The following is a 54,938-nucleotide window of genomic DNA, read 5'->3' as shown; positions in this document are numbered from 1 at the left end:
GCGGCAACGGTTGACCCCCAGCGCTTCGCACGCGGCGGCATGTTCCTCCTGCACCTTGGCAATGCGATTGTCGTCGAGGCGGAAAGCATAGGCATAGTTGAAAGCGACGCCGGGCGCCGACGTGACCCCGACGTTGGGCGGACGCACGGCCCGTGCCGAGCTATCCGAAGGAGCCGGGATCGACAGCGGCGTGGCTTCCGCGGCGGCATCGACCGGGGCCATGTCATAGGCAGGAGATCCCTGGACACTCACCGATTCCGAATTTTTTTCCGAACAGCCGACCAGGGCGAGCGCCATCGCGCCCGCTAAGAGCTTGGTTTTCATGAAGTCTCTCCCAACATGCGACTCATGGTCGCATGATATGAAATATCATAATTGAAAGAGTAGACAATAAATTTCAAGCGAGCTTGATGAAGCTGTCCAATACCCTCTTGCTGCCCGCTTGTTCGAACTCGACTTCGAGCTTGTTGCCGTCGATGTCGGTGATGTCGCCATAGCCGAACTTCTCGTGGAACACGCGCATCCCGATCGCGAGGTCCGATCGTGCCTTCGCACCGACCGAGGCGGCGGGGCCGCGTTCCGACGGCGCGGGCGCGCGGGTTATCGTCGACGATTGCGCCGCCGCCCGCTGCCATGCCGGGCCGCGCGTCATCGTGCGCGCGGGCTGGCGTTCGGCGACATGCGCGAAGGGATCGCCCTGCGCCGACCAGTTGGCGCGCCACAGGCTCTGGCCGCCGCCGAAGCTGTTCTCGCTGTCGACATGCTCGGGCGGAATTTCGGCGATGAAGCGGCTGGGGATGCTGCTCACCCACTGGCCATAGATGCGCCGGTTGGCAGCGTGATAAATGCTCGCGCGTTCGCGGGCGCGTGTGATCGCTACATAGGCGAGGCGGCGCTCCTCTTCGAGGCTTTGCACTCCGCCTTCGTCCATCGAGCGTTGCGACGGGAAGACGCCATCCTCCCATCCGGCAAGGAAGACATGGTCGAACTCAAGCCCCTTGGCGGCGTGGATCGTCATGATCGTAACGGTTTCGGTCGTATCGTTGTTGTCGCGGTCCATGACGAGGCTGACATGTTCGAGGAAGGCCTCGAGCGATTCATATTCCTCCATCGCGCGGACGAGTTCGGAGAGGTTCTCAAGCCGGCCCGCGGCCTCGACGCTGCGGTCGGCCTGGAGCATCGCGGTATAGCCCGATTCGTCGAGGATCAGCTGGGTGAGCTCGGGATGCGACAGCTCGTTCGCCTTGGTTTGCCAGCCGCGCATCTGGGCGATGAAATTCGCGAGCTGGCGGCGCGCCTGCGGCGTCAGCTCGTCGGTTTCGGTGATGCGCGACGCGGCATGAAGGAGCGGCGCCTGCTCGATACGCGCAAACTGGTGGATGCGCGCGAGCGCCTTGGCGCCGAGCCCACGCTTGGGGGTGTTGATGATCCGTTCGAAGGCGAGATCGTCGGCGCTCGACTGGACGAGGCGTAGATAGGCGAGCGCGTCGCGGATTTCGGCGCGTTCATAGAAGCGGAAGCCGCCGACGATGCGGTACGGCATGCCGATGGCGATGAAGCGGTCTTCGAACTCGCGCGTCTGGAACTGCGCGCGGACGAGGATTGCGGCGCGCTCCAGCGACACGCGGCGGCGCTGGAGCGTCTCCAGCTCCTCGCCAATCCGCCGCGCTTCCTCGGGCCCGTCCCACACGCCGACGACGCGGAGCTTGTCGCCGGGTTCGAGGTCGGTCCACAGCGTCTTGCCGAGGCGCCCCGAATTCTGCGCGATCAGCGCCGAGGCGGCGGCGAGAATCTGCGGCGTCGAACGGTAGTTCTGTTCGAGGCGGATCACGGTGGCGCCGGGGAAATCCTTCTCGAAACGCAGGATGTTCGCGACCTCGGCGCCGCGCCACGAATAGATCGACTGGTCGTCGTCGCCGACACAGCAGATATTCTTCCGTTGCTGCGCGAGCAGGCGGAGCCAGAGATACTGGCTGGCATTGGTGTCCTGATATTCGTCGACGAGGATATATTTGAAGCGGTCCTGATATTGCGCGAGCACGTCGCGGTGCGTCTTCAGGATCACCAGCATGTGCAGCAGCAGGTCGCCGAAATCGCAGGCGTTGAGCGTCTTCAGCCGCGCCTGATACAGCGCATAGAAATGCTGGCCTTTGCCGTCGGCGTAGGATTCCTTGTCGGCGGCGTTGAGGTCGGCAGGAACGAGCCCGCGGTTTTTCCATTTGTCGATGAGGCCGGCGAGTTGGCGCGCGGGCCAGCGTTTCTCGTCGAGTCCCTCGGCCTGAATCAGCTGTTTGAGGACGCGCAGCTGGTCGTCGGTGTCGAGGATGGTGAAATTGCTCTGCAGGCCGACAAGCTCGGCGTGGCGGCGCAGCATCTTGGCCGCGATGCTGTGGAAGGTGCCGAGCCATGGCATGCCTTCGACGACGTCGCCGACCATCCGCCCGATGCGTTCGCGCATTTCGCGCGCCGCCTTGTTGGTGAAGGTCACCGCGAGGATTTCGGACGGCCACGCACGGCGCGTCGCCATGATGTGCGCGAGGCGCGCGGTCAGCGCGGCGGTCTTGCCGGTTCCCGCGCCCGCAAGCATCAACACAGGGCCTTCGGTGGTCAGCACCGCTTGGCGCTGCGGGCCGTTGAGGCCCTGCAGATAGGGCGGGTCCGACGGGTCGGGGCGGGTCAGGTCGGGCAGGGAGGCAGGGGTATCGTTCACGCGCGAACGATTAGGGAACAGCGAGCAGGCTGTCCAGTGCGGTGAGGCGAGAAGAAGCGCCCGTTCCGGTGCGCCTCAACTCGTCGATCGTGGCGAGCGCCATTGCGCGATAGGCGGGCAGAAGCTTCGGCGAATAGGCGGCGAGCGCGTCGATATGGTCGCTTATCGTCCGGTCATCGCCGCGCAGCAACGGCCCCGATAAACCTGCAAAACCCTGATCGAGACTGTTTTCCAGTGCTGCCCGGACAAGCGGAGCGAGCAACGCCGCCGGATCGTCGACCCCGGCGTCGGCCAGCGCGTCCGATGCGCCGGCGATCAGCGTCACCAGATGGTTGGACGCATGGCACAATGCGGCGTGATAGAGCGCGCGCCGTTCCTCGGCGATTTCGACGGCGACGCCGTTCAATAGGCCGACAACATGTTTGGCCTGACCGGTGGCTTTGGGTGTCGAGCCGGTGATCGCGAACCGCGCCCCGGCCATGCGCCGCGCCTCGCTTTCGGGGTGTCCGGTGAAGGTCATCGCGGGATGCACCGCAGCCGTCAGCCCGCCCGCCGCACGGACCGGTTCGAGAATCGCCGCGCCGCTGCGCCCGCTGACGTGGAAGACGAAGGGCGTGCGGTCCGTCGGCAGCATTTTTCCAATGTCAGAGGCAACCTCTGCCAAGGCGTCGTCCGACACCGCGATAGCGATGATGTCGCACGCGGCCATCACGCGATCGGCGCCCGCGGCGACGTCGGCACAGCCGATCCGCGCCGCGGCAGCGCGCGCACGTTCGGGGGAGCGGCTCCAGAGCAGCGGCGGGGCGGCCGAATGCGCTGCGAACGCGATGGCGAGCGCCTGCGCGACGCGGCCCGCGCCCATGATACCGAACTGGCGGGATGGGGGATTGTCCATGCCAGCGCTGTAACGTGTCCGCAGCGGTTTCGCCAACGCTTGGCGAACGGGCATTTTCGTCACGGCTTTCGATTGACCGAAGTGCATACGGATCATATATGATTCGTATATCGGTCAACTGGAAGAGAAGCCCATGGGCATTGTGAAAATCGACGACGACCTGCATGAGGAAGCGCGGCGGGCCAGCACGGTAATGTGCCGGTCGATCAATGCGCAGGCCGAGTTCTGGATGAAGATCGGTATGCTGGCCGAAGCCAATCCGACCCTGTCCTTCAACGATATCGTGCAGTCGCAACTCGTTGCGGCGCAGGTGCGTCTCGTGGATGTGGCCGCCGCCTGACATGGTCAAGACCTCGGACGAACTGGCGCTGATGCGCGTATCGGGCAAGCTGCTGGCGTCGGTTTTCGAGATGCTGGACGGGCTGGACCTGACCGGCATGTCGACGATGCAGGTCAACGACCTCGTCGATCGCTTCATCAGCGTGGACCTTGCCGCGCGCCCGGCGAGCAAGGGGCAGTATGGCTTCAAATATGTCCTGAATTGCTCGATCAACCATGTTGTCTGTCACGGCGTGCCCGATCCGGACGAGATCATCCGCGACGGCGACATCATCAACCTCGACATCACGCTGGAAAAGAACGGCTTCATCGCCGATTCGAGCAAGACCTATCTGGTGGGCGATGTTCCGCCGGCGGCAAGGCGGCTTGCCCGCGTCGCGCAGGAAGCCATGTGGAAGGGCATCGGTCAGGTGCGCCCCGGGGCACATCTGGGGGACATCGGCTTCGCGATCGAGCGGCATGCCAAAAAGAACGGCTATTCGGTTGTGCGCGAATATTGCGGGCACGGCATCGGCCGCGAGATGCACGAGGAGCCGCAGGTGCTGAATTACGGACGGCCGGGAACGGGCCTGAAGCTGCGCGAGGGCATGGTCTTTACCATCGAGCCGATGGTGAACCAGGGCACCCGCAAGGTCACGACGGCACGTGACGGATGGACCGTCGTTACCAACGACCGGAAACTCTCCGCCCAATTCGAACATACGGTCGCGGTGACAGGCAGTGGCGTCGAGGTCCTGACGCTGCGCCGCGACGAGACGCCAATGCTGGAACGACGGGGGTGATATCTTTGATGGCCGTCCTTTAGCGACGGTCGGGACTTTATCTCGACATTCTCTGCATCTACGGTCGGGCGATGCACGCATATCCCACAATCCGGCTGGCGAGCGCCGCCGCGGCAATTTCGATTCTTTCGGCCTGTGCCGGCGGCAATTTCCGGCCCGTGGCCGACGCGCCGGTCCGGATCGGGCCAGCCTATTCGATCCGCGGCACGACCTATGTGCCCGCCGCCGCCCCGGCCTATGACGCGGTCGGCTATGCCAGCTGGTACGGGAGCGAGTCCGGCAACCGCACCGCTAATGGCGAACAATTCCGTCCGGGCTGGATCACCGCGGCACACACGACGCTGCCGTTGCCGACCTATGTCGAGGTGACCGCGCTCGACACAGGGCGCCGTGTCATCGTGCGCGTCAACGATCGCGGCCCATTTGCGCTCGGGCGGATCATCGACCTCTCGCGCGGCGCCGCCGAAGAGCTCGGTATCAAGGCACAGGGCCACGCCCCGGTGCGCGTGCGCCGGGTCGAACCGTCGGAAAAGGACCGCAAACGGCTTCGCGAGGGCAAGCCCGCCGCGGGGCTCCGGCCTCTGTCGGGGGAGGAACTGCAACGGCTTAGGGCACAGCTTCCGGTGAAGGAGCGCTAGGCGGAGCGCATTCCGGCTTGCGCCGGACCGGGGAACGCGTTCAAAGCGGCGCCGATATCGAAAGGCGTTCACCTTGGATCTGGCACCCTATCGCGCGCATCGGCGCATCCTGACCGCGAGCCTTGTCGGCACCGCGGTCGAATTTTACGATTTCTATATCTATGGCACCGCGGCGGCGCTTGTATTCGGGCCGCTTTTTTTCCCGAAGAGTTCGGACTCGGCGCAGCTGATGTACAGCTTCATGACCTTTGGCCTCGCTTTCTTCGCGCGGCCGGTGGGGGCGATCGTCTTCGGCCATTATGGCGACCGGATCGGGCGCAAGTCGACGCTTGTCGCTTCGCTGATGCTGATGGGCGCGTCGACGTTGCTGATCGCCTTCCTGCCGACCTATGCGATGGTCGGCTGGGTTGCGCCGTTGCTGCTCTGCATCCTGCGCTTTGGGCAGGGCTTCGGGCTCGGGGGCGAATGGGGCGGGGCGGCGCTGCTCGCGGTCGAGAATGCGCCGCCGGGATGGAAATCGCGCTTTGGGATGTTCCCGCAATTGGGGGCGCCGGTGGGTTTCATCGCGGCGAACGGGCTGTTCCTGTTACTGGGCCTGGGCCTCAGCGACGCCGATTTCGCGGCGTGGGGCTGGCGCATTCCGTTCCTGCTGTCGGCGGTGCTCGTCGGGCTGGGGCTATGGGTGCGGCTCAAGATCACCGAGACGCCCGACTTTGCCGAGGCGCTGGAGAATAAGGCGCCGGTCGCGGTGCCGCTCGGCGACCTGTTCCGGCATCATCTGGTTGCGACGCTCGCAGGGACGTTCGCGGTGGTCGCCTGTTTCGCGATTTTCTATCTAGCGACGAGCTTTGCGCTCGGGCACGGGACGCAGACGCTTGGATATCCCAAGGAGCAGTTCCTGCTGATCCAGCTCGGCGCGATCCTGTTCATGGCGGCGGGAATCATTTTCGCAGGCTATGTCAGCGACGCGTCGAGCGAACAGCGCGTATTGACTTGGGGCTGCGGCGCGACGGTGCTCATGGGGTTTGTGTTCGGGCCGGCGCTGGCGTCGGGAAGCTGGCTGCTCATCTTCCTTGGCCTCGCGACGGCGCTCTTTGTGATGGGGCTCGTTTATGGCCCGCTCGGCAGCTGGCTGACCGGCCTGTTTCCTGTGCATGTCCGCTATACCGGCGCGTCGGTCGCTTTCAATGCGGGCGGGATATTGGGCGGCGCGATGGCGCCGATCATCGCGCAGGCGCTCGCCGAATGGGGTGGGACCGCGACGGTTGGCTTCTATCTCGCGATCGCGGGCGTGGTGAGCTGGCTGGGTCTGCTGATGGTCCGGCGGCGGGGGATCAGGCGGGACGCCTGACGCGAAAACGGTCGAAGAGGCGGCCGTCGATCGCGACGAGACCTGCGGCGATCAGCGCCATACCGATCCAGTGCCGCGGTAGTAGCACTTCGCCGAGCAGCAGGGTGCCGAGGAGGATCGCGGTGACCGGAATGAGGAGCGTGACGAGCAGCGCGTTGGTCGCACCGGCGCGCGCGATCAGGCTGAAATAGAGGAAATAGGCGACCGTTGTCGAAAGCAGCGCGAGCCCGCTGATCGCAAAGAGCGTGATCGTGCCGGGAAGGGCAAGCTGCCACGGGGCGTCGACGAACAGCGCGACCGGCAAAATGAGCAGTGTGCCCGCGACAAGCTGCCCCGTCGCGACGTCGAGCGGGCCGACGCCCCAAGCGCGGAACCGGCGGCCGTAAACCCCGGCGAGCGCGTAGCAGAAGGTCGCGCCAAGGCAGGCGAGTTGTGCGGAGAGGTTGGTGCCTACCCCCGACAGCGCACCGCCGCCGATCATTACCGCGACCCCGGCGATGCCCGCGCCGACACCGACGAGTTTCGCGGGCGTGGCCTTTTCATCGGGGGTGAAAAGATGCGCGACGATCACGCCCCAGAGCGGGGTGGTCGCGTTGAGAATCGAGGCGAGGCCGCTTGCGATCTGGGTCTGCGCATAGGCGAAAAGCGAGAAGGGGAGCGCAGTGTTGAGCAGGGCGAGAAGAAAAAGCGCGGGCCAGAGCCCGGCGCGGCGCGGCATAACGCGGCGGGTAGCGGCCATGAAGCCCAGCATCAGCAACGATGAGAGGCCAAGGCGGGCGAGGACCAGGGTGAAGGGCGGAACCTCGCGCAGCGCTATGCCCAGAAAGAAGAAGGAGCCTCCCCACAGGATCGAGAGCAGGATCAACATGCCCCATTCGGCGGCGCCCATCCGGAAGTTGATCGGTGCTGTCATGACGGGACCCTAGCGGCGAACGGAACGGCGAAGCATCCCGCTTCTTGCGGTCAAAGCCGGCCCGCCCGGACCAGCAGCGTCAGCTTCGCCTTGCCGACCTTGCGTTCGGCATCGATCTCGAAGCCTGCGACGTCGACCGCTTCATTGTGCGCGGTCTCGATCGACACCCAGCTGTCGGCGCCGATCCAGCCGAGGCGGTTGAGCTTATCGAGCGCGACGCTGCCCGCTCCGGTGTCGTAAGGCGCGTCGAGCAACAACAGATCGTAGGTGCGCTTGGCGGGGCCGAGGCTCATCACCGAGCCGGCGCGGATGTCGGCGCGTGCGGTGGCCTCCAATGCGCCCAGATTCTTGCGCAACACGTCGAGCGCGTCGCGATCCTGCTCGGCGAACAGGCATTGTTCGGCGCCGCGCGACAGCGCCTCGATCCCGAGCGCGCCCGACCCCGCGAAGAGATCGGCGACGACCAGTCCCTCGAAACTGCCGACGCGGCTCGTCAACATCGAGAAGAGCGTCTCGCGCGTGCGGTCGGCGGTCGGGCGCGTCGCGTCATTCTTGGGCGCGAGCAGCTTGCGGCCGCGCCATTCGCCAGCGATGACGCGCATCAGCCGAGGTGCCGCCGGAATTTGAACAATTCGTCGCGCGGGACGACATCGACCGCGCCGAGCGGCATGCCGCCGAGTTCGAACGCGCCGTAACGCGTGCGGATCAGGCGGCTGACCTGCAACCCGAAATGTTCGAGCACCTTGCGGACTTCACGGTTCTTGCCTTCGGTCAGCGTCATTTCGACCCACTGGTTGCGGCCCGTGCGGCGTTCGAGGTTCGCGTCGATCTTGCCGTAGCGGACGCCGTCGATCTCTATCCCCATCGCGAGCTCCTCGAGCTGCGCCTGGCTGATGTCGCCGAACGCGCGCGCGCGATAGGTGCGCTCGACGCCGCTCGCGGGCAGTTCGAGCTGGCGCTTGAATTCGCCGTCATTGGTGAGGAGCAAAAGCCCCTCGGTATTATAGTCGAGACGGCCGACGGGCATCAGGCGCGGAAGATCCTTGGGCAGCAGATCGTAGATCGTTTTGCGTCCCTTGGGATCGCGGGCCGCGGTGATGCAGCCCGCGGGCTTATTGAAGCGGTAGAGGCGCGTCGAGACGGGCTTGGCAACGGGGTTGCCATCGACGGTCAATCCTTCGAGCGAGGTGAGCAGCGGGGCGGGATGGACGATGACCTGCCCGTTGAGCGCGATGCGGCCTTCTTCAACCATGCGTTCGACGTCGCGGCGCGAGCCGACGCCGGCGCGCGCGAGCAGTTTGGCGATGCGCTGCGGTCCGTCCTCGCGCTCGGCCTCGGCGGGTTTGGTTTTGAGCGCGGTTGCGGCGCCGCGTGCGGCGCGGCGGCCCTTGGGGGCGTCGCGGTCTGCGGTGGGGCGAGGCGTCGAGCGGGGTGGACGGCGTGTCGTCATCGGAACGGATGCGGCTTTCTTGTCGTTTTCAAGGAAAATAGTGTTGCGTTGTGATCACGCTCATAGCCGGAAAAGACTCGCTTCGTCGATGGCAAGCAGAAGCAATCTTGCAGGACGGCGCGGAGCGAGTCATGGCGATGTTAAAGGGAGTCATCATGCTCTTCGCCCACCGCCCCACCTGCATCAAGCGGTTGCTGATCATCGAGGATGATCCGCTGACCGCGTTCGACAATGAGCACACGTTGAAACTCAGCGGGTACGACATCGTCGCAACGGTCGATTCGGGCGAGGCCGCGGTGGCGATTATGGCCGCCGAGCCGATCGACGCGGTCGTTCTGGATCTGGGACTGGCGGGCCATATGACGGGGCGCGAGGTCGCGCGTCTCGCACGCGATCGCGGTATTGCCGTGCTGCTGGTGACCGGCCAATGCCCCGAGGACGGCGCCGACATCGCGGTCGCCTGCCTCGGCAAGCCGCACAGCGCCTCTGCGCTCGTCGCGGCGCTGCGTGCGGTCGAGACGATGGCATGCAAGAATCAGGCGCCGCGCAAGGTCAGCGGCCTCACGACCTTTTGGCGTCCCGAAGCGGCGTGAGATGCGACGGACCGACCGCGCACGGCGGATCGGCAGCCAATTAGCCGCTTCCAATTTGTCCCCAACGCTTTAGGCCAAGATATGACCGGCCGCGGCCCGTCACAGGTCCAAAAGGGGGAATATGATGGCGACAGATGCGGCGATGCCGGCACCGAAGGGGTGGCGCGACAGTCTGCGACCCTATCTGGAGCCTGCGCCCCTTGCTGCACTGTTCCTTGGCATATCGTCGGGTTTCCCGTTCGCGATGATCGGCGCGACACTGACGACACGGCTCGCACAGGACGGTATCGAGAAGTCATCCGTCACCGCCTTTGCGCTGACCTTTCTCGCCTATAATCTGAAATGGGCATGGGCGCCCGCGATCGACCGATTCCGCATCCCTGTCCTCGGGCGGATCGGCCAGCGGCGATCGTGGCTGATCCTTGTCGGCGCGCTTGTTTTCGTCGCTGTGTCGGTGCTGGGCAATCTCGATCCAAAGGCTTCGCTTGCGGTCGTCGCGCTCGCGGCGATCGCGGTCGGGCTCGCCGGCGCGACCTATGACATCGTAATCGACGCCTATCGCATCGAACTGCTTGCGCCAGAACAATTGGGCACGGGGTCGGGCATGTCGCAATATGGCTGGCGCATCGGTGCGGCGGTGGCGGGTGCCCTGGCGCTCGTTGTCGCCGAACGCGCCGGTTGGGGCGTTGCCTATATGGTCTGCGCGGCGCTGGTCCTCCCGGCAATCATCACCGGGTTGGTGATGGGCGAGCCCGAACGCAAGATCGAGCGGCATTGGCCGGCGTTCCTGTCGCGTGCCCACTACGCGCTCTTCATTGGCAGCTTCCCGGTCGCGTTTCTGATCGCGCGGCAGATCGACCTATGGCTCGGCGTCGACATCCTGACGCTGATGGTCCTGGTCGGATATTTGTTCCCGTTGTTCGACCTGAGTGCCCGGCGCGCGCGCGACATCGGGTGGAGCGGGCACATCAACTGGATCATCGCGCTGCCGGCGCTGGCGCTGGTCGCGGTGCTGGCGGCGGATTGGGGGACGATCGCCGCTTATGTCGGGTCGACGCTTCTTTGGGTCGTCCTTGCCGTGGGAGCGCTCGTCATCGGGGCGCTGCTCGCGCTGCCGACTAAATCGCGCGAAGGGCAGGCCGCCGACAAGGGCGCCGTCGGGCCGCTGGCGGAATTTTTCTCGCGCGAGGGGGCAATCCTGATCCTCTTCTTCCTGCTGCTCCACAAGATCGGCGACACGCTCGCCAACCTGACCTTCAGGTTGCTGTTCGAGGATCTCGGCTACACCAATGACGAAATCGCCTTTTACGATGTCGGCCTGGGTTTCTGGGCGCTGCTCGCCGGGGTGTTCGTCGGCGGGATCATCTACGCGCGGCTCGGCATGAAAAAGTCGGTGTTGCTCAGCCTTGTCCTGATGGCGATTTCCAATTTCAGCTTTGCGGGCCTGGCCGCCGCCGGGCACAGCAATTGGGGCATGGCCGGCGCGATCGGGTTCGAGAATTTTGCCAGCGGAATCGGCGGCGTCTGCGTTGTCGCCTATCTGTCGGCACTGGCCGATCTGCGCTTTACCGCGACCCACTTCGCGCTTTTCTCGGCCGCCGCGAGTATCCTCGGGCGGTTCCTCACCGGAACCAGCGCGGGCCAGCTGATCGAACAGTTCGGCTATGTCGATTTCTATCTGCTGACGACTGCTTTGGCGGTTCCCGGCATCCTTATCTTCTGGTGGATGATGCGGTCGGGACTGGTCGATCGCTCGATCGGTACGGCGGGCGAGGTCGAGATACCCGAAGCGTCGCCTCAGGCCGTCAGTCCGGAAACTGCAGGTTCGCGCTGAGCACTTCGCCGGCGAGATAGAGCGAGCCCGCGATCAGGACGATTTCGCGCGCGGGATCGACATCGAGATCGCGCAGCGCGTCGGCAACCGAAGCGGCCGCCTTTGCATCGGCGCCGAACGCGGCGGCGCCATGATGCTCGTGCCCCGGGACGGGGACGACGGTCAGGCTGGCGAGGCGGTCGGCCAGCGGCGCGACGATCGCCGCCGGATCCTTGTTCGCGAGCATGCCGGTGATCAGGTGGACGCGCCGCGGTTCGTCCGCGAACTGGCGTGCGAGCGCGAGACCCGCATCGACATTATGCGCACCGTCGAGCCAGATTTCAGTGCCGCCGGGCAACAACGCGGCGAGGGGGCCGGTGCCGAGGCGCTGCATGCGGCCCGGCCAGAAGGCGTCCGCGACGCCGTGCGCGATCGCTTCGTCGGTCGGCTGCGGACCGGGGGCGAGGCGCAGCATCGCGATGGCGAGGCCGGCGTTGCGCATCTGGTGCGGCCCGGCCATGCGCGGACGCATCGGCTCCGCGACCGAACCCAGTTTCGAGGTCCAGCGAAAGCTGTCGCCGCTGGCCTCTATCGCCCACCCGTTCCCTTCGGGAAATAGCGTGGCGCCGACGGAGGCGACCTTGGCGGCTATGATGTCGCGCACGCCCGGCGGATAGTCGAACGTTGCCACGGGCGTGTCGGCTTTGATGATTCCCGCCTTTTCCCACGCGATGCGTATCGCCGGATCGTCGGGCGTTCCTGTTTCGGGAGCGAGCAGGAAGGCTTCATGGTCGATGCCGAGCGAGGCGATGCCGCAGACGGCGGGCGGCGGAATGATGGTGGTGGCGTCCAGGCGGCCGCCGAGGCCCACTTCGATGATGCAGTCGTCGGCGGGAATGCGCGCGAAGGCGAGGAAAGCGGCCGCGGTGGTGACTTCGAAGAAGCTCGCTTGCAGGTCGGCCGCCTCGTCGAGCACCTCTTCGAGCAATGCCGCCAGCAGCGCGTCGTCGATCAGCGTTCCGGCGAGGCGGATGCGTTCGTTGAAGCGCACGAGGTGCGGGCTGGTGTAAGCGTGGACGTGTCGTCCGCTCGCCTCGAGGATCGCGCGTAGGTAGGCGCAGGTCGATCCCTTGCCGTTGGTGCCCGCCACATGGAAGGTGCGCGGCAGCTGGAGCTGAGGGTTACCGAGACGCGCGCAAAGTTCGGCGATGCGCTCGAGCCCGAGGATGTCGCGGCCCGGTGATAGGGCTGCGAGGCGATCGAGTTGGGCCTGCACCGCAGGGTCGCTGGAACGAGCGTGATCTGCCATATCAGTAGGGAAGCGGTATGCCTGCGTTCACACAGGTTTCTTCGTACCTATTTCGCGCGCCCTTCAGTATGTCCAACGCTTCCGCAATCAAATCCATTCGCTCATTTTCATCGAGCAAAGCTGAATCCAACAGGCTGACCAAATTGTTCAAGGAATCGCCTTGGACAACAACGCCCGGAAAATTCCGGCCGGGGAGTTGGACAACCGCATAGTTTGTTGCTGGCGAGAGCAACGTTGCCGTGCTCATGCCGCCTTCTCGGGCGCGAGATAGCCGATCAGTCGTCCCAGCGTCTCGGGCAATTCCTTGCGATGCACGACCATATCGATCATCCCGTGATCGAGCAGATATTCGGCGCGCTGGAAACCTTCGGGCAGTTTTTCGCGGATCGTATTCTCGATCACGCGCTGACCCGCAAAGCCGATCAATGCCTTGGGCTCGCTGATCTGGATATCGCCGAGCATCGCATAGCTGGCGGTGACGCCGCCCGTGGTCGGATCGGTCAGGAGCACAATATAGGGAAGGCCGGCGCGGCGCAGGCGCGCGAGCGCGACGGTGGCGCGCGGCATCTGCATCAGCGACAGCGTACCCTCCTGCATGCGCGCGCCGCCGGCGGCGGTGATTGCGAGATAGGGACAGCCGCGCCTGATCGCTTCCTCGACCCCGGCGACGAAAGCTTCGCCCACGGCGACGCCCATCGATCCGCCCATGAAGGCAAAATCCTGGACGCCGATCACGACGGGTTGGCCGTCGATCTTGCCCGCCGCATTCTGATAGGCATCGCGGTCGCCGGTCTGCGCGCGCGCCGCCTTGATGCGGTCGACATATTTCTTGGTGTCGCGAAACTTCAGCGGGTCTTCGGGCGCCGCTGGTGCGCTGATCAGTTCGTGGAGGCCGCCGTCGAACAGCTGCGCGAAACGCTCGGTCGCGCCGATGCGGTCGTGATGATCGCAGCGCGGGCAGACGTTGAGATTATCTTCCCATTCCTTGACGAACACCATCTGCTGGCACTGGCGGCATTTGTGCCAGAGATTGTCGGCGGTGTCGCGTTTCGCCCCGAAGGGCAGCGCGTTGCGAACGCGGTCGAGCCAGCTCATGCGGCGATCTCCTTTGCGCCGTGGATAGCATCGGCGAGCGAACGGGTGAAGGTCTCGACATAAGGCGCGGCGGCGTCGCCATGCTCGGCAATGATGTCGATGAAGGCCGATCCGACGACTACGCCGTCGGCGACCTTGGCGATCGGGGCGGCCTGTTCGGGGGTGCGGACGCCAAACCCTACGGCGACGGGAAGGTCGGTGGCGGCTTTGAGGCGTGCAACAGCTTCGTCGATGCTCGCCTGCGCCGCTTGTTGCTGGCCGGTGATCCCGGCGACCGAGACATAATAAAGGAAACCACCCGCGCCATCGAGCACGGCGGGCAAGCGCGCCGGATCGGTGGTGGGCGTGGCAAGACGGATCAGGTCAACGCCAGCGGCGCGAAGACTCGGGCCGAGTTCGGCGTCTTCTTCAGACGGAATGTCGACGCAGATCACGCCGTCGACGCCTGCTTTGGCACATTCGGCGGCGAACCAGTCGGACCCGCGGATCGTCATCGGGTTGGCATAGCCCATCAGGACGAGCGGCGTTTCGGGATGGCGCTGGCGGAAAGCTGACGCGATGGCGAAGATGTCGGCGGTGGTCGTGCCTTTCGCGAGGCTGCGCAAATTCGCGGCCTGGATCGCGGGGCCGTCGGCCATCGGATCGGTGAAGGGCATGCCAAGCTCGATCACATCAGCACCGCCCGCGACGAGCGCGTCGAGGTTCGCGGCGGTGTCGCCGTCGCCCGCGGTGATGAAGGCCACAAGCGCGGGATGGGGCTTGGCGAAGGAGGCGGCGAAGCGGGTCATCGGGAAGGCGCCCTCAAATAAAAGACAATCGCGAACACGGCAGCAATGCTCGCATTATAGGCCAGTCTTGCGGAGGCGAGATTCCAGGCGTCGAAATTCAAGCCATGCCGAAACAGCAGGTCGGCGAACGACAAGACGACCAGAAAGAGGCAGAAATCGGTAAAAATCCGAACCGGCTTCGATTGCATTACAGCTCCACCCCCAGCGCATCCGCCACCGTGAAGATATCCTTGTCGCCGCGGCCCGAGCAGTTGACGATGATGATCTTGTCCTTGCCCAGCGTCGGGGCGATGCGTTCGGCGGCGGCGATCGCGTGAGCGGATTCGAGCGCCGGAATGATGCCTTCGAGCTTGGTGAGCTTCTGGAAGCTCGCGAGCGCTTCGTCGTCGGTGACGGGTTCGTAGCGGACGCGGCCGATTTCGTGGAGCCAGCTATGTTCGGGGCCGATACCGGGATAGTCGAGACCCGCCGAGATGCTGTGCGCCTCGGTGATCTGGCCGTCCTCGTCCTGCAACAGATAGGTCTTGTTGCCGTGGAGAATGCCTGGGCGCCCGCCCGCGAGGCTGGCGGCGTGCTTCTTGTCGAGCCCTTCGCCCGCGGCCTCGACGCCGACGATTTCGACGTCTGCATCGTCGAGGAAGGGATGGAAGAGGCCGATCGCGTTCGATCCGCCGCCGACGGGAGCGATCAGCATATCGGGGAGGCGACCTTCGGCCTCGAGGATCTGTTCACGCGCTTCATCGCCGATCACCGACTGGAAATCGCGGACGAGCTCGGGATAGGGGTGCGGGCCTGCGACGGTGCCGATGATGTAAAAGGTGTCGTGGACGTTCGCGACCCAATGGCGCAGCGCCTCGTTCATCGCATCCTTCAGCGTCTTGGCGCCCGATTCGACTGCGACGACTTCGGCGCCGAGCAATTTCATGCGGAACACGTTCGGCTGCTGGCGTGCAACATCGACCGCGCCCATGAAGATGGTGCAGGGCAGGCCGAACAGCGCGGCGACGGTTGCGGTCGCGACGCCGTGCTGGCCGGCGCCGGTTTCGGCGATGATCTTCGTCTTGCCCATGCGCTTGGCGAGCAGGATCTGGCCGATGCAATTGTTGATCTTGTGCGCGCCGGTGTGGTTGAGATCCTCGCGCTTGAGGTAAATCTTCGCGCCGCCGAGATGCTCGGTCAGCCGCTCGGCGAACCACAGCGGGCTGGGGCGGCCGACATAATGTTTGAGCAGATAGTCGAACTCGGCCTTGAACGCGGGATCGGCCTGCGCCGCGCGATAGTGGCGCTCGAGGTCGAGGATCAGCGGCATCAGCGTTTCGGCGACATAGCGGCCGCCGAACTGGCCGAAATGGCCGCGTTCGTCGGGGCCGGAGCGAAGGCTGTTGGGTAAGTCGGTCATCGACCCGCCGCTTTAAGGAAAGCCGCGATCTTGTCCACATCCTTGACGCCCGGCGCGCTTTCGACGCCCGACGAAACGTCGACGAGCGGCGCGCCGGTTTCTGCGATGGCCTGCGCGACATTCTCGGGGGTAAGCCCCCCGGCGATCCCCCAGTCGATGCTGTGGCGATGGTTTTTGAGCAGCGACCAGTCGAAACGCGTGCCGGTGCCGCCCGGCATGGCGGCGGCGGGCGCATCGAACAGGATGCGATCGGCGACGCCATGATATTTCTGCATCCGCGCGAGCGTGTCGGCGTCCTTAAGGCCGATGGCCTTCCACACTTCGGCGGGTGTCAGCCGCTTTACGACACCCAGCCATTCGGGGGTTTCGGTGCCGTGGAACTGGACGATGTCGGGGCGCACCATGCCGAGCGCGTCGCCGGTGAGTTGCTGCGGTGCGTTGACCAACAGCAGCGCAACCTTGATGTCGGCCGCGCCCGCGCGTTTGCGCAGCTCGGCCGCGGTCTTGAGGTCGACATAGCGCGGGCTCGGCTCATAGTGATTGAGGCCGATGTGCGTCGCGCCGTGACGGATGGCGGCATCGACCTCTTCGATCGTCTTGAGGCCGCAGATTTTGACGAGTGGGGGCATGGTCAGACTCTAATTTGTCCGTTCGCATCGAGCGAAGTCGAGAGGCCCCTCGATCTTGCGCTGCTCCGATGGGTGTCTCGACTTCGCTCGACACGAACGGGAATGGGAAAGGGCTTTAAAGCGTCGCTTCAATCTCGCGCGCGGCGAGGTCGGGGTCCGCCGACTGGCTGATCGGGCGGCCGACGACGAGGATCGAGGCGCCGTCGGCCATCGCCTGTGCCGGCGTGACGACGCGTTTCTGATCGCCGATCTTGCCGTTCGCGGGGCGCACCCCGGGGACGACGTAAAAGCCACCGGGCCAAGCCTTGCGCGCTGCTTTCACCTCCTGTCCCGAACAGACAATGCCGTCGAGGCCGGCTTCGCGGGCGAGCGCCGCCAGGCGGACGACTTGATCGTGGGGGTTGCCGCCGACGCCGATGTCTTCCAGATCGGGCGCGTCGAGGCTGGTGAGCACGGTCACCGCGACGACCTTGGTGTTCGTGCCCGCGGATGCCTTCGCTTCTTCGAGCATCGCGCGGCCGCCCGCGGCGTGGACGGTGATGATTGCCGGTTCGAGCGAGCGCAGCGCCTGGATCGCCTTGGCGACGGTGTTGGGAATGTCGTGGAGCTTGAGGTCGAGAAAGATCGGCAGGCCCAGCTTCGCCATTTCATGCACACCGTGGTGCCCGTTGGCGCAGAAGAATTCGAGACCGAGCTTCAGCCCGCCGACGTGGCGCCGCACCTTTTGCGCCAGCGTCAGCGCGGCATCGAGGTGCGTGGTGTCGATGGCGAGATAAAGCGGTGAAGTCATGGCTTGTCCGTGGAGAAAAGGTCGGATGGGGCGGGCGGGATGTCGTTGACCGGAGGAGTGGGCGTGACCTCGACGGGCCGGTTGGCGAGCGCGCGCAAATCCGCCGCCTGCCGCTCGCTGGCGTCGAGGCGGCGCTTCATTGACCAGCGCGTCGTGCGCAGCGCGATCCACATCGGCACGCTGCCGATAAGGAACGCTGTGAGGATCAACACGGGCAATTTGGTGTCGAGCACCTGTCCCGGCCAGATCGTGACGGTGACTGGAATCCAGTTCGCCATCGCGAAAATGACGAGGATGGCGGTCAACGAGACCCAGATGATCGTTCGCAGGATGCCCACTTCGTCTTGCTCCTCTGTCGGTCTGGCGCCGACCCTATGACAGATTGCCGCGCGATTCCAGTCCGGGAGCTATGCCGCCCCGAACACCCGGTCGAAGATCGTGTCGACGTGCTTCATATGATAGCCGAGGTCGAACAGCGCGGTCAGCTCGTCGGCCGAGAGCTTTGCGGTGACGTCGGTATCGGCCTTGAGCAGTTCGAGCAGCGAGAGCTGGCCGTCCGAATCCCAGACCTTCATCGCGTTGCGCTGGACGAGGACATAGCTTTCCTCGCGGCTCGCGCCTGCCTGCGTCAGCGCGAGCAGGACGCGTTGCGAATGGACGAGCCCGCCCATGCGGTCGAGATTCTTCTGCATCCGCGCGGGGTAAACGAGCAGCTTGTCGACCACGCCGGTCAGGCGTCCGAGCGCGAAGTCGAGCGTGATCGTCGCGTCGGGGCCGATGAAGCGTTCGACCGACGAGTGGCTGATGTCGCGCTCGTGCCACAGCGCGACATTCTCCATCGCGGGTGTGACCGCGCTGCGCACGACGCGCGCGAGGCCTGTAAGGTTCTCGGTCAGGATCGGATTGCGCTTGTGCGGCATCGCCGACGAGCCCTTCTGTCCTGGCGAGAAATATTCCTCGGCCTCGAGCACTTCGGTGCGCTGGAGATGGCGGACTTCGACCGACAGCCGTTCGATCGACGACGCGACGACGCCGAGCACCGCGAAGAACATCGCGTGGCGGTCGCGCGGGATCACCTGCGTCGAAACGGGCTCGATCGCGAGGCCGAGCTTGGCCGCGACATGCGCCTCGACGCGCGGATCGATATTGGCGAAGGTGCCAACCGCGCCCGAAATGGCGCAGGTCGCGATTTCGGCGCGCGCGGCCTGGAGGCGCAGCTTGCATCGCGAGAATTCGGCATAGGCTTCGGCGAGCTTGAGCCCGAAGGTCACCGGCTCGGCGTGGATGCCGTGGCTGCGGCCGATCGTCGGGGTGAGCTTATGCTCATAGGCGCGGCGCTTGATCGCCTCGAGCAGCGCGTCGAGATCGGCGAGCAATATGTCGGCCGCCTGGCTGAGCTGAACCGCGAGGCAGGTGTCGAGCACGTCCGAGCTGGTCATGCCCTGGTGCATGAAGCGCGCTTCGTCGCCGACATTCTCGGCAACCCACGTCAGGAAGGCGATGACATCATGCTTGGTGACGGCCTCGATGGCATCGATCGCGGCGACGTCGATCACCGGGTTCGTTGCCCACCAGTCCCAGAGCGCCTTGGCGGCCGATTTCGGCACGGTGCCGAGTTCGGCAAGGGCGTCGGTCGCGTGCGCTTCGATCTCGAACCAGATGCGAAACCGATTCTCGGCCGACCAGATCGCGGTCATTTCCGGCCGTGCGTAACGCGGAACCATTGAATTTCCTTCCTTTTCGGGCGCCTTATCGCGGAATCCACGCGGAACCACGATGGGGCGCCCCGTAGCAGGGACGGGGCGTTTCGCCAAATGCCGAGGGCGCGCAACTTTGCGGAAAGACGATGGGTTGCTCCTATGCCCCATCAGAAAGGCGACGGGTCGCAGTGACCATCGAAGTCGCCGTTACAGGAGAATAAATGTGTTGAAACAAGTGCTTTTGATCGGCGCGGCGGCTGTCAGTTTCCCCGCTTTGGCCCAGACGACTGCCCCGGCCGAAGAGCCGGCCCCCACGACGCAGTCGCAGCCGGCGCCGACCGACACCACGGCCCCCGCGCCCGATAGCAAGCCGACGGACGAAACGAAGCCGACGGATGAAACGGCGCCCACCGAGGACGCGACCCCGAGCGATACGCCCCCCGCGGCTGAGCCCGCCCCTCCGGCTGACCAGCCTGCTCCGGATTCCGAAGAAAAGCCCGAATCGGAACCCGAATAACCCCGCACACAGGAGATAGACGATGTTGAAACAGATGCTTTTGATCGGCGCCGCTGCCGTGAGTTTCCCGGCCCTGGCTCAGACTGCCCCAGCGTCGGACCCGACCACACCGCCGGCGGCGAGCGAGCCGGCTCCGGCACCCGACGCATCGACGCCCCCGGCTGAACCCGCCCCGGCACCCGATGCGTCGACCCCGCCGGCTTCGGGCCAGGCCGCGCCTTCGGGTGGAGCGGCAACGCCGACCCAGATTGCGCAGATCGTCGACCAGGAATTCCCGACCTATGACGGGGACAAGAATGGCGACCTGAACGAAACCGAGTTCGGCGCGTGGATGAAGAAGCTGCGTGCAGCGACCGATCCGAGCGCCGACGTCGAATCTGCCGAAGTGAAGACCTGGATTGGTCAGGCTTTCGCATCGGCTGATGGCGACAAGTCGGGCGCGGTTAACAAGACCGAATTGACCGGTTTCCTGTCGCGCGGCGCCTAAACGGCGTCCCGCGGGGTGGTGCAGCCGTCGGAGCGATCCGGCGGCTGCATCGCCGTTTGCAGCAAGCTAAGCCGTTTGCAGCCAGCTAAGCGGGTTGCTCGACCGCGACGATCGTCAACCGGTGTTCGATGCCACCGCGATCGGGCCAGTTGATCGACTGGCCGACGCTGAGGCCGATCAGGCCCGCCCCGATCGGCGTCAGGATCGACATCCGCCCGGCCGATATGTCGGCTTCGGCGGGATATACGAGGCGCACTGTCCGTTCGGCGTCGCTTTTTTCATCGATGAACGTGACGTTGGAGCCCATGGTCACGACGTCGGGCGGGATTCTGGTGCGTTCGCAGATCGCGGCGCGATCGATCTCATCGAGCAGCAATTCATAGAAGCGAACCGAATCGCGCTGCTGCTGCAGGGTCAGTTCGGTCAGCACGTCGGCTTCGCTGTCGATCATGCGGATATGGGGCATCGCGGCCCCGTTTTTCTTCTTGGTCATGGCGCGGACTTTCCGGCTGGCGCGCGGCGGCTGGCCACGCGCGGCAATGTCTGGACGGAAGGTGCCCCGGGTTCGGGGCGAGCGCGCCGGAACCCGGGGCTAAATGCCCGCGAGAAGCTGTCCCCCGTGATGGCGGAAATGGAGAAGGCTGCGCCGAATCTGCATGACCCTAATGATGTGGCGCCGCGCGGCGGAAGTCAAATTTGGCTAGAGCAGTCCCATCGCGCGAAAGCTGCGGTAATCGGACCCGCCGATAATGATGTGATCGTGGAGCGCGATTCCAAGTTTCGCGGCGGCGCCGGCGATATCCTTGGTGATCGCGATATCCTGCCGGCTCGGTTCGGGGCTGCCGCTGGGGTGGTTGTGGACAAGGATGATCGCCGAAGCGCCGAGTTCGAGCGCGCGCTTGATGACTTCGCGAACATAGATCGCCGACTGGTCGATCGACCCTTCGCTCGCGAGTTCGTCGCGGATCAGCATGTTGCGCGAATTGAGATAGAGCACGCGAACGCGCTCGACGTCGATCGGCCCCATGTCGGCGCGCAGCCAGTCGAGCAGCGCGTCCCAGCTGGACAACAATGGTTTGTCGCGAAATTCGCCTTTAAGCAGGCGCAGGCTCGCGGCCTGGACGATCTTCACCGCCGCAATGCCGGTATCGCTGAGCCCGTCGACCCGGCGCAGCGATTCGGGGTCGGCGCTGACCAGCTGCGCCAGCGAACCGAATTCGCGGAGCAGCGCTTTCGCGAGCGGCTTGGTGTCTCGGCGCGGGATTGCGAGCGTGAGCAGATATTCGACCAGCTCGTAATCGGCCAAGCCTTCGGCGTCGTCGAGCAGGCGAGCCCGCAACCGCGCGCGATGCCCAAGATGGTCCGGCGTATCCCCCATGACGCGGCAATAACCGCCTTGTGAGGCGCACTCAACGGTCATAGGGTAAGGAAGATGGCGAACCGGATCAAATTCCTGCATCGAAACGGGATTTCCGGCGTTTGTGCCCTGAACGGGGTTCGGGCCGAGGGACGAGATTTTGCCGCCATGACGTCATCGGCCATATTCCATGACTGACACGGAAGACGGCGTAAAACCGCGGTGGAAATATCGAAAGCTGCTGTTCAAAAAGCGCTGGCTGACCGCTGGCGCCGTAATCATCCTCATCGCAGGGGTCTGGATTGCGCGCGAGCCGATCGCCGATGAATTCATTCGCGACCAGCTCGAAAGCCGCGATGTTCCTGCGCGCTATAGGATCGACCGGATCGGCTTTCGCAGCGAGCAACTATCCGACATTGTCATCGGCGACCCGAAGCATCCCGACCTGACCGCGAAGCGCGTCGAGGTCCTGCTAGGTTATGGCTGGCGCGGTCCCTATGTTTCGGGAATCAATGCCGAGGGCGTTCGGCTTTATGGCCGCTTCGTCGACGGCCGCCTGTCGTTCGGCTCGCTCGACAAGTTCCGCGATCCGACGAGCAAGGATCCGTTCGCCTTGCCCGACCTGTCGGTCGCGCTGCGCGATGCGCGAGCCCGCGTCGAAACGCCGTGGGGCAATATCGGTGCGGCGCTGAGCGGCGGCGGCAATCTGCGCCGCGATTTCACTGGCAAGCTCGCGCTCGTCGCGCCGCGCATTGCGGCGGCGGGGTGCAGCGGTGACGATATCAGCTTCTACGGCACGCTTCTCGTCCGCGACGTCCGGCCGCAGCTCGTCGGTCCCTTGCGTGGTGGTTCGTTGCGCTGCGCAGACGGCAGTGTCAGTGCGGCTTCGCCGCAAGTCGCGCTCGACCTCTCGCTGTCGGAGGATCTGCAAAGCTGGAAGGGCAAGGCCGACGCGAGCATCGCGCGCCTTGCCGCCGGACCCGTCGCGGCCGACCGGATGGGCGTGGTCGCCCGCTTCGACGGCACCGCAGTGCTGACGAAGCTAGACGTCGATGCCGACATGGCGCGCCTTCGCGGCGCCGATTTCGCGGCCGAGACGGTGAACCTCGAAGCCAGGGGCAGCGTCGGTAGCGCGGCGCCCAAGTTCGACGGGCGGATCCGTTTTGCCCGCGCCAGCGGCAGCCCCGATTTGCGGCGCTTGCTCGCCGAAAGCGCGCGCGGGCTGGCGGGCACGCCGGTCGGGCCTCTCGCGGTGAAGGCCGTCGGCGCGCTGAGCCGCGTGCTCGCCGATGCGAGCGGTAGCGCGGGCTTCGCGCTCGCGGGCGAAGGGCCAACGGCGCGCGTCGACCTGATCGCGCCCGAACTGACGAGCGCGAGCGGCGCGCATTTCACCGGCAGTGCGGACAGCCGCATCGGCTATCTTTATGGCGCGGACGAGCCCGCGGTGATTGCGACGGGACGCTGGAGCATCGCGGGCGGTGACCTGCCGTCGGGAACGCTGAGTATCGATCGCAGCGCCGAGGGAAGGGTGACGGGGCTCGCCAGCTTCAATCCTTATGGCGCCGAAGGCGCGCGGCTGGCGTTGACGCCGGTGCGTTTTTCGGGCGGCGCGGGCGGGTTGCTGCGCTTCGCAACGGCCGCGACGCTGTCGGGGCCGCTCGCGGGCGGGCGCGTCGAGCGGTTGACGGTGCCGTTGAACGGCTTTCTCGCCCCGACCGGAGCTCTCGCGTTCGACGGAGGATGCAGCCGCGTCGCGGCCGACCGGATCGAGGTCAGCGGCTTCCGGCTAGGCCGCAGCGCGATCGACCTGTGCAGTCGCCCGGGCGCGCCGCTGCTCAGCGCCGGGCCCGACGGGCTTCGCGGCAATATCCGCATTCCCGGTATTGCACTGCGCGGGACGAGCGGCAGTTCGCCGTTCAGCCTGAAAAGCGGCCCGGCGAACATCGACCTGTCCGCGATGCGCTGGTCGCTGGCGCGTGCCGATATCCGGCTGGGCGAGGGGGAGAGCGTGACCCGCTTTGCCGCTGAGAGCCTGACCGGGCGTGCGACGCCGCAAGGTATGGTGGGCGATCTCAACGGTGCGAGCAGCAAGATCGGCGCGGTGCCCCTGAACATGAGCGAGATTGCGGGGCAATGGCGCTTCGCGAATGGCGCGCTGACGCTCGACGGCGGGTTGCGGCTCACCGACGCGGCGCCCGATCCGCGCTTCTTCCCGCTGGTCAGCAATGAAGCGAATCTGCGCTTCGCGAACGGGATGATCGAAGCGAAGGCGGGTTTCAGCGAGCAGAAGACCGGAACAAAAATCCTCGACACGTTGATCCGCCACCGGCTTTCCGACAGCAGCGGTTCGGCTGACCTTGTCGTCAAGGAGCTGCGGTTCAACGAGGCGTTCCAGCCCGACCAGCTGACCAGTCTCGCGCTCGGCGTCGTGGCCAACGTGCAAGGTTCAGTGGTCGGCGACGGCCGTGTCGAATGGACCGCCGACGGCGTCACGAGCCGCGGAACCTTCGCGACCGCTGACGCCAGCCTCGCCGCGGCGTTTGGACCGGTGACGGGGCTGACGACGACGCTCAGTTTCGACGACCTGATTGGCCTTAGATCGGCGCCGGGTCAGATCGCGAAGATCAAGGAGATCAACCCGGGTATTCCGGTCGTCGACGGCGAGATCGAATATCAGTTGCTCGACAATAATCGTGTCCGGGTCGAGGGCGGGAGCTGGCCCTTTGGCGGCGGGCAGTTACTCCTCCATCCGACGACGCTCGATTTCGGCACGGAGAAAGCGCGGCGGCTGTCGTTCGATATCGTCGGGGTCGATGCGGCGGTGTTCCTGCAAAGCTTCGGCTTTGACAATATCAACGCGACGGGCGTGTTCGACGGAACCTTGCCGGTCGAGTTCGATGGGATGGGCGGGCGCATCGTGGGTGGCCGCATCGATTCGCGGGGCGGCGGCGGCACGCTCGCTTATGTCGGCGAATTGTCGAACCGCAATCTGGGTGTCATCGCCAATTTTGCCTTTGGCGCGCTGCGCAGCCTCAAATATGACGATCTGACGATCATCCTGAACGGGGACCTCGACGGCGAAATGGTGACCGATATCCGCTTTGGCGGCGTGGGGCAGGGGGAAGGCGCGACGCGTAATTTCCTGACCAATCAGGTCGCGAAACTGCCGTTGATCTTCAACGTGAAGATTCGGGCGCCGTTCCGCCAGCTTTTGACATCGGCGAAGGGCTTCTACGACCCGTCGCTGCTGATCGAACAGAATCTGCCCGCGCTGATTCGCGCGCAGGAAGACGCGAAAAAAGCAACAATCGTCCCCGTTCAGCCCCCAGAAAGCGAGCCCGTGCAATGAAGATACCCAAGACTGGAGCTAGGAGGCTGGCCATAGGTTATAGGTATGTTGCAGTAACGATCGGGGCGGCCGCGCTTGCGGGCTGCGTCCAGATCGACACTCCCGACAAGCCGATCGAAATCAACCTGAATATCAACATCCGTCAGGAAGTGGTGTACAGGCTGGATGGCGACGCCAAGAAGCTCATCGAGCAGAATAGCGAGATATTCTGATGGGGAACAAGAAGATGACCAAGACGATGTGGAAACCGACCGGACTGGCACTTGCTGCGATTGCGGCCACCGCCGCCGTTGCGCTGGCCGTGCCGTCGGCGATGGCGCAGCGCGATCCCGCCTATGCCGCCGCGCGTGCCGCGGGGCAGATCGGCGAGCAGGTCGACGGCTATCTGGGGTTCGCGACCACGCCGACCCCGGCGATCCGCGCGCTGGTGCAGGACCTCAATATCAAGCGCAAGGCCGCCTATACCGCGAGCGCGCAGTCGACCGGCAGCACGGTCGAGCAGTTCGCCTTTACCAGCGGCTGCAACCTGATCGCGCAGACCAAGCCGGGCGAAAAATATCAGACGCCCGGCGGCGCCTGGAAAACCCGCGACGGCAGCCCGCCCGAACGCGACGCACGCTGCCCGTAACCGAACAAGCCGCATAATAGGGGCCTGCGGGTCCTCAGATGCCGCCGCGCCCCTAAACGCGGCGGCATTTTTGCGCGCCTCCGCGGCGTCAATTTTGTGCACCTGCGCACAAGCATTGACTTAATCGGGTGTCGTTCCTAAACGGACCGCGCCTTAGGGGTCCCCCGAATTTTCGGGCCTTTTTTCGCAGGCGGAATCGATCGATATCGGCTCTGTTTCAGGAGGATGGCACAAATGACGGGGAATGGCAGCGATCCGGAACCAGCTTCGGAGGATTCGCGCCTGGTCTCGCTCGAAGAGCGATTGGACCGGGCCGAAGCCGCAGAAGCAAAACGGACCGCAGTGAACGCCGGACCGGAGACCGATGCTAACTATAAGCTCGGTAACCGCGTTCTGGCTGAACTGCTGGGCGGTATCGGTGGCGGCGCCTTGGTCGGTTGGACGATCGATCATTTTGCCGGCACCGCACCCTGGGGCCTGTTGGTGGTGCTGTTCCTTGGAATAGTCGTCGCCTTCAGAAGCATATTTCGTATAGCGAATATCCGGCCTTCCAAGCCGGATTGAAGCTGAATTACTGGGATTTAGGCGAGGTATCGCGTGGCGGATCAAGGCAAAGTGGACCCGATGCACCAGTTCGAGGTGCAGAAGATGTTCGACATGTTCCATGTCGGCAATCATGAGGTTGCCTTTACGACCAGTGCGATGTGGATGGTCATCGCCGGCCTGCTGCTGTGGGTCTTCATGATCGGCGGGATGAAGCGTCAGCTCGTTCCCGGTCGCTGGCAGGTCGCCGTCGAAGGCTTTACCGGCTTCATTTCGGGCATGATGAACGCGAATATCGGCCCCGAAGGCCGCAAATATACGCCCTATGTCTTCTCGCTCTTCATGTTCATCCTGATGCTGAACGTGATCGGACTGATGCCGCTTGGCCTGTTCGGCGTGCATCCCTTTACCGTGACGAGCCACTTCACGATCACCGGTTTCCTTGCGATCCTGAGCTTTTCGATCGTCCTGATCGTCGGTTTCTGGCGCCACGGCCTGCATTTCTTCTCGCTTTTCGTCCCGCACGGCACGCCTTGGTGGCTGCTGTGGCTGATCCCCGTGATCGAGCTGGTGTCGTTCCTCGTCCGCCCGTTCAGCCTTGCTCTCCGACTGTTCGTCGCGATGACCGCGGGCCACGTGCTGATGAAGGTGTTCGCCTCGTTCATCATCGACGGGATCGCTGCCGGTCCGGCTGTCGGTCTGGGCGTCGGCATCCCCAGCATGGCGCTGATGGTCGGCATCAGCGGCCTCGAGCTGCTGGTGGCGGGTATCCAGGCTTATGTTTTTGCGCTGCTCACGTCGCTCTATCTGAACGACGCGGTCAATCTGCACTGATATTTCAACTGTATAATCAACGTTTTTCCCAAGGAGTATAAAATGGACGTTCAAGCTGCTTCGCTCATCGGCGCCGGTCTGGCCGCTATCGGTGCCGGTATGGCCGCCATCGGTGTGGGCAACGTCTTCGGTAGCTTCCTCGAAAGCGCGCTGCGTAACCCGGCTGCTGCCGACGGCCAGCAGGGCCGCCTGTTCATCGGCTTCGCGGCTGCCGAACTTCTCGGCCTGCTGTCGTTCCTGATCGCGATCCTGCTGTACCTCAAGGCAGCCTGATTTCGTCTGCGGGGCCGGCTCGCTAAAAGCCGGCCCCGCGACTGCTTTTCTTTTGTCGGTCGAGTAAATCCATGCCTCAAATCAGCCAATTCGCTGAAAGCTGGTACGCCGCATCGCAGATTTTCTGGGTGCTGCTGACCTTCGGCTTCGTCTTTTTCGTCATCGGCCGCGGCATGCTGCCGAAGATCGAGGCGACGGTGGACGCACGCGACCGCAAGGTGGCGGACGATCTGGCCGCGGCGAAAGCCGCGCATGCCGCCGCCGACAACCTCGAAGAAAGCTACCGCCAGCAAAGCGACGCAAGCCGCGCCGCTGCGCAAAAGGCGGTAACCGACGCCAAAGACAAGGCCGCGAAAGACGCCGAAAAGCGTCTGGCAAAGGTCGACGCCGAACTCGCCGACAAGCTGTCGGCGGCCGAAGCCGACGTCAGCGCGGCGCGCACTTCGGCGATGGCTGAAATCGAATCGGTCGCGGCCGAAGCAGCGGGTGACCTCGTCGCCAAGCTGTCGGGCGTGAAGGTCGCTGCGGCGGATGCCAAGGCGGCGGTGAAGGCGGTGCTCCATGGCTAATGTTCTGACCATCTTGTCCGAAGCCGCGGGCGAAGTGCATGTCGAGCCGGCCTCGTTCGGCTTCATCGATGCGACCGTCTGGGTTTCGATCGCCATGGCGATCTTCATCGCGATCCTGCTGTGGAAGAAGGTGCCGGCGATGGTCGCGGGCATGCTCGACAACAAGATTGCCGAGATTTCGAAGCAGCTCAAGGAAGCCGAAGCGCTGCGTCTCGACGCCGAATCGCTGAAGGCCGAATATGAGGCGAAGCTCGCCGACGCCGCCAAGGAAGCCGACGAGATGCGCGCCCGCGCCGATGCCGAGGCCGAAGCGCTCGTCGCCAAAGCCAAGGCCGACGCCACCGCGCTGATCGGCCGCCGCAAGCAGATGGCCGAAGACCGCATCGCCGCGGCCGAAGCAACCGCGCTTAGCGAAGTCCGCACCGCGGCTGCCAAGGCCGCGACCGACGCGGCGGCGAAACTGATCGCCGAAAAGCATGACGCCACGGCCGACAAGGCGCTGGTCGATCAGGCTATCGCGGGCGTCGCCAAGGGCTGAGCCTTTCCATCGCCGATTACCGAAACGCCCGCGGATTTCCGCGGGCGTTTTGCTTTGGGGCTAGTTCGCTCCGGCCAATCCCGCGACCCACGCCTTTGTCGCGGGGAAATTGTCCATCGCGCGCCGATATCCCGTGCGCGCCGTGGTTCGTTCGACATAGTCCAGTTCCACCGTACCCAACGCGAAGCCGATCGTGCGCTGGGCGAATTGGAGCGCGTAGGTCACCGAAATGTCGGCGGCGGTGAAGCGGTCTCCTGCGATATGGGGCGTACGCGCAAGCTGGCGGCTCACGAGGCCGAGGCGGCTCTTGAAAATGCCGAGCGCCCAGCCCGTGGTCCAGTTTTCCCGTTCGGCTTCGGGGGCGAGTATGTTCGTCGCGACGATGGCGTTGATCGGACCCGCGAGGCCCGCCTCACCCATATGGAGAAATTGCTGATAGGTCGCGAACGCCGCGTCGTCGGGCGTCGGCGCAAGCGGGCCCGGTCCGTAGCGCGCGAGCAGATATTCCATGATCGCGATCGATTCGACCATCACCGTGTCGCCGTCGACGATCGCAGGGATGAATCCGGCAGGGTTGATCGCCAGGAATTCGGTATCCTGTTCGACACCGTCGAGCAGATCGACCGGCCGTACGCGATAAGGGCGCCCCATTTCTTCGAGCAACCAGGCAACACGGAAGCCGCGTCCTTCGCCGTATAGAGTGATCATGCCTGCAATCCTCAGAACTGGATCATGATGCGCCGCGCCAGCGCGGGCGAGATGCTGTGCACGAGCCGCAACATCTTCACCATCCCCGCATCGACCTCGCTTTTGCCGGTACGAATGCCGCGCACGATCTCTGCGGCGCAGTCGTGTGCACGCATCTTCCTGCCGCCGCGGCCCGCGGTCATGTTGGTCTCGACCACCGGAGGCAGTGCCTCGATCACGCTGACATTGCTGTCCTTCAGCAGATACCGAATCGCCTGCGTGTAGCTGCGCAGCCCAGCCTTGGTCGCGCAATAGATCGACCCGCCGGCGCGCGGCGCGATCGCGAGGCCCGAGGTGACGTTGACGATGGTAGCCTCGGGCTGGGCGCGCAGCCCCGGCAGCAGCCGGGTGCAGAGCGCGATCGGCGCGTCGAGATTGGTGCGGATGCAATGCGCCGCATTCTCCAACGTCGCGGCATCGTCGAGCTCATATTCGCTGCCGACGCCCGCGTTGTTGACGAGCAGTGCGAGCGGCTTGCCCGCCACACCGCTTACGACCGCATCGATGCCCGCGGAGGTCGACAAATCGCCCGCGATCGTGCCGAAACCAAGCGCCGCCATCGCCTGCAATTTGTCGGCCGAGCGGCCCGTGACGATGACGTTGGCGCCCGCACCCTGCAGTTGCAGCGCAATCTCGCGCCCAATGCCGTCGCTGCCGCCGGTCACCAGCGCGAGCTTTCCACGTAGTTCCATAAGACCCCTCCTATGTTTTACCTCGCGCACTATGGCGGGTCGCACCGCCATCGCCTACATGCAAAATCATGGCTCGCCCGAACGCTCCCGACCGATTCAACGAAGAAAAAGCGACCTATGTTATCCGCGGCGGCGACGGGGAGGGCGATCAGCCCGACCTCGAACGCGGCGCCGAGGCGATCCGCAGCGTGGTGCGCAAATTGCCGACGCGCCCGGGCGTGTACCGGATGCTCGATGCGCGCGGCGACGTGCTGTACGTAGGCAAGGCGCGGGCGCTGAAGAACCGCGTGACCAATTACACGCAGGTCGCGCGGCTGCCGCAGCGGTTGCAGCGCATGGTATCGCAGACGCGCGCGATGGAGATCGTCACGACGACGAGCGAGGCCGAGGCGCTGCTGCTCGAGGCGCAACTGATCAAGCGTTATCGCCCGCCGTACAATGTGCTGCTGCGCGACGACAAAAGCTTTCCCTTCATCCTTCTGCGCACCGATCACGCTTTCCCGCGCGTGCAGAAGCATCGCGGTGCGCGGCGCGCGAAGGGGCGCTATTATGGCCCGTTCGCCAGTGCCGGCTCGGTCCACCAGACGCTCAATGCGCTGCAGAAAACCTTCCTGCTGCGCAGCTGCACCGACAGCTTTTTCGCCAACCGGTCGCGCCCGTGCCTGCTCTACCAGATCAAGCGGTGCAGCGCGCCGTGCGTCGACCGCATCTCGAAGGAGGATTATGCCGGGCTGGTGAGCGACGCGCAGGATTTCCTCGAGGGCCGCTCGACCGCAGTCCAGAAACGGCTGGGGGCGGCGATGACGCAGGCGGCCGAGGCGATGGATTATGAGCAGGCGGCGGTGCTGCGCGACCGGCTGAAATCGCTGACCTTCATCCAGGGGAGCCAGTCGGTGCATGCCGACGGGCTCGGCGACGCCGACGTGTTCGCGCTGGCGGCGAAGGGCGGGCAACTGTGCATCGCGGGCTTCTTCATCCGTGGCGGGCAGAATTGGGGGCATCGCAGCTTTTTTCCGGCGCATGTATCGGGGGTACCCGAGGCAGAGGTGATGGCGAGCTTTCTGATGCAATTCTACGAAGGCGTGCCGCCGCCGAAGCTGATCCTCGTCGACCGCGAGCCCGAGGAATGCGCGCTGCTTGCCGAGGCATTGGGGGAGAGCGGCAGCCGCAAGATCGAGATCAGTGTACCGCAGCGCGGCAATCGTCGCCGGTTGCTCGAACAGGCGGTGCGCAACGCGGGCGAGGAACTCGACCGCCGGCTCGCAGAGAGCAGCAGCCAGGCGAAACTCGGACGCGAGCTCGCCGAGCTCTTCGATCTCGAAAACCCGCCGCGGCGCATCGAAATTTACGACAACAGCCATATCCAGGGCACCAATGCGCTGGGCGCGATGGTCGTCGCGGGTCCCGAAGGCTGGATCAAGGGCGCCTATCGCAAGTTCAACATCAAGCGCGCTGAGACGCAGCCGGGCGACGATTTCGCGATGATGCGCGAGGTGTTCGAGCGCCGTTTCGCGCGCGCGATCGAGGAGGACCCGGAGCGGACGAAGGGCGAATGGCCCGACCTGGTATTGATCGACGGCGGCAAGGGGCAGGTGTCGGCGGTCGCGGCGGTGTTTGCCGAACTGGGGATCGACGATCTAACCTTTGTCGGGGTCGCCAAGGGGCCAGACCGCAACGCCGGGCGTGAAACATTTTACCACCCCGACGGGCGCGAATTCACGCTGCCGCCGAACAATGCCGTGCTCTTCTACATCCAGCGGCTGCGCGACGAGGCGCACCGTTTCGCGATCGGCGCGCACCGGGCGAAGCGGTCGAAGGCGATGGGGGCATCGCCGCTCGACGAGGTTCCGGGGATCGGACCGTCGCGCAAGAAGGCGCTGCTGATGCATTTCGGCACCGCACGCGCGGTGCGCGGCGCGAGCCTCGAGGATTTGCAGAAAGCGCCGGGGGTCAGCGCAGCGGTCGCGCAGGCGGTGCATGATTTCTATCATTCTGGACGGTGAGGGGAGTATTATGGATTTTGCAGCAGCCATGCCGCTTGCGGGAACGCTGGGCGTCACGATTCATGAAGGCAGCAAGGATCGTATCGCGGGCAAGCTCCCGGTCCGCGCCGAAATCTGCACCGCGGGCGGGATCGTTCATGGCGGAGCGATCATGGCCTTTGCTGACTGCCTCGGCGCCGTTGGGGCCTTCCTGACCTTGCCCGAGGGCGCCAACGGCACGACGACGATCGAGAGCAAAACCAATTTCCTCGGCGCCGGGCCGGTCGGATCGGTGCTGATCGGCGAGGCCACCCCGGTGAAGATCGGCAAGCGCCTGTCGGTGTGGCAGACACGCATCCGCACCGAGGATGGCGCCGAAGTCGCGCTGGTGACGCAGACGCAGATGGTGCTTTGGCCAGCCTGACCGCCGATGCCATCGTCTGCGCGGTCCGCGCGCATGGCGAGCATGGCGCGATTCTGCGCGCGCTGACCGAGGAAGCGGGGCTGATCGCGGGCTATGTGCGCGGCGGACGCTCGCGGCGGCTGCGGCCGATCCTCATGCCCGGCAATCTGATCGCGCTCGAATTGCGCGCGCGTACCGAGGAACAGCTTGGCGGTGCAACCGTGGAGCTTCTGGAAAGCCGCGCGCCTTTGCTCGCCGGGCCGTTGGCGTCGGCGGCGATCGACTGGGCGACGAGCCTCACTGCGTCGACTCTACCCGAAAGCCAACCTTATCCGGCGCTCTACTCGGCGCTGTCGGCCGTTCTGGAGGCGATTGGAGTGGCCTCTTCGGCGCGGCAATGGGCTGCGGCGCTGGCGCGCTACGAGTTGCTGCTGCTCGCCGAACTGGGCTTTGGGCTGAACCTGGAGGAATGCGTCGTGACCGGCTCGCCCGACAATCTCGCCTTTATCAGCCCCAAATCGGGCGGCGCGGTGAGCGCCGGCGCTGCGGCGGGTTATGAAGAACGGCTGTTTCGCCTGCCGCCGTTTCTGCGGGGCCATGATGCGAGCCCGTCGATGGCCGATGTCCTCGACGGCCTGATTATTACCGGCCACTTCCTCGACCGCGACATTCTCGACGGCCGCAACCGCGACTTGCTGACCGTGAGGGAAAGATTGGTCTCCCGGCTAGGCAGGGCGGTTGCGTGACGCGCCGCCGCTGTCTAAGCGGCTGGCGAGACACGAAAGGGCGACACGTTGAAAATCCTGCTGCTGGCTGGCGATGGTATCGGTCCGGAAATCATGGCGGAGACCGAAAAGGTCCTTGCCGCGCTCGCGCTGCCGGTGACGCTCGACCGCGCGCTTGTCGGCGGGGCGGCGTATGAAGCGACGGGCCACCCGCTGCCCCCCGAGACGCTCGCCAAGGCGAAAGCGGCCGACGCGATCCTGTTCGGCGCCGTCGGCGATCCGCGCTTCGACAATGTCGAACGCCATTTGCGCCCCGAACAGGCGATCCTCGGCTTGCGTGCCGAACTCGGCCTGTTTGCCAACCTGCGCCCCGCCAAGCTGTTCACCGGACTCGAGGACAGCTCGGCGCTCCGTCCTGAGGTCGCGTCGGCAATCGACCTGCTGATCGTCCGCGAGCTCAACGGCGACGTCTATTTCGGCGAGAAGGGCACGCGCACGACGCCCGGCGGCGAGCGCGAAGGTTATGACGTCATGTCGTACAGCGAGAGCGAAGTGCGCCGGATTGCGCATGTCGCGTTCCGCGCGGCGCAGGGTCGTCAAAAGCGGCTGTGCTCGGTCGACAAGGCGAATGTGCTCGAAACCTCGCAGCTTTGGCGCGATGTGGTGATCGAGGTCGCCGCCGATTACCCCGACGTGGCGCTGACCCATATGTATGTCGATAACGCCGCAATGCAGCTTGTGCGCAACCCCGGCCAGTTCGACGTCGTCGTCACCAGCAACCTCTTTGGCGACATCCTGTCCGATCAGGCGTCGATGTGCGTCGGGTCGATCGGGCTGCTCGCCTCGGCATCGCTCAGCGACGGCAAGCTGGGGTTGTACGAGCCGATCCACGGCAGCGCGCCCGACATCGCGGGCAAGGGCGTTGCCAACCCGCTGGCGATGATCCTGTCGCTCGCGATGCTGCTGCGCCATTCGGGCGGCGACGAGGCGAGCGCGGTGCGGATCGAGGCGGCGGTCGCAAAGGTGCTGGCGGATGGGTGCCGCGGTGCGGATCTGGGGGGCAATATGGGAACGGCGGCATTGGGCGATGCGGTTGTTTCGGCTTTGAACGGATAGATAAGATGAAAAAAACGACGGGTTTCGACCGCAGCAAAACAAAGGGCTGGCATCCCGCGACGCAGGCGGTGCGCGGCGGCACCTGGCGCAGCGAGCATGGCGAGACGTCGGAAGCGCTCTTCCTCACCTCGGGCTATACCTATGACAGCGCCGAGGAAGTCGCGGCGCGCTTTGCCGGCGAAGAACAGGGCATGACCTATTCGCGCCTCCAGAACCCGACCGTTGCGATGCTCGAAGAGCGTATCGCGCTGATGGAAGGCGCCGAAGCGTGCCGCACGCAGGCGACCGGCATGGCCGCGATGACGACCGCCTTGCTCTGCCAGCTCTCGGCGGGCGACCATATCGTTGCCGCGAAGGCCGCCTTCGGGTCGTGTCGCTGGCTCGTCGACCATCTCTGTCCGCGCTTCGGCATCGAGACGACCGTCGTCGATGGCCGCGACAATGACGCGTGGGAAAAGGCGATCAAGCCGAACACCAAGGTCTTTTTCTTCGAAACCCCGGCCAATCCGACGATGGACATCGTCGACATGAAGCATGTGTGCAGCCTCGCGAAGGCGCATGGTATCACGACCGTGGTCGACAATGCCTTTGCCACCGCGGTGCTCCAGCGCCCGATGGATTTCGGCGCCGATGTCGTCGCTTATTCGGCGACGAAGCTGATGGAGGGGCAGGGGCGCGTCCTCGCCGGTGCGGTGTGCGGAACCGAGAAATTCATCAACGACGTGCTGCTGCCGTTCCAGCGCAACACGGGGCCGAACCTGTCGCCGTTCAACGCGTGGGTGGTGCTGAAGGGGCTCGAGACGCTCGACCTGCGCGCGCGGCGCCAGTCGGAAAATGCGCTCGCGGTCGGCAAGGCGATCGAAGGCCGCGTTGCGCGGATGCTCCATCCGGGGCTCGCGAGCCATCCGCAGCATAATCTGGCGATGAGCCAATCGGGCGCGTGCGGCCCGATCTTCTCCTTCGTGCTCGACGGCGGCCGCGAGCAGGCGATGGCGTTCCTCAACGCGCTCGAACTCGTCGACATCAGCAACAATATCGGCGATTCGCGCAGCCTCTGCTGCCATCCCTGGTCGACGACGCATTATGGCGTGAGCGAAGAAGCGCGTATCGACATGGGAGTCGTCGAGGGTATGCTGCGCATCAATATCGGGCTCGAAGATCCGCGCGACGTGATCGTCGATCTGGACCAGGCATTGACCAAGGTCGGGCTTTGAGCGACGCTGGCGCCATGAGCACGATGATCGACTCCTTTTTCCCCTTTGCGGCGACCACCGGGTCGATCACCGTGCGCGTGGCGGTCAGCTATTTGCCCGAACAATCGCATCCGGCGCTCGGCCGCTGGTTCTGGGCCTATCATGTCCGTGTCGAAAATCACGGCGAGGGCGCGGTGCAGTTGATCAGCCGTCATTGGCGGATCAGCGACGGACGCGGCCAGATCAGCGAAGTCGAGGGCGAGGGCGTCGTTGGCGAGCAGCCGTTGATCGTTCGCGGCGGCGCCTATGATTATGTTTCGGGCTGCCCGCTGCCGACCCCCGAAGGGTCGATGGTGGGGAGTTACACGATGGAACTCGGCGACGGATCGCAATTGCTCGTCGCCATCCCGCATTTTCCGCTCGTGGCGCCTGCGACCGCGTCATGAAACGCACCCATCTGCCCCTGAACGCCCTGCGCGTGTTCGACGCCGCTGCCCGGCACCTGAGCTTCACGCGCGCCGCTGACGAACTGGCAGTGACCCCCGCCGCGGTCGGACAGCAGATCCGTGCGCTCGAGGATATGCTGGGCGTCGTGCTGTTCCGCCGAACGCCGAAGGGGCTGGAGCTCACGGGCGAGGCCGATGCCGGGCTCGACGCGCTGCGGCAGGGATTCCTGCAATTCGAAGAGTCGGTGCGCGCGATGCAGGCGGGGCAATCGTCGCAGTCGCTGACGATCGCCGCGCCGCGCGACCTGACCGCGAAATGGCTCGCGCCGCGCCTCGCGCGCTACAGCCAGCAGGCGCCCGATGTGCGCTTCACATTGGTATCGGCCGACAGCGGCATCGATTTCACCGAAGCGAACCTCGATCTCGCGATCTTCTGGACCGACGGTGCGGGCGAACATGAAGGCGTGGCACTCGCCGACGCGTCGATGGTCACCGTCATCGGCCCGGGGAGCACCAGCGACACACGCATCGCGTGGCCGGGCTGCCCCGTGGCCGACGGCGAACCCGCGCTGCGCCTCGGCGACGCCGGGCTCGCGATCGACGCGGCTGCCAACGGACTCGGACAGGCGAATGTCCCCGCGATGCTCGCCGAGGCCGATATCGCGGCGGGACGTGTCCGGCAGGTCGGCGAAACGGTCGCGGTGAAGCGGGGCTACTGGCTCGTTGCCCCGACACCGCAGTGGCGGCAGGCGAAAGTCAAGGCGCTGGTCGCGGCGCTGACGGCCGCCTGATGTAACCGAACCGGGATCGCGCACGAATACCCCCGCAACAGTCATTCAGGGGGATATATGCGCAAAATTCTGGACAAGCTGCCGGCTCAGACTTTCGCCGTCGGCGCTCTTCGCTGGTCGATGGTCTTCATCTTTGCCCTGTTCGGGATCGCGAAATTTGCGGCTTATGAAGCCGAAGGCGTCGCGCGTACGGCGATGCACTATCCGCTGTTCGCCTGGATGTACCCGCTGATCGGCGTTCAGGGGACGAGCAATGTGATCGGGACGATCGAATTGTCGACCGGCGCGCTGATCGCGCTCGGCGCATGGTCGCATCGTGCGGGCCTGCTTGGCGGCCTGATGGGTATGGCGACCTTTCTCGTGACGCTCAGCTTCAGCTTTGGCGCGACCTTGTGGGAGGAAGGCTATGGTTTCCCATTCATGGGGTCGACCGCACAATTCCTGTTCAAGGATGCCGTCCTGCTTGCCGCCTGTCTGGCACTGGCGCTTCACGCCGGTCATGCATTGCGGGAAACGCCGCACGCCCGACCGGCGGCCTGACTCAGGAAGCGGTTTTCGCGGCCAGCGCGAGCAGGCGTGTGACGAGCCCGATTAAAGGGCCGGTGTCGACATTGGCATCGGGATTGTTCCAGCTTGCGGTGACGACGAACCATTTGCCGTCCGATTTGCGTTGGCCGAGCAAGCTCATCGACAAAACGCCATTTTCCGACCCGCCCTTGTAACCGAGATATGTCCAGTCGGCCGCAGCGACCGGACCGACGCCATTGTTGATCGCCATCGCGGCGAGCAGGGTTTTCGACTGGCGTGCGCGTAGGTCAACCATCAGCCGTGCGATATCGTTCGGGCTGGCGAACCATTCGAGGCTGTCGATGAAACGCGGGCCGTCGGTGAAACTGATCCCGTCGACATTGGCGAGGGTGAGGCGGTTCTGGTTGCTCTCGATCAGCTTCCGCTGCGCGGCATCCTCGCTCTTGATAAATACGGGACGCAAATCATTGAAATTATTTCCCTTGAGAGCAAAGGCTTCGACCGTCGTGAGCAGCGGGATGTTGCGCGACGGATCGCTGTGCCCCGCATCCTTCATCCGCGCTTCGATTGGCGCGCGGCCAAGCAGGTGGATCAGCGTGTCGGTCGCACCATTGTCGCTGACCGAGATCATCCAGTTGGCGAGCGTCTGCAGCGTCACGGGCGTATCGGCGGGCCAGTTCGCGGTCCCCGCCGATGAAAAGCTGAAATGCGACAGAGGCACGACGTCGGACCATTTGCGCTTGCCCGTGGCAACCTGCGCCGCGAGTTCGTCGAGGATATAGAGCTTGATCGTCGATCCGACCGCGAACTGCCGGTCGGGGTTCGCGGAGGCAAGGGGCCGGACGCCGGCGTCACCCAGTTCGGCGACGAGGAAACCCGTTTGCCCCGGCAGCGCGGCGATTTCGGCCGCGACCTTGTCGAAGCTGTCGTTGGCCACGGTGACGCCGGTGACGCGCAGCCCGGTGACGCGCTCACCGGCCGCTACGCCGACGTCCAGCAGAACGGTTGCGACGCCCCTTTCGAAGCGAAGCAGGACCGTTCCCGAACGGCCGCTGGTCGGGGTAGCGCTGTCGATGGCGACCGGCTTTCCATATTGCGCAATCAGGCCGGCGATGAACGTCTTGAACTGAGCTTCGGGGACGGCCTTCTGGAATGATGGGTCGAAATAGTCAGCAAAGGCGATCCTGCCGGCGAGGAGATCGACCAGTTGGGCAGCGCGACGGTCGAAGGCGGTAGCCGGAGCCGGTGCGGTCGTTTCGGGCGATTGGGCCAGCGTGGTGGAAGCGGGCAGGGCGGCCGCAAGCATTGCGACGGCGAGCCTATTGAAGACGGATATCAAGGCCTTCTCCTCAATCCGGTGCCCCGGCGGACGGGTCGTTTTGGGGAAGCGCGGCTTTTACGTCAGCACACCACCATTTGGGACGGCAGTCGCGAAAGGCGTGCGAAATCGGCATCAACGCCTTGTCGTCCGGCTTGTCGAACACCCCGATAAGCAAGGCGACAATCGGTTCGTCATCGATCGCGCCCAAGCTGCTCCCGCAGGTCGGGCAGAAGGTCCGGCTGGAAAAATCCGATGATCGCCAAGTGGATGGCGGCCCTCCGGGACCGGTCCAGCTTATTTCGTCGGTAGGGAATTCGACCCAGGCCGCGGTCAGCGCCCCCGTGTGCCGCTGACATATTTTACACGAACAAGTATGGGGTTTGGCGGCGGCTCCCGCTGCTTCGAACCGAATGCTACCGCACAGGCATCCGCCGCTGTATCGCTTGCTCACCAGCGCCCTTCTCCAATTTCTGCCCGCCGCCCGCTCATAAATCCTCCCCGAACGCAGGAAGTTATCGGTCAAAGCTCAAAATCAGGCGTCGATGGCCGCCTCGTCGAGCGTCGCGGCATTGGCCTGGATAAACTGGAAACGGTGTTCGGGGTGCTTGCCCATCAGCCGGTCGACCAGGTCCTTGACCAAATGCCGCTCTTCATATTCCTGCGGCAGCGTCACGCGCAGCATCGAACGCGTCGCGGGATCCATCGTCGTTTCCTTGAGCTGGTTCGGGTTCATTTCGCCGAGACCCTTGAAACGCCCGACGTCGACCTTCTTGCCCTTGAACTGTGTCGCCTCGATCTCGGCGCGATGGGCATCGTCGCGCGCATAGACCGAGGTGTTGCCCGAGGTGATGCGATAGAGCGGCGGCTGCGCCAGATAGACGTGGCCGCGGCGCACGATGTCGGGCATTTCCTGGAAAAAGAAGGTCATCAGCAAGGTCGCGATATGCGCGCCGTCGACGTCGGCGTCGGTCATAATCACGATTTTTTCGTAGCGCAGCCGGTCGGCGTCGCAATCCTTGCGCATCCCGCAGCCGAGCGCGAGCGCGAGATCGGCGATTTCCTGATTAGCGCGGATCTTGTCGTTGCTGGCGCTCGCGACGTTAAGGATCTTGCCGCGGATCGGCAGGATCGCCTGTGTCTTGCGGTCGCGCGCCTGCTTGGCGCTGCCGCCCGCGCTGTCGCCTTCGACGATAAACAATTCCGTGCCTTCGGGACCATCATTCGCACAGTCCGTGAGCTTGCCAGGCAGGCGGAGCTTGCGCCCGCTTGTTGCGGTCTTGCGTTTGACTTCGCGTTCGGCCTTGCGCTTGAGGCGCTCGTCCATCCGGTCGAGGACGAGGCCGAGCAGCGCCCGCCCGCGGTCCATATTGTCGGACAGGAAGTGGTCGAAATGGTCGCGCACGGCGTTTTCGGTGAAGCGCGCCGCCTCGGGGCTCGACAGCCGGTCCTTCGTCTGGCTCTGGAACTGCGGATCGCGGATGAAAACCGACAGCATCATTTCGCCGCCGTTGAAGACGTCTTCGGCGGTGATCTGTGCGGCCTTTTTCTGGCCGATCAACTCGCCGAAGGCGCGCAGACCCTTGGTCAGCGCCGAGCGCAGGCCCGCTTCATGCGTTCCGCCCGCGGGGGTCGGGATGGTGTTGCAATACCAGCTATACGATCCGTCGGACCAGAGCGGCCAGGCGATTGCCCATTCGGCACGGCCCTGGTCGCCCGGGAAATCCTGGCGTCCGACGAAAGGTTCGGCGGTCGCGCATTCGCGTGTGCCGATCTGTTCCTTCAAATGATCGGCGAGACCTCCGGGGAACTGGAACGTCGCCTCGGCGGGCGTGTCGTCGCCGATCAGTTCGGGCGCGCATTTCCAGCGGATTTCGACGCCGGCGAACAAATAGGCTTTCGAGCGCGCCATACGATACAGGCGCTGCGGCTTGAACCGTCCGTGATCGCCGAAAATCTCGGGGTCGGGGACGAAACTGACACTTGTCCCGCGCCGGTTCGGCGTGGGGCCGAGTTCCTCGAGCCCGCCGAGCGGCGTGCCGCGCGAAAAGCGCTGGCGATACAATTGCTTGCTTCGCGCCACTTCGATTTCGGTTTCGACCGACAGCGCGTTGACGACGCTGACCCCGACGCCGTGCAGGCCGCCCGAAGTTGCGTAAGCCTTGCCCTCGAACTTGCCGCCCGAGTGGAGCATGGTCATGATGACCTCGAGCGCCGACTTGCCGGGGAATTTCGGATGCGGATCGACCGGCATGCCGCGGCCGTTGTCCACGACGGTCAGCCGGTTGCCGACGTCGAGTTCGATCTCGATCCGTGTCGCGTGGCCCGCGACCGCTTCGTCCATGCTGTTGTCGATGACTTCGGCGGCGAGGTGATGCAGCGCGCGCTCGTCGGTGCCGCCGATATACATACCGGGACGCCGGCGGACGGGTTCGAGCCCTTCCAGCACCTCTATCTGCGAAGCGTTATAGCTGTCGGTGGCGGGGTTCGCGGCGTCGAACAAATCGTGACTCATGAGCCAGCTATAGGGGGCCGCCAAGGCGGCTGGCAAGGGCGCTTTTCGGCGACAGTGCATAGCCCGGTTCACCCCATTTTCGAGACAAGAGGGAACCTTGGTCGGATGCGAAGGGTTGGGGTTTCGACTGCAAAGTCGTTCAAAAAGTGGAGTAAAAAATGAAAAACCTCTCTCTCCTCACCGCGCTTGCGGCCACCGCTATCGCGATGCCCGCGATGGCGCAGGAAGGCCGCGACACCTCGCAGGATTTCAACGGGCCCTATATCAGCATCGGCGGCGGCGGCACGCTTCAAGGCAACGACCGCGGCGAAACGCTCGTCTTCGACACCAACCGCGACGGCAGCTATGGCGACCAGGTCACCACGTCGGGGGGCGCCAACGCCTTTTCGCCGGGATTCTGTAACGGCGCCGCGACAGGCACCGCGAACCTCGGCTGCCGCAACGACAAGGATGGCCCCGAATTCTTCGGCCGCATCGGCCTCGACCAGCGCATGGGTAATTTCGTTGTCGGCGCGCTTCTGGAAGGCGGTCGCAGCGTCGCGCGTGACAGCGTGAGCGGCTTTTCGACCACGCCCGCGAGCTATACGATGAGCCGCGAGGCCGATTATCAGGGCAGCCTGCGCGTCCGCGCCGGCTACACGCCCGGCGGCGGCGCGCTCTTCTATGTCACCGGCGGCCCGGCTTACGCGCGCCTCGACAACAAGTTCGTGACCTCGAACACCGCGAACAGCTTTGCCGACAATGGCAAGACGCATGCTTGGGGTTACGCCGCCGGCGGCGGCGCCGAGCTGATGCTTACCAACAAGATCGCGGTCGGCCTGGAATATCTCTATTCCGACGTGAAGGACGACGATTACCGAGTGAACGTCGGACCGGGCACCGCGCCGCCGACCAATCCCTTCCTGCTGAACGGCGGGGGCACCGATATTCAGCGCAGCGGTTCGCACTTCCGGACGCACAGTGTCCGCGGGAGCATCAGTTACCGCTTCTGACCTCTTGGGAGCGGGAACGGGAGGCGTCGGGTCGAAGGACCCGGCGCCTTTCGCCTATCGGGCCGATGGCGCCGCGAAAATTGCGAAATTGCCGTTCGCGCTGCTGACGAGGCGGCCGTCCTGATAAAGCCGCGCATCGATATTGGCGATCCGTTTGCCTTGGTGAAGGACGGTGGCCTCGCACGTCAGCCGGCCTTCGCGCACGCCGACATGATAGTTGAATTTGATCTCCAGCGTCGCGCAGACCAGCCCGTCTTCGAGCATGCTCATCAGCGCGCCGCCCATTGCGGTGTCAGCGAGCGAATAGGCAACGCCGCCGTGCGCCACGCCGTTCGGATTGAAGTGGCGTTCGCGTTCGATGTCGATCGCCATCGTGCAGCGCCCGTCGCCGCGCTCGACCATTTGCAGGCCAAGCGCGCGCGCGAACTGGAAATCCTGGCCGAAAGGCCTCACCGGACGCGCCTTAACGAACTCGGGGACCACCGAATGGCGGCGGCGGGGGCGGGCGGCGCGTGCCGCGCGGCAGCTGCGCCTGATAGGCGCGGCCGCAATGCTCGACGCAATAGGGGAAGCCCGGGTTCACGGCTTCGCCGCAGAAATGGAAGTCGGGTTCGCCCGGATGCCCCATTGGCCAGCGGCAGATGCGGTCGTTGAGGTCGAGCAAGGTCGTCTTGTCGGCGATCTCGGGGCTCGGCTTGGCGGGCACCAGCCGGCGCGGCGGCGCGGGCGGAATCGGCGCCTGCTGATCGCCGGGTCCCTGGCGGATGAAACCGCCGGGACCGATCGAGACGATGCGCGGTGCGTCGGCCTTCGGCGTCGGATCACCCAATCCGCCGTCGGCGTTCGGCGTGTCGACGGCCGGCTTGGCATCGAGTTTCGGGGCAGGTGCCACCGGGCGCGGCGCCACCGGTGCGGCAGCACGCGGCGCGGAAACGGGGGCGGCGGGTTTCGGCGTGGCGGGCGCTGCCACCTTGACCGGCTTCGCTTTCTCGGTCGCCTTGACGGGCGACGGGCGCGATTTCAGGCCGAGGCGATGCGCCTTGCCGATCACCGCATTGCGGCTCACGCCGCCGAGTTCATCGGCGATCTGGCTGGCGGTCAGCCCTTTTTCCCACATGGTGCGCAGGCTTTCGATGCGCTCGTCGGTCCATGACATAATCTATTCCTCATCATTCACGCTGCGGGCGGTTAGACGATCCGATTGTCGATCCTTTCGGGACCGGCATTCAGTCGTTGCCCAGCTTGCGGTAAGATCGGGGAGGCGATAGGCGAGAACGCCATGAACGACCAGCCCCAAATTTCGCGCCCCGACTCGACAAATTCCGCCGCGACTCCAACTTTTGCCGAACCCGGCGTTCCCCATATTCGAACGCTGAACGTGCCCGGCATGCACGCGCTATATGTCAAGGAGGTGCGGCGGTTTTTCAAGGTCCAGCTGCAAACAATCTGGGCCCCCGCGATTACCACGCTCCTGTTCCTCGTCATTTTCACCGTCGCGCTGGGCGGGGCGGGGCGGACGGTCATCGGGGTGCCCTTCGCCGATTTCATCGCGCCCGGCCTGATCATGATGGCGATGCTGCAGAACAGCTTCGCCAATTCGAGCTTTTCGCTGCTGGTTGGCAAGATCCAGGGGACGATCGTCGATTATCTGATGCCGCCGCTCGCGGTGGGCGAATTGATCATCGCGCTGGTTGGCGCCGCGATCACGCGCTCGATCCTCGTCGGCCTGGCGCTGTGGCTCGCGATGCTGCTGTGGCCCGGTGTGCATGTCATGCCCGACCATCTTTGGGCGGTCGCGGTTTTTGGCGTGCTTGGCGCTTCGATGCTCGGGTTCCTCGGCCTCATCACCTCGGTCTGGGCCGAGAAGTTCGATCATGCCGCCGCGGTGACCAATTTTGTGGTCACCCCGCTCGCGCTGCTGTCGGGGACCTTTTACTCGGTCGACAAGCTCGCGCCATGGTTCCAGACGATCGCGCACGGCAATCCGGTCTATTATGCGATCATGGGTTTTCGCTACGGTTTCATCGGCACGGTCGATTCGACGATCGCCAACCCTGTGCTGACTGCGGCGCTGGTGCTGGTCGGGGTCAATATCGGACTGGGCCTGCTGACCTATCGCCTGCTTGCCTCGGGATGGAAATTGAAAGCCTGATCGCTCTTAGTGGCGATGGATGGCGCGGACGCGGTAGCGGCCGCGTTCCAGCCCCTCGAACATCGCGTCGATCTGCGGATGGTCGATCGGCCCGCCGTCGCCGTCGGCGACCAGATTCTGCTGACTGACATAGGCAATGTACGATGAATCGCCGTTCTCGGCGAGCAGATGGTAATAGGGCTGCTCCTTCGCCGGGCGGATATCCTCGGGGATCGCCTCATACCATTCGTCGCTGTTCGCAAAGACGGGGTCGATGTCGAATACGACTCCGCGAAAGTCGAACATCCGGTGGCGCACGATATCGCCCGGCGCGAAACGCGCCCGACCAATGAGCGGTGCAGTAACGGTGGCGGGAAGTTCGGAAGTGGATTCGGGCGTCATAGGACCAATCTATGGCAGTTTACGCACGTTTCAAGTCCGTTACATTCCAATTCGGCTGTGGTTTGCCGAATCGGGCTGTGATCAGCGTTACAGATGCATTGGCGATGCGGGCTAAATAGCTCTTCTGGCTTTTGCATATCCCGTTCGGGTTGTGGGCCGCACGATCAGGGGAGACGCATTATGACGGACTTACCACCCAATATCTCCGGCCCGGCTTCGGGCATTATCCAGCGCGCGAAGGACATCCTTCTCAAGCCGAAAGAGACATGGCCGGTCATCGCCGCCGAGCCGGCGACGACGCAATCGATCTATGTGCCCTATGTGCTGATCCTGGCGGCGATCGGCCCGCTCGCCGGGTTCATCGGCGGGCAGGTTTTCGGGTTCACCATGCTCGGTGTGACCTATCATCCGCCGTTGGTGGGCGCGCTTGTGTCGGCGATCGTCTCTTACGGACTGTCGCTGGCGACGATCTTCATCCTCGCGCTGGTCATCGACGGCCTCGCACCGAACTTCGGCGGGCAAAAGGATCAGGTCCAGGCGCTGAAGGTTGCGGCCTATTCGGCGACCGCTGGCTGGGTCGGCGGTATTTTCGGGATCCTGCCCGCGCTCGCCATCATCGGCCTCTTGTTTGCGCTTTACGGGCTTTATCTGCTGTATCTCGGCTTGCCGGTGCTGATGAAGGTGCCGCAGGACAAGGCGCTGGGCTACACGGTGGTCGTGGTCATCGTTTACATCGTGCTGTTCCTGATCGTTGGCGCTGTCGTCGCGGCGCTCGCCGCGCCATCATTCGCTACCATAAGGTAACGCGCACGCGAGCGGCCCCGGTGATGCGCCGGGGCTGCTTGCTGTGGTCAAATTGTAGAAAAATGGAGGAGAGTGAGGGATTCGAACCCTCGGTACCGTTGCCGGCACTTCGCATTTCGAGTGCGACGCTTTCGACCACTCAGCCAACTCTCCTCGCTGAGAGGAGACGCCCCTAGCGGCGGTCCGAACGTCTTGCAACCCTCTCGTCACAAAATTACGGCCCGCCGCGGGATTATAAGGATCGCTCAGGGTTTGTCGGCTTCCCACCAATAGGGCTGGCGCTTGCGCATCCCCGTGTCGACCTCGTTCATCGTCAGCGGATCGTAGAGCCGCCCGCCGAGCATCACACGATGGATTTGTTCGGTATTGCGGATATTTTCGGTCGGATCGGCGTCGAGAATCAGCAGATCGGCGAGCTTGCCCGCCTCGAGCGATCCCACATCCTTCGCATAGCCCAGCGAGGTCGCAGGCATGATCGTCGCGGCGCGCAGCGCATCGATGTTGCTCCACCCGCCGCGTACGAACGACCAGATTTCCCAATGCGCCCCGAGCCCCGATTGCTGACCGTGGGCGCCGATCGACACCATGCGGCCCGCCGCGGCGATCTTGCCCGCCTCACGCGCCGAATCATCATCGACATAATCGCTTTCAGGGGCGATCACGCGGCGCTTGTTGTTTGCGGCGAGTTCGGCCGGCGGGGCATGGCGCGACAGGATCGGATGCTCCCACACATTGGTATGCGCGCGCCAATAGGGATCGCCCGCGGGGCCGCCATAGGTCACGACGAGCGTCGGGGTATAGTCGACCTGCGTCTGTCCCCACAACTGCACCAGATCCTTGTAGAAGGTGTGGAGCGGGATGTTGTGCTCGACGGTCGAGTTGCCGTCCTGGATCAGCGTGACGTCCTGCGTGAACAGCGATCCGCCCTCGGGCACCACCGTCAGACCCTCAACCTGCGCCGCCTTCACGACCATCTGCCGCTGGTCGCGGCGCGGCTGGTTGTAATTTTTGACGCTGTGGGCGCCTTGCGCCTTCAGGCGGCGAACATGCGCGAGCGCGTCGTCATAGCCGTTGATCTCGGCATAAACCCCCGATGCCTTGGCGCCATAGATGACCTCGCCGGTCGAAAAGATACGCGGCGCGAGGATCAGCCCCGCACGCTGCATTTCGGACGAGACGAAGATTTCCGACGCGCGCGACGACGGGTTATGGCTCGTCGTCGTGCCCATCGCGAGATTGACGATCTCCGACCAGTTCTGCTGCGGCACCAACTCGTCGTCGCCGTGCGAGCCGTGCGCGTGCGCGTCGACGAAGCCGGGGACGATCGTCTTGCCCGTTGCGTCGACGGTCACCGCGCCCGCGGGAACGGTGATCGCGCCTGCGGGGCCGACCGCGGTGATGCGGTCGCCGTCGATGACGATCGCGCCATTCTCGATCACGCCGCCGTCCTTGTCGGCCATCGTCACGATCTTGGCGCCGGTGATGACGACGATGCCCTTATGCTTCGATGCCGCCTGCGTCATCGACAGCGATACGCCGTCGGTCGGCGGGGTGAACTTCGGTGCCTTTTCGTCGGCGGGGGCGTTCGTGAAGAGGCTGGCGAGGTCGGCGCTGAACAAGGTCGCGCCGCGACTCCAGTGCAGCCGGCGGCCGCCGTCGGACCAGTTCATATATTCGGCGCCGCTGCCGCTCACTCGCGTGACGGGCAGCGCGCCGCTCTTGGTGCCGAGCGATACATCCTGCCCGCCGGGCATCAGCGGGGTGACATAGGCGTCGTAGTTCTGCCGGAACGCCAGCGTGCGGCCGTCGGGCGAGATTTCATAATCGCTGACGAGCTCGCCATTGGCGTGGACGCGCTTGTCCTGGCCGCTCATGTCGGTGCTGACGAGCTGGCTTTTGCCGTCGCCCGCCGTGACCATGAAGACGCGGTCGCTGGTCGACGCGAACTGCGGTTTGGCGCCGTCGCTGCTGATCCGCTCGGCCGCCCCGCCGCCCGCGGCGATGCGATAGACGCCTGGATCCTCGCTCCAGCGCGCCGAGGTCAGCCCGCCGCTGCCGCGCCGTTCGAATACGATTGTCTTGCCGTCGGGCGAGAAACGCGGTTCGGCATAATGGCCGGGGGAGGTGGTCAGCTTGCGCGAGGCGCCCCCGCCCGCGCCAACGACATGAATCTCGCCCATGCCGCCGTCGGTCCAGCGCACGAAGACGAGCGATTTGCCGTCGCGCGACCAGCTCGGCCACAGCTCCATTGCGTCGTCCTTCGCCGCGGTCAGCCGCCGTGCGCTGCCGCCGGTCGCGGGCTTGACCCACAGCTTGCCGAGCGTTTCGAACACGATGCTGCGCCCGTCGGGCGACACTTCGGCCCAGCGCGGCATTTTGGTCGCGAAACTGTCGGGCGCGACTTCCACCGCCGGGTGCGTCGCATCGACGATCGTGCGGTCGTCGTTGACGCTGAACGGGATGATCCGCGCGTCGCCGCCGGCACCGCTGACGCGGCGGAGCTGGCCGCCGGCCCAGAAGACGATGTCGCGGCTATCGGGGGTCCACGCCATATTCGGGTAGACGCCGGTGACCGCCCAGGTTTCCTGCACATCCTGGTCGAGCATGTCATAGACCTTCTTCTCGGTGCCCGAGGCGAGGTCCTTCACATAGAGCTTTGACTGCGTTCCTTCGCGGCGCACGAAGGCAAGGCGCTTGCCGTCGGGCGAGGGGGTCGGGCGCACCGCGCCGCCGGGTCCCGACGCCGCAGTGCTGACCTTGCCATCCTCAAGATTGTAGCGTTCGATGTGGAAGAGGTCGGTGTTGCTGTCCTGCGCATATTCGAAGATCGGACCCGGGGTGACGTTGCGCGTGTAGAAGACACTCTTGCCATCGGCGGCGAAAATCGGCTCGCCGAGTTCCTTCTGGTGGCGTTCGTTCGGCTTCTTGACCAGCGGCACGCCGGCGCCGCCCGAGACATGGTACATCCACACCTCGCCGGTACCGAGCGAGCGGCCCGTCGTGAAATGCTTCTTGGCGACGATGAACTGGCCGTCGGGCGACCAGCTCGGCTGGTTGAGCAGGCGGAAATCTTCCTTCGAGATCTGCTTTTTGTCGCTGCCGTCGCGGTTCATCAGCCAGATATTGTCGCCGCCCGCGCGGTCGGAGACGAAGGCGATACGCTTGCCGTCGGGCGAGAAACGCGGCTGATGCTCATAGGCGAGCCCCTCGGCGATCCGCGTCGGCGTCCCGCCCTCGATCGGCATCGTATAAATGTCGCCGAGCATGTCGAACGCGATCGTCCGGCCGTCGGGCGCGACGTCGACGTTCATCCAGCTGCCCTCGTCGACCGACAGCTGGACCTTGCGCGTTGCGAGGCCGGGGGGCGCGTTGACGTCCCATTTGTCGGGTTTCGCGTCGGCGGCGGGAGGAGAGGCGGGCGCGCTCTGCGCCCAGACCGAGGTTGAACAAGCCAAAGTCGCCGCGAGGGCGAGAGCGAAGCGCGCCATGAAATTATCCCCGTTTGAAATTATGTGCCGACCATATGGTTCGCCCGCGAACATGCAAGCGGCAGCTTTCGACGAAGGAGCTGGCAGGGTCGACAAGCGGCTGCTAGCCCGGTCGAAAGAATGGGATTGGGAGAGCAAAGCGTGCCGCTCAAGGGAATCAAGGTACTGGATTTCGGTCGCTATATCGCCGGCCCCTATTGCGCGGCGTTGCTCGCCGATTATGGCGCCGATGTCATCCGCATCGAGGCGCCGGGGGGCAATGACGATCGCTATTCAGTGCCGGTCGCCGAAGATGGGTCGGGCGCGATGTTCATGCAAATGAACCGCGCCAAACGCTGCCTGACGCTGAAGCCCGGAAGTCCGGAGGGGCGGGAGATCGTCCGCCGGTTGGTCGAAACCGCCGATGTCGTGATCGCGAACATGCCGCACGATGCCCTCGTAAAACTCGGGCTCGATTACGACAGCCTGGTAGCGATAAACCCGCGCATTATCCTTGCGACCGCATCGGCATTCGGCAGCGAGGGGCCACTCGCGAGCCGCGTCGGGTTCGACGCGGTGGGGCAGGCGATGTCGGGGACGGTGCACCTCACTGGCACGCCGGACCAGCCCTATCGCGCGCAGGTCAATTATGTCGATTTCGGAACCGCGCTCCACTGCGCGTTCGGCGTCATGCTCGCGCTGCGCGGGCGCGAGGCGACGGGGAAGGGGCAATGCGTTTCGGGATCGCTGCTCGGCACCGCGCTCGCGATGTCGAACGCGCTGACGATCGACCATGCGCTGAACGGCATCGATCGCCAGCCGATCGGCAACCGCGCCTTTAGTTCGGGACCCACCGACATCTTCCGCACCCGCGACGGATGGATCATCACCCAGATTGTCGGCAATGGCATCTTCGCGCGCTGGGCCGAACTGGTCGGGCGGCCCGATCTGGTCGGCGATCCGCTTTATGCCAGCGACATTTTACGCGGCGATAATGGCACGAAACTGAGCGCGATCATGCAGCGCTGGTGCATCGAGCGCACGAGCGCGGAAGCGATCGATGAGCTCGCCGCGGGTCGCGTCCCGGCTGCCCCGGTTCTGCGCGCGGGCGAGGCGCTGGCGCAGCCGCAGGTCGCGGCGATGGGACTGGTCGAGCCGGTGGGTTATCCGGGCGCGCTGGGCGAGGTTCCCATGATCCGCGCGCCGATCCGCCTTTCAGCTAGCGACAAAGGCACCGCACGGCGCGCGCCGCAGGTCGGCGAGCATAGCGACGCGATCCTCGCCGAACTCGGATATGACGCCAAAGCCATTTCGGCTTTGCGCGGGGCAAAGATTATTTGAGCCGGGAAGGGTGGACAAACGGCAATCGCCGCTTAAGTTACCGGTCAGTACAAAAATCAGCCCAGGAGTTCTCCATGACCGATAATAGCGAGTATGTGCCGCCGAAAATCTGGACCTGGGACAAGGAAAGCGGCGGGCGTTTCGCCAATATTAACCGTCCGGTCGCGGGACCAACGCACGACAAGGAGCTGCCGATCGGCAAGCATCCCTTACAGCTCTATTCGCTCGGCACGCCCAATGGCGTGAAGGTCACCGTGATGCTCGAGGAACTGCTCGCGGCGGGACATGGCGGCGCCGAATATGACGCATGGCTGATCAATATCGGCGAAGGCGACCAGTTTTCGAGCGGTTATGTCGCGGCCAATCCGAACAGCAAGATCCCGGTGCTCGTCGACCGCAGCGGCGCCGAGCCGATCCGCGTGTTCGAATCTGGCGCGATCCTGATCCATCTCGCCGAGAAATTCGGCGCCTTCCTGCCGACCGAAACCGCGAAGCGTGCCGAGGCGCTGTCGTGGCTGATGTGGCAGATGGGCAGCACGCCCTTCCTCGGCGGCGGCTTCGGCCATTTCTATGCCTATGCGCCGACGAAGCAGGAATATCCGATCAATCGCTATGCGATGGAGGTCAAGCGCCAGATGGACGTGCTCGATCGCCGCCTCGCGGAAAGCGAATATATCGCGGGTGCCGACTACACGATTGCCGATATGGCGATCTGGCCTTGGTATGGCGCGCTCGCCAAGGGGCTCGTCTATGACGCCGGCGAATTCCTGCAGGTCGATGACTATAAGAATGTCCAGCGCTGGACCGACCAGATCGCGGCGCGCCCGGCGGTCAAGCGCGGGCGGATGGTCAACCGCGTGACGGGCGATCCGGCGAGCAAGCTGCGCGAGCGGCACGACGCGTCGGACTTTGAATTGCGCACGCAGGACAAGCTGGAGGCCGCCGAATAATTCACATTATTCGTTTGGAGGCGCCGCGCCGAAATTAGCGGTTCTTCAACGATAGGCAGCCCATCACCAAATCCGCCCGGTTCCGGCGCCGAATAATCCTGCAAAATACGCAAAAGCGGCGTCGGGCTCTCTCGACGCCGCTTTCATTTGCGGGCGGCCATTCTGCCGGCATGACAGCTTCCATCCGACTTTCGCGGCGCGTCCGCAAAATCGCCCTGACGGGTCTTACCCTGGCACGCGGGGAGCGTGGCGCCGCCATCGTCGAAATGGCGCTGGTGCTGCCGCTGCTCCTCGCGTTGCTGATGGGGATATTGGTCTATGGCCAATATTTCATGCTCGCGCATAGCGTGCAGCAGGCGGCCAACGACGGCGCCCGCGCGTCGATCGTCGGTCTCGACGCGGCCGACCGCAGCGCGGTCGCATCGCGCGCGGTCGGCCGCAGCCTGCAGGCGGTCGACGGCACGCACAGTGTCGCCGTATCCGAAACGACCGAGGCGATCACCGTCGCTGTGACCTTCACCGTTCCGCAGGACAGCCTCTTGCGATCAAGCTTCGTTCCGTCGCCGGGCAACGTCATCCGTGCCCGCGCGACGTTCGAATTGCCGGTCGATTGATCATGGCGATCCTGTCCCTTCTTCGCCGTATTGTCCGCCACCGCGGCGCCAGCATCAGCATCACGACGGCGTTCGGCATGACGATGCTGATCGGGTCGGCGGCATTTGCGGTCGATCTCGGCTCGCTCTATCTCGACCGCCGCAAATTGCAGGGCATCGCCGATGCTGCGGCGATGGCGGCGGCGGGGCGGCCCGGCGAGGAGCGCGCGGCGGCGGAGCGGATCATCGCCGCCAATTGCGATTGCGGCATCCGTATCGCGGTGCTCGACTCCGGCACTTACACCGCCGATCCGTCGATCCAGGCCGAACAGCGCTTTACGGGCGGCGGTGCGTCGCCGAACGCCGTGCGCATAACGCTGACGCGCGATCGCCCGCTATTCTTCGGCAGCTTTCTGACGGGCCGGCAGGACAGCATCATTCGCGCGACCGCGACCGGCGCCCGGCGCGGCTATGCGGCCTTTTCGCTCGGATCGCGGGTCGCAGCGGTGAACGGCGGCCTTCCCAATGCGCTGCTGTCGAGCCTCACCGGCAGCCAGGTCAACCTGTCGGTGATGGACTATAATGCGCTCGCGAGCACCGATATCGATCTGCTGGCTTTCTCCGATGCGCTGCGGACCGAACTTAACGCCGACGTGCTGACCTTTGGCCAGACGCTCGACACGCAGGCGACGTTGCCGCAAGTCGTGGCGGCGCTCGCCAGCGCGTCGGACGGACAGGCGGCGACCGCGCTCGAGCATATCGCGGATCGCGCGCTGCCGCGCACCCTGCTGCCGTCGCGTGCGATCGACCTCGGCCCGCGGTCGTCGAGCATCCGGGTCGATGCGGCGAACCCGGTAAAGGTCAACGCGCTCGGCCTGCTGCGCACGATGCTGCTGCTCGGCAATGCGAACCGGCAGGTCGACCTGTCGCTGGCGGGCAGCCTGCCGGGCGGATCGGGGGTCAATATCGCGCTCATGATTGGCGAGCCGCCGGTGGGCTCGCCGCTGATCGCGGTGACCGACACCAATGATGTCGTCGTCCGCACTGCGCAGGTGCGGCTGAAAATCGACACGCGCGTCGCGACGCCGCTCGCCAGCGTCCATCTTCCCGTGCTCGCCGAACTGGGGTCGGCGTCGGCGCGGGTCACCGACATCGACTGCCGGCCGAACAGCAGCGCTGCGGTGTCGCTTGGCGTCGTGACTTCCCCAGCGATGGTGGCGATCGGGACGGTTCCCGACAGCGATTTTCAGGACATGAAGCGCCCGCTGGATCCGGCGCCGGCGCGCGTCGTCACCTTGCCGCTCGTCAGCGTCGATGCGGAGGCCGAACTCATCCTGTCGGACCTCAATGAGAAGCCGGTCGCATTTTCGCGCGCCGAGATCGACGACGGCAAGGTGAAGACCGTGTCGAGCACCGGCCTGGTCGCGGGCGCCGCGAAATCGCTTTCGGACCGGATGGACCTCGACGTCAACGTCCTCGGGCTAGGCCTGAACCTGAAGCCACTGACGACGGTGATCGGCGAGACGGTGGCGCTGGCTGCGCCGGTGCTCGACACCGTGTTGTCGGACCTCACCGGCCTGCTCGGGGTTCATGTCGGGCAGGCCGATACGCGGGTCAACGCGCTGCGCTGCGGAAAAGCGCGACTGGTCTGATCTCCCGCGCAATGGCGCCGTTCTGGACATGACCGCCCGCCGATTGATCCCTTCCCGACCGAAAGCAGGCCGGCGCCGCGCTATAGGGGCAAGGGACTGACCGGTTTTCAGGGGGATATGGTGGCAACGGCACAGGAACCACAGCGCGTATCGGCGGCCGATTTCATCCGCGGCTTTGCCAATTGGCGATTGCAGTCGGCGCGCAAGCCCGTCGTCGTGACGCATCACGGCAAGGATGCGCATGTGCTTATTTCGCTCGACGACTACCGCCGTCTCGACCGCGATGTGGCGCGAGAGGTCGCGGCGGCATCCGACATATTGCAATCCTCGCTTGCCGGTCTGGTGGAATCGGTCCGCGATGGCGTGATCCTGATCGACCGCCAGCGGCGTATCGCCGCGCTCAACCCCGCGGCTTCGGATATGCTGGAGACCGCGGCCGCCGGTTTGATCGGGGAAGAGTTGATGGCCGCAATTCCGGGTCTCCGCGATAGCCTGATCTTTCATCACATCAACCGGCTGCTCGACCATCGCGAGCGATTTTCTGGCGACGTCCCCGGCATGCTTCGTCCGCGCCAATGGCTGCATGTCGACCTTGTTCCCCTGCCGGTCGGGGGCGCTATCGTCCTGCGCGATGTCAGCGACGCGATCGAGGGCTTTGCCGCCGGCGATATGCGGCAGGCGATGCTTGATGCCGTCGAGATCGATGGCGGCATCGGCCACGCCCGCATCTCGGTGCGCGAAACAGTCGAGGCGGCGAACGCCATGCTCACCGACCTGCTCGGAGTCGATGCGGCTGCGATCCGGCGTGTCCGCTTTTCGGCGCTGCTCGCGGTTGGGCAGCGGTCGGCGTTCGTTGAGGCGCTCGAATCGGTTTTTCGGTCGGGCGTCCCCGCACACGTCGCATCGCAGATGGTGACGCGCGACGGCTCGGTCGTCGACGTTGCCCTGACGATAGCCGAGGTTCGCGGGCCTTATGCCAGCGACGGCGCGGTGGTGCTCGTCACGCGCCACTGAAACCAGCTTCCACGTTCGATAGCGGCGCTGAAGGGGGCGGCTGCGCATGCTGGACAAGCCGGGATGTTAAGCGCAATCATCGGGGAAGGAAGGTTGCAAGCGACAACTTTCCGTTTACGTAAAGGTGAGCGCTCAGTATAAGTGCGCCATTGCCCAATGGGAGATTCGTGATGGACATGGAATTCAGCCCCGAAGATCTCGCCTTCCAGCAGGAAGTGCGCGACTTCATCGCCGAAAATTACCCCGCCGACCTGCGCGACAAGCAGGATGAGGGCGAAGAGATGTCCAAGGAGGATTTCCTCGCCTGGCACAAGATCCTGTATAAAAAGGGCTGGATCGCACCCGCATGGCCGGTCGAATATGGGGGTACCGGCTGGACCCCGACGCAGCGCTTCATCTGGTCCGAGGAAACCGCGCGCGCCGATTGCATTCGCCTGATGCCCTTTGGCCTCGCGATGGTCGGCCCGGTGATCTACACCTTTGGCACCCCCGAGCAGAAAGCCCATTTCCTGCCGCGCATCCTGTCGGGCGAGGATTGGTGGTGCCAGGGCTATTCGGAACCCGGTTCGGGCTCCGACCTTGCCTCGCTTCGCACGACGGCGGTCGCCGATGGCGATGACTATATCGTCAACGGGCAGAAGACCTGGACGACGCTGGCGCAGCACGCCGACTGGGGCTTCTTCCTCGTCCGCACCGACAAGGAAGCGAAGCAGCAGGAAGGCATCAGCTTCCTCCTCATCGACATGAAATCGCCCGGCATCACCGTGCGCCCGATCATCACATTGGGCGGCGAGCATGAAGTCAACGAAGTATGGCTCGAAGATGTTCGCGTGCCGCAATCGCAGCG

The 54,938-nt window shown here is 64.8% G+C and carries 59 protein-coding genes and 1 tRNA gene (2 of these 60 running past the window's edge); 32 read left to right on the top strand and 28 right to left on the bottom strand.

What is annotated here, in order from left to right; genetic code table 11:
• The 3 genes from J2X38_RS10740 to J2X38_RS10730 form a co-directional block, all read right to left on the bottom strand.
• Positions 1 to 324, bottom strand: partial view of a DUF4349 domain-containing protein gene (locus tag J2X38_RS10740; RefSeq protein ID WP_310253902.1) — the 5' end (the start) only. It extends 624 nt beyond the left edge of the window; 324 of the gene's 948 nt are visible here — the first part of the coding sequence; its start codon is at positions 322 to 324; its stop codon lies off the left edge, out of view.
• A 73-nt stretch (positions 325 to 397) separates the two neighbouring features.
• Positions 398 to 2,710 carry a UvrD-helicase domain-containing protein gene (locus J2X38_RS10735; RefSeq protein ID WP_310253900.1) on the bottom strand — a complete coding sequence of 771 codons (2,313 nt, stop codon included), beginning with the start codon at positions 2,708 to 2,710 and terminating at the stop codon, positions 398 to 400.
• 10 nt (positions 2,711 to 2,720) lie between these two features.
• On the bottom strand, positions 2,721 to 3,605 hold the full coding sequence (locus tag J2X38_RS10730) for a DUF2520 domain-containing protein (RefSeq protein ID WP_310253898.1): 885 nt from the start codon (positions 3,603 to 3,605) through the stop codon (positions 2,721 to 2,723).
• Between the two features lie 133 nt (positions 3,606 to 3,738).
• Here J2X38_RS10730 and J2X38_RS10725 point away from each other — a divergent pair, with 133 nt between their 5' ends.
• The 4 genes from J2X38_RS10725 to J2X38_RS10710 all read left to right on the top strand — a co-directional run bounded on the left by J2X38_RS10725 (position 3,739) and on the right by J2X38_RS10710 (position 6,715).
• Positions 3,739 to 3,945, top strand: coding sequence for a ParD-like family protein (locus tag J2X38_RS10725; protein WP_037515180.1), 207 nt, complete (start codon positions 3,739 to 3,741; stop codon positions 3,943 to 3,945).
• 1 nt (position 3,946) lies between these two features.
• Entirely contained in the window at positions 3,947 to 4,726 is a 780-nt protein-coding gene (map, locus tag J2X38_RS10720; protein ID WP_310253895.1) for a type I methionyl aminopeptidase, read from the top strand.
• 71 nt (positions 4,727 to 4,797) lie between these two features.
• Entirely contained in the window at positions 4,798 to 5,364 is a 567-nt protein-coding gene (locus tag J2X38_RS10715; RefSeq protein WP_310253891.1) for a septal ring lytic transglycosylase RlpA family protein, read from the top strand.
• Positions 5,365 to 5,443: 79 nt separating this feature from the next.
• Entirely contained in the window at positions 5,444 to 6,715 is a 1,272-nt protein-coding gene (locus J2X38_RS10710) for an MFS transporter (RefSeq protein ID WP_310254843.1), read from the top strand.
• Here J2X38_RS10710 and J2X38_RS10705 read toward each other — a convergent pair.
• The 3 genes from J2X38_RS10705 to J2X38_RS10695 are packed head-to-tail and all read right to left on the bottom strand — an operon-like array spanning position 6,699 to position 9,078.
• Positions 6,699 to 7,628, bottom strand: a complete 930-nt coding sequence (locus J2X38_RS10705; RefSeq protein ID WP_310253889.1) for a DMT family transporter — start codon at positions 7,626 to 7,628, stop codon at positions 6,699 to 6,701. The two genes, J2X38_RS10710 and J2X38_RS10705, sit on opposite strands and share 17 nt — an antisense overlap.
• Positions 7,629 to 7,678: 50 nt before the next feature.
• Entirely contained in the window at positions 7,679 to 8,230 is a 552-nt protein-coding gene (gene rsmD, locus J2X38_RS10700) for a 16S rRNA (guanine(966)-N(2))-methyltransferase RsmD (RefSeq protein WP_058538387.1), read from the bottom strand.
• The gene (locus tag J2X38_RS10695; RefSeq protein WP_058538388.1) at positions 8,230 to 9,078 is read right to left on the bottom strand and encodes a pseudouridine synthase; all 849 of its coding nucleotides are present in this window, start codon (positions 9,076 to 9,078) and stop codon (positions 8,230 to 8,232) included. Before J2X38_RS10695 ends, rsmD begins: the two co-directional genes overlap by 1 nt.
• Before the next feature lie 155 nt (positions 9,079 to 9,233).
• On the opposite strand from J2X38_RS10695, the gene J2X38_RS10690 reads away from it, so the two are divergent.
• Positions 9,234 to 9,671, top strand: coding sequence for a response regulator transcription factor (locus tag J2X38_RS10690; RefSeq protein ID WP_058538604.1), 438 nt, complete (start codon positions 9,234 to 9,236; stop codon positions 9,669 to 9,671).
• Positions 9,672 to 9,792: 121 nt separating this feature from the next.
• A complete protein-coding gene (locus J2X38_RS10685) occupies positions 9,793 to 11,505 on the top strand; it encodes an AmpG family muropeptide MFS transporter (protein ID WP_310253885.1) in 1,713 nt (570 codons plus the stop codon).
• On the opposite strand, the gene J2X38_RS10680 is transcribed toward J2X38_RS10685, so the two are convergent.
• From J2X38_RS10680 to purB, 10 genes are all read right to left on the bottom strand, one after another.
• The gene (locus J2X38_RS10680; protein ID WP_310253883.1) at positions 11,477 to 12,793 is read right to left on the bottom strand and encodes a glutamate ligase domain-containing protein; all 1,317 of its coding nucleotides are present in this window, start codon (positions 12,791 to 12,793) and stop codon (positions 11,477 to 11,479) included. The two genes, J2X38_RS10685 and J2X38_RS10680, sit on opposite strands and share 29 nt — an antisense overlap.
• Before the next feature lies 1 nt (position 12,794).
• Positions 12,795 to 13,040, bottom strand: coding sequence for a DUF6959 family protein (locus J2X38_RS10675; RefSeq protein WP_058538391.1), 246 nt, complete (start codon positions 13,038 to 13,040; stop codon positions 12,795 to 12,797).
• Entirely contained in the window at positions 13,037 to 13,888 is an 852-nt protein-coding gene (gene accD / locus J2X38_RS10670; protein ID WP_310253879.1) for an acetyl-CoA carboxylase, carboxyltransferase subunit beta, read from the bottom strand. The genes J2X38_RS10675 and accD overlap by 4 nt, the downstream gene beginning before the upstream one ends.
• Complete coding sequence (gene trpA, locus J2X38_RS10665; RefSeq protein ID WP_310253877.1) at positions 13,885 to 14,676, bottom strand: tryptophan synthase subunit alpha; 792 nt, start codon at positions 14,674 to 14,676, stop codon at positions 13,885 to 13,887. Before trpA ends, accD begins: the two co-directional genes overlap by 4 nt.
• Complete coding sequence (locus J2X38_RS10660; RefSeq protein WP_058538394.1) at positions 14,673 to 14,864, bottom strand: hypothetical protein; 192 nt, start codon at positions 14,862 to 14,864, stop codon at positions 14,673 to 14,675. The genes trpA and J2X38_RS10660 overlap by 4 nt, the downstream gene beginning before the upstream one ends.
• Complete coding sequence (trpB, locus tag J2X38_RS10655; protein ID WP_058538395.1) at positions 14,864 to 16,075, bottom strand: tryptophan synthase subunit beta; 1,212 nt, start codon at positions 16,073 to 16,075, stop codon at positions 14,864 to 14,866. The genes J2X38_RS10660 and trpB overlap by 1 nt, the downstream gene beginning before the upstream one ends.
• On the bottom strand, positions 16,072 to 16,704 hold the full coding sequence (locus J2X38_RS10650) for a phosphoribosylanthranilate isomerase (protein ID WP_310253874.1): 633 nt from the start codon (positions 16,702 to 16,704) through the stop codon (positions 16,072 to 16,074). Before J2X38_RS10650 ends, trpB begins: the two co-directional genes overlap by 4 nt.
• A gap of 115 nt (positions 16,705 to 16,819) precedes the next feature.
• Complete coding sequence (gene pyrF / locus J2X38_RS10645; RefSeq protein ID WP_056374956.1) at positions 16,820 to 17,494, bottom strand: orotidine-5'-phosphate decarboxylase; 675 nt, start codon at positions 17,492 to 17,494, stop codon at positions 16,820 to 16,822.
• Positions 17,491 to 17,832, bottom strand: coding sequence for a lipopolysaccharide assembly protein LapA domain-containing protein (locus tag J2X38_RS10640; protein WP_058538398.1), 342 nt, complete (start codon positions 17,830 to 17,832; stop codon positions 17,491 to 17,493). Before J2X38_RS10640 ends, pyrF begins: the two co-directional genes overlap by 4 nt.
• A 69-nt stretch (positions 17,833 to 17,901) precedes the next feature.
• Positions 17,902 to 19,218, bottom strand: coding sequence for an adenylosuccinate lyase (gene purB / locus J2X38_RS10635; RefSeq protein WP_310253871.1), 1,317 nt, complete (start codon positions 19,216 to 19,218; stop codon positions 17,902 to 17,904).
• 515 nt (positions 19,219 to 19,733) lie between these two features.
• Here purB and J2X38_RS10630 point away from each other — a divergent pair.
• Positions 19,734 to 20,198, top strand: coding sequence for a calcium-binding protein (locus J2X38_RS10630; RefSeq protein ID WP_310253869.1), 465 nt, complete (start codon positions 19,734 to 19,736; stop codon positions 20,196 to 20,198).
• Positions 20,199 to 20,283: 85 nt separating this feature from the next.
• On the opposite strand, the gene rnk is transcribed toward J2X38_RS10630, so the two are convergent.
• On the bottom strand, positions 20,284 to 20,691 hold the full coding sequence (gene rnk / locus J2X38_RS10625) for a nucleoside diphosphate kinase regulator (RefSeq protein ID WP_310253867.1): 408 nt from the start codon (positions 20,689 to 20,691) through the stop codon (positions 20,284 to 20,286).
• 207 nt (positions 20,692 to 20,898) lie between these two features.
• Positions 20,899 to 21,576 (bottom strand): DNA repair protein RadC, encoded by a 678-nt coding sequence (radC, locus tag J2X38_RS10620; RefSeq protein ID WP_058538605.1) that lies wholly within the window; start codon positions 21,574 to 21,576, stop codon positions 20,899 to 20,901.
• A gap of 169 nt (positions 21,577 to 21,745) precedes the next feature.
• Between radC and J2X38_RS10615 the strand changes: the two genes are divergently transcribed.
• The 8 genes from J2X38_RS10615 to J2X38_RS10580 all read left to right on the top strand — a co-directional run bounded on the left by J2X38_RS10615 (position 21,746) and on the right by J2X38_RS10580 (position 28,289).
• Entirely contained in the window at positions 21,746 to 24,904 is a 3,159-nt protein-coding gene (locus J2X38_RS10615) for a YdbH domain-containing protein (RefSeq protein WP_310253864.1), read from the top strand.
• Positions 24,901 to 25,116, top strand: a complete 216-nt coding sequence (locus J2X38_RS10610) for a YnbE family lipoprotein (protein WP_310253862.1) — start codon at positions 24,901 to 24,903, stop codon at positions 25,114 to 25,116. Before J2X38_RS10615 ends, J2X38_RS10610 begins: the two co-directional genes overlap by 4 nt.
• Positions 25,117 to 25,130: 14 nt before the next feature.
• Complete coding sequence (locus J2X38_RS10605; RefSeq protein ID WP_082639883.1) at positions 25,131 to 25,532, top strand: YdbL family protein; 402 nt, start codon at positions 25,131 to 25,133, stop codon at positions 25,530 to 25,532.
• A gap of 234 nt (positions 25,533 to 25,766) precedes the next feature.
• The gene (locus J2X38_RS10600) at positions 25,767 to 26,096 is read left to right on the top strand and encodes an AtpZ/AtpI family protein (protein WP_037515490.1); all 330 of its coding nucleotides are present in this window, start codon (positions 25,767 to 25,769) and stop codon (positions 26,094 to 26,096) included.
• 60 nt (positions 26,097 to 26,156) lie between these two features.
• On the top strand, positions 26,157 to 26,909 hold the full coding sequence (locus J2X38_RS10595; protein WP_052187538.1) for a F0F1 ATP synthase subunit A: 753 nt from the start codon (positions 26,157 to 26,159) through the stop codon (positions 26,907 to 26,909).
• A 42-nt stretch (positions 26,910 to 26,951) separates the two neighbouring features.
• On the top strand, positions 26,952 to 27,182 hold the full coding sequence (locus J2X38_RS10590; protein WP_037515205.1) for a F0F1 ATP synthase subunit C: 231 nt from the start codon (positions 26,952 to 26,954) through the stop codon (positions 27,180 to 27,182).
• 71 nt (positions 27,183 to 27,253) lie between these two features.
• A complete protein-coding gene (locus tag J2X38_RS10585; protein ID WP_310253849.1) occupies positions 27,254 to 27,751 on the top strand; it encodes an ATPase in 498 nt (165 codons plus the stop codon).
• Complete coding sequence (locus tag J2X38_RS10580) at positions 27,744 to 28,289, top strand: F0F1 ATP synthase subunit B (RefSeq protein ID WP_310253847.1); 546 nt, start codon at positions 27,744 to 27,746, stop codon at positions 28,287 to 28,289. The genes J2X38_RS10585 and J2X38_RS10580 overlap by 8 nt, the downstream gene beginning before the upstream one ends.
• Before the next feature lie 60 nt (positions 28,290 to 28,349).
• On the opposite strand, the gene J2X38_RS10575 is transcribed toward J2X38_RS10580, so the two are convergent.
• Both J2X38_RS10575 and J2X38_RS10570 read right to left on the bottom strand, forming a co-directional pair.
• The gene (locus J2X38_RS10575) at positions 28,350 to 28,997 is read right to left on the bottom strand and encodes a glutathione S-transferase family protein (RefSeq protein WP_310253845.1); all 648 of its coding nucleotides are present in this window, start codon (positions 28,995 to 28,997) and stop codon (positions 28,350 to 28,352) included.
• A gap of 11 nt (positions 28,998 to 29,008) precedes the next feature.
• The gene (locus J2X38_RS10570) at positions 29,009 to 29,728 is read right to left on the bottom strand and encodes an SDR family NAD(P)-dependent oxidoreductase (RefSeq protein ID WP_310253843.1); all 720 of its coding nucleotides are present in this window, start codon (positions 29,726 to 29,728) and stop codon (positions 29,009 to 29,011) included.
• A gap of 68 nt (positions 29,729 to 29,796) precedes the next feature.
• On the opposite strand from J2X38_RS10570, the gene uvrC reads away from it, so the two are divergent.
• Genes uvrC through J2X38_RS10530 form a run of 8 tightly spaced genes read left to right on the top strand, consistent with a single transcriptional unit; the run spans position 29,797 to position 36,924 of the window.
• The gene (gene uvrC, locus J2X38_RS10565) at positions 29,797 to 31,731 is read left to right on the top strand and encodes an excinuclease ABC subunit UvrC (protein WP_058538409.1); all 1,935 of its coding nucleotides are present in this window, start codon (positions 29,797 to 29,799) and stop codon (positions 31,729 to 31,731) included.
• A gap of 10 nt (positions 31,732 to 31,741) precedes the next feature.
• On the top strand, positions 31,742 to 32,134 hold the full coding sequence (locus tag J2X38_RS10560; RefSeq protein WP_058538410.1) for a PaaI family thioesterase: 393 nt from the start codon (positions 31,742 to 31,744) through the stop codon (positions 32,132 to 32,134).
• Positions 32,122 to 32,859, top strand: a complete 738-nt coding sequence (gene recO / locus J2X38_RS10555; RefSeq protein ID WP_310253840.1) for a DNA repair protein RecO — start codon at positions 32,122 to 32,124, stop codon at positions 32,857 to 32,859. Before J2X38_RS10560 ends, recO begins: the two co-directional genes overlap by 13 nt.
• A 48-nt stretch (positions 32,860 to 32,907) precedes the next feature.
• Positions 32,908 to 33,954, top strand: coding sequence for a 3-isopropylmalate dehydrogenase (gene leuB / locus J2X38_RS10550; protein ID WP_310253838.1), 1,047 nt, complete (start codon positions 32,908 to 32,910; stop codon positions 33,952 to 33,954).
• Between the two features lie 5 nt (positions 33,955 to 33,959).
• Positions 33,960 to 35,168 carry an aminotransferase class I/II-fold pyridoxal phosphate-dependent enzyme gene (locus J2X38_RS10545; protein ID WP_310253836.1) on the top strand — a complete coding sequence of 403 codons (1,209 nt, stop codon included), beginning with the start codon at positions 33,960 to 33,962 and terminating at the stop codon, positions 35,166 to 35,168.
• Positions 35,169 to 35,191: 23 nt separating this feature from the next.
• Positions 35,192 to 35,593 carry a Co2+/Mg2+ efflux protein ApaG gene (apaG, locus tag J2X38_RS10540; protein ID WP_310254841.1) on the top strand — a complete coding sequence of 134 codons (402 nt, stop codon included), beginning with the start codon at positions 35,192 to 35,194 and terminating at the stop codon, positions 35,591 to 35,593.
• Positions 35,590 to 36,384 (top strand): LysR family transcriptional regulator, encoded by a 795-nt coding sequence (locus J2X38_RS10535; RefSeq protein WP_310253834.1) that lies wholly within the window; start codon positions 35,590 to 35,592, stop codon positions 36,382 to 36,384. The genes apaG and J2X38_RS10535 overlap by 4 nt, the downstream gene beginning before the upstream one ends.
• 57 nt (positions 36,385 to 36,441) lie before the next feature.
• Positions 36,442 to 36,924, top strand: coding sequence for a DUF417 family protein (locus J2X38_RS10530; protein ID WP_310253832.1), 483 nt, complete (start codon positions 36,442 to 36,444; stop codon positions 36,922 to 36,924).
• Between the two features lies 1 nt (position 36,925).
• Here J2X38_RS10530 and J2X38_RS10525 read toward each other — a convergent pair whose 3' ends face one another.
• From J2X38_RS10525 to parE, 3 genes are all read right to left on the bottom strand, one after another.
• Positions 36,926 to 38,251, bottom strand: coding sequence for a serine hydrolase (locus J2X38_RS10525; RefSeq protein WP_310253830.1), 1,326 nt, complete (start codon positions 38,249 to 38,251; stop codon positions 36,926 to 36,928).
• Between the two features lie 10 nt (positions 38,252 to 38,261).
• Complete coding sequence (locus J2X38_RS10520; RefSeq protein WP_310253827.1) at positions 38,262 to 38,684, bottom strand: GFA family protein; 423 nt, start codon at positions 38,682 to 38,684, stop codon at positions 38,262 to 38,264.
• An 81-nt stretch (positions 38,685 to 38,765) separates the two neighbouring features.
• Entirely contained in the window at positions 38,766 to 40,745 is a 1,980-nt protein-coding gene (gene parE, locus J2X38_RS10515) for a DNA topoisomerase IV subunit B (RefSeq protein ID WP_310253824.1), read from the bottom strand.
• Between the two features lie 158 nt (positions 40,746 to 40,903).
• On the opposite strand from parE, the gene J2X38_RS10510 reads away from it, so the two are divergent.
• On the top strand, positions 40,904 to 41,737 hold the full coding sequence (locus J2X38_RS10510; RefSeq protein ID WP_310253821.1) for an outer membrane beta-barrel protein: 834 nt from the start codon (positions 40,904 to 40,906) through the stop codon (positions 41,735 to 41,737).
• Between the two features lie 54 nt (positions 41,738 to 41,791).
• Here J2X38_RS10510 and J2X38_RS10505 read toward each other — a convergent pair whose 3' ends face one another.
• Together J2X38_RS10505 and J2X38_RS10500 are read right to left on the bottom strand one after the other, a co-directional pair.
• Complete coding sequence (locus tag J2X38_RS10505; RefSeq protein ID WP_058538417.1) at positions 41,792 to 42,190, bottom strand: PaaI family thioesterase; 399 nt, start codon at positions 42,188 to 42,190, stop codon at positions 41,792 to 41,794.
• A 10-nt stretch (positions 42,191 to 42,200) separates the two neighbouring features.
• Positions 42,201 to 42,893, bottom strand: a complete 693-nt coding sequence (locus tag J2X38_RS10500) for a GcrA family cell cycle regulator (protein ID WP_310253818.1) — start codon at positions 42,891 to 42,893, stop codon at positions 42,201 to 42,203.
• A 123-nt stretch (positions 42,894 to 43,016) separates the two neighbouring features.
• Here J2X38_RS10500 and J2X38_RS10495 point away from each other — a divergent pair, with 123 nt between their 5' ends.
• Positions 43,017 to 43,889, top strand: coding sequence for an ABC transporter permease (locus J2X38_RS10495; RefSeq protein WP_058538419.1), 873 nt, complete (start codon positions 43,017 to 43,019; stop codon positions 43,887 to 43,889).
• 6 nt (positions 43,890 to 43,895) lie between these two features.
• On the opposite strand, the gene hspQ is transcribed toward J2X38_RS10495, so the two are convergent.
• The gene (gene hspQ, locus J2X38_RS10490) at positions 43,896 to 44,270 is read right to left on the bottom strand and encodes a heat shock protein HspQ (RefSeq protein ID WP_310253814.1); all 375 of its coding nucleotides are present in this window, start codon (positions 44,268 to 44,270) and stop codon (positions 43,896 to 43,898) included.
• Between the two features lie 180 nt (positions 44,271 to 44,450).
• Between hspQ and J2X38_RS10485 the strand changes: the two genes are divergently transcribed.
• Entirely contained in the window at positions 44,451 to 45,074 is a 624-nt protein-coding gene (locus J2X38_RS10485; protein ID WP_310253812.1) for a Yip1 family protein, read from the top strand.
• A 63-nt stretch (positions 45,075 to 45,137) separates the two neighbouring features.
• Here the strand turns inward: J2X38_RS10485 and J2X38_RS10480 are convergent.
• Both J2X38_RS10480 and J2X38_RS10475 read right to left on the bottom strand, forming a co-directional pair.
• A tRNA-Ser gene (locus J2X38_RS10480) sits at positions 45,138 to 45,227 on the bottom strand.
• A 92-nt stretch (positions 45,228 to 45,319) separates the two neighbouring features.
• Positions 45,320 to 48,562: an amidohydrolase family protein gene (locus J2X38_RS10475; protein WP_310253810.1), complete on the bottom strand. Its 3,243-nt coding sequence runs from the start codon at positions 48,560 to 48,562 to the stop codon at positions 45,320 to 45,322.
• Positions 48,563 to 48,703: 141 nt separating this feature from the next.
• On the opposite strand from J2X38_RS10475, the gene J2X38_RS10470 reads away from it, so the two are divergent.
• From J2X38_RS10470 to J2X38_RS10445, 6 genes are all read left to right on the top strand, one after another.
• Complete coding sequence (locus tag J2X38_RS10470) at positions 48,704 to 49,882, top strand: CoA transferase (RefSeq protein WP_310253808.1); 1,179 nt, start codon at positions 48,704 to 48,706, stop codon at positions 49,880 to 49,882.
• A gap of 74 nt (positions 49,883 to 49,956) precedes the next feature.
• On the top strand, positions 49,957 to 50,832 hold the full coding sequence (yghU, locus tag J2X38_RS10465; protein ID WP_310253806.1) for a glutathione-dependent disulfide-bond oxidoreductase: 876 nt from the start codon (positions 49,957 to 49,959) through the stop codon (positions 50,830 to 50,832).
• Positions 50,833 to 51,002: 170 nt separating this feature from the next.
• The gene (locus tag J2X38_RS10460) at positions 51,003 to 51,446 is read left to right on the top strand and encodes a TadE/TadG family type IV pilus assembly protein (protein WP_310253805.1); all 444 of its coding nucleotides are present in this window, start codon (positions 51,003 to 51,005) and stop codon (positions 51,444 to 51,446) included.
• 2 nt (positions 51,447 to 51,448) lie between these two features.
• On the top strand, positions 51,449 to 53,077 hold the full coding sequence (locus J2X38_RS10455) for a TadG family pilus assembly protein (protein WP_310253802.1): 1,629 nt from the start codon (positions 51,449 to 51,451) through the stop codon (positions 53,075 to 53,077).
• Between the two features lie 120 nt (positions 53,078 to 53,197).
• Positions 53,198 to 54,091, top strand: a complete 894-nt coding sequence (locus tag J2X38_RS10450; protein WP_310253800.1) for a PAS domain-containing protein — start codon at positions 53,198 to 53,200, stop codon at positions 54,089 to 54,091.
• 170 nt (positions 54,092 to 54,261) lie between these two features.
• Positions 54,262 to 54,938 carry the 5' portion of an acyl-CoA dehydrogenase family protein gene (locus J2X38_RS10445; protein WP_310253798.1) on the top strand. Its footprint extends 517 nt past the window's final position, so 677 of the gene's 1,194 nt are visible here — the first part of the coding sequence; it begins with the start codon at positions 54,262 to 54,264; the stop codon falls past the right edge of the window.

Source organism: Sphingopyxis sp. BE235 (assembly GCF_031457175.1).
In the GTDB taxonomy this organism is placed as follows: domain Bacteria; phylum Pseudomonadota; class Alphaproteobacteria; order Sphingomonadales; family Sphingomonadaceae; genus Sphingopyxis.
This window is presented reverse-complemented; position numbering and strand designations above follow the sequence as displayed.

Excerpts from the sequence above, each read along its gene's own strand:
- J2X38_RS10730 (WP_310253898.1), bottom strand. The coding sequence starts at position 3,605 with ATGGACAATCCCCCATCCCGCCAGTTCGGTATCATGGGCGCGGGCCGC.
- J2X38_RS10725 (WP_037515180.1), top strand. The coding sequence starts at position 3,739 with ATGGGCATTGTGAAAATCGACGACGACCTGCATGAGGAAGCGCGGCGG.
- map (WP_310253895.1), top strand. The coding sequence starts at position 3,947 with ATGGTCAAGACCTCGGACGAACTGGCGCTGATGCGCGTATCGGGCAAG.
- J2X38_RS10715 (WP_310253891.1), top strand. The coding sequence starts at position 4,798 with ATGCACGCATATCCCACAATCCGGCTGGCGAGCGCCGCCGCGGCAATT.
- J2X38_RS10705 (WP_310253889.1), bottom strand. The coding sequence starts at position 7,628 with ATGACAGCACCGATCAACTTCCGGATGGGCGCCGCCGAATGGGGCATG.
- rsmD (WP_058538387.1), bottom strand. The coding sequence starts at position 8,230 with ATGCGCGTCATCGCTGGCGAATGGCGCGGCCGCAAGCTGCTCGCGCCC.
- J2X38_RS10695 (WP_058538388.1), bottom strand. The coding sequence starts at position 9,078 with ATGACGACACGCCGTCCACCCCGCTCGACGCCTCGCCCCACCGCAGAC.
- J2X38_RS10690 (WP_058538604.1), top strand. The coding sequence starts at position 9,234 with ATGCTCTTCGCCCACCGCCCCACCTGCATCAAGCGGTTGCTGATCATC.
- J2X38_RS10685 (WP_310253885.1), top strand. The coding sequence starts at position 9,793 with ATGATGGCGACAGATGCGGCGATGCCGGCACCGAAGGGGTGGCGCGAC.
- J2X38_RS10680 (WP_310253883.1), bottom strand. The coding sequence starts at position 12,793 with ATGGCAGATCACGCTCGTTCCAGCGACCCTGCGGTGCAGGCCCAACTC.
- J2X38_RS10675 (WP_058538391.1), bottom strand. The coding sequence starts at position 13,040 with ATGAGCACGGCAACGTTGCTCTCGCCAGCAACAAACTATGCGGTTGTC.
- accD (WP_310253879.1), bottom strand. The coding sequence starts at position 13,888 with ATGAGCTGGCTCGACCGCGTTCGCAACGCGCTGCCCTTCGGGGCGAAA.
- trpA (WP_310253877.1), bottom strand. The coding sequence starts at position 14,676 with ATGACCCGCTTCGCCGCCTCCTTCGCCAAGCCCCATCCCGCGCTTGTG.
- J2X38_RS10660 (WP_058538394.1), bottom strand. The coding sequence starts at position 14,864 with ATGCAATCGAAGCCGGTTCGGATTTTTACCGATTTCTGCCTCTTTCTG.
- trpB (WP_058538395.1), bottom strand. The coding sequence starts at position 16,075 with ATGACCGACTTACCCAACAGCCTTCGCTCCGGCCCCGACGAACGCGGC.
- J2X38_RS10650 (WP_310253874.1), bottom strand. The coding sequence starts at position 16,704 with ATGCCCCCACTCGTCAAAATCTGCGGCCTCAAGACGATCGAAGAGGTC.
- pyrF (WP_056374956.1), bottom strand. The coding sequence starts at position 17,494 with ATGACTTCACCGCTTTATCTCGCCATCGACACCACGCACCTCGATGCC.
- purB (WP_310253871.1), bottom strand. The coding sequence starts at position 19,218 with ATGGTTCCGCGTTACGCACGGCCGGAAATGACCGCGATCTGGTCGGCC.
- J2X38_RS10630 (WP_310253869.1), top strand. The coding sequence starts at position 19,734 with ATGTTGAAACAGATGCTTTTGATCGGCGCCGCTGCCGTGAGTTTCCCG.
- rnk (WP_310253867.1), bottom strand. The coding sequence starts at position 20,691 with ATGACCAAGAAGAAAAACGGGGCCGCGATGCCCCATATCCGCATGATC.
- radC (WP_058538605.1), bottom strand. The coding sequence starts at position 21,576 with ATGGGGGATACGCCGGACCATCTTGGGCATCGCGCGCGGTTGCGGGCT.
- J2X38_RS10615 (WP_310253864.1), top strand. The coding sequence starts at position 21,746 with ATGACTGACACGGAAGACGGCGTAAAACCGCGGTGGAAATATCGAAAG.
- J2X38_RS10610 (WP_310253862.1), top strand. The coding sequence starts at position 24,901 with ATGAAGATACCCAAGACTGGAGCTAGGAGGCTGGCCATAGGTTATAGG.
- J2X38_RS10605 (WP_082639883.1), top strand. The coding sequence starts at position 25,131 with ATGACCAAGACGATGTGGAAACCGACCGGACTGGCACTTGCTGCGATT.
- J2X38_RS10600 (WP_037515490.1), top strand. The coding sequence starts at position 25,767 with ATGACGGGGAATGGCAGCGATCCGGAACCAGCTTCGGAGGATTCGCGC.
- J2X38_RS10595 (WP_052187538.1), top strand. The coding sequence starts at position 26,157 with ATGCACCAGTTCGAGGTGCAGAAGATGTTCGACATGTTCCATGTCGGC.
- J2X38_RS10590 (WP_037515205.1), top strand. The coding sequence starts at position 26,952 with ATGGACGTTCAAGCTGCTTCGCTCATCGGCGCCGGTCTGGCCGCTATC.
- J2X38_RS10585 (WP_310253849.1), top strand. The coding sequence starts at position 27,254 with ATGCCTCAAATCAGCCAATTCGCTGAAAGCTGGTACGCCGCATCGCAG.
- J2X38_RS10580 (WP_310253847.1), top strand. The coding sequence starts at position 27,744 with ATGGCTAATGTTCTGACCATCTTGTCCGAAGCCGCGGGCGAAGTGCAT.
- J2X38_RS10575 (WP_310253845.1), bottom strand. The coding sequence starts at position 28,997 with ATGATCACTCTATACGGCGAAGGACGCGGCTTCCGTGTTGCCTGGTTG.
- J2X38_RS10570 (WP_310253843.1), bottom strand. The coding sequence starts at position 29,728 with ATGGAACTACGTGGAAAGCTCGCGCTGGTGACCGGCGGCAGCGACGGC.
- uvrC (WP_058538409.1), top strand. The coding sequence starts at position 29,797 with ATGGCTCGCCCGAACGCTCCCGACCGATTCAACGAAGAAAAAGCGACC.
- J2X38_RS10560 (WP_058538410.1), top strand. The coding sequence starts at position 31,742 with ATGGATTTTGCAGCAGCCATGCCGCTTGCGGGAACGCTGGGCGTCACG.
- J2X38_RS10545 (WP_310253836.1), top strand. The coding sequence starts at position 33,960 with ATGAAAAAAACGACGGGTTTCGACCGCAGCAAAACAAAGGGCTGGCAT.
- apaG (WP_310254841.1), top strand. The coding sequence starts at position 35,192 with ATGATCGACTCCTTTTTCCCCTTTGCGGCGACCACCGGGTCGATCACC.
- J2X38_RS10535 (WP_310253834.1), top strand. The coding sequence starts at position 35,590 with ATGAAACGCACCCATCTGCCCCTGAACGCCCTGCGCGTGTTCGACGCC.
- J2X38_RS10530 (WP_310253832.1), top strand. The coding sequence starts at position 36,442 with ATGCGCAAAATTCTGGACAAGCTGCCGGCTCAGACTTTCGCCGTCGGC.
- parE (WP_310253824.1), bottom strand. The coding sequence starts at position 40,745 with ATGAGTCACGATTTGTTCGACGCCGCGAACCCCGCCACCGACAGCTAT.
- J2X38_RS10510 (WP_310253821.1), top strand. The coding sequence starts at position 40,904 with ATGAAAAACCTCTCTCTCCTCACCGCGCTTGCGGCCACCGCTATCGCG.
- J2X38_RS10500 (WP_310253818.1), bottom strand. The coding sequence starts at position 42,893 with ATGTCATGGACCGACGAGCGCATCGAAAGCCTGCGCACCATGTGGGAA.
- J2X38_RS10495 (WP_058538419.1), top strand. The coding sequence starts at position 43,017 with ATGAACGACCAGCCCCAAATTTCGCGCCCCGACTCGACAAATTCCGCC.
- hspQ (WP_310253814.1), bottom strand. The coding sequence starts at position 44,270 with ATGACGCCCGAATCCACTTCCGAACTTCCCGCCACCGTTACTGCACCG.
- J2X38_RS10485 (WP_310253812.1), top strand. The coding sequence starts at position 44,451 with ATGACGGACTTACCACCCAATATCTCCGGCCCGGCTTCGGGCATTATC.
- J2X38_RS10475 (WP_310253810.1), bottom strand. The coding sequence starts at position 48,562 with ATGGCGCGCTTCGCTCTCGCCCTCGCGGCGACTTTGGCTTGTTCAACC.
- yghU (WP_310253806.1), top strand. The coding sequence starts at position 49,957 with ATGACCGATAATAGCGAGTATGTGCCGCCGAAAATCTGGACCTGGGAC.
- J2X38_RS10460 (WP_310253805.1), top strand. The coding sequence starts at position 51,003 with ATGACAGCTTCCATCCGACTTTCGCGGCGCGTCCGCAAAATCGCCCTG.
- J2X38_RS10455 (WP_310253802.1), top strand. The coding sequence starts at position 51,449 with ATGGCGATCCTGTCCCTTCTTCGCCGTATTGTCCGCCACCGCGGCGCC.